Genomic DNA, 56,556 nt, shown 5'->3' on the forward strand with positions numbered 1-56,556 from the left:
TGATGCCGCCGAGATCGGCGCGCGGCAGGGCCTTGAAGGCATCCGTCATCTGGTGGGCGTTGACCCAGGATCCGCCGGCGATGACGAAGATCAGGCCGCGATAGATGGTCAGCGTGCCGAGCGTGACGACGATCGGCGGGATGTTGAGCTTCCAGACCAGCACGCCGTTGATGGAGCCGAGCAGCGTGCCGAACAGGGCCGCGACCAGCACCAGGACCGGGATCGGCAGGCCGGGAAGCGCCACGTTGAGCAGCGCCACCACCATGCCGCTCAAGGCCAGGTTGGCGGCCATGGACAGATCGATCGAGCGCGTCAGGATCACGACCATCTGGCCGAGCGCCAGCATGATCAGGATCGAGGTGTCGTTGAAGATGTTGGCGAGGCTGGGCAGCTGGATGAAACTCGGTGAGCGTAGCGAAACCAGCCACACCGCCCCCACGATGACCGCGAGGAGCCAAAACTCGCGCTGTTTCAGCAGCGCCTTCATGCGTCTTCTCCCCGGATGCCGGCGGCGGCGCTGACCAGCGCCTCGGCCGAGAGATCCTTGTTTTCAAGCGTCGTGACCATCCGGCCCTCGCGCATCACGACGATGCGGTCCGACATGCCCATCACCTCGGGCAGCTCGGAGGAAACCATGATCACGGCCAGGCCCTGCGCCACCAGCTCGCCCATGAACTGGTGCACGGCGGCCTTGGATCCGATGTCGATGCCCTTGGTCGGCTCGTCGAGGATGATCACCTTCGGGCCCGTCGCCAGCCATTTGGCGATGACCACCTTCTGCTGGTTGCCGCCCGACAGCGTGCCGACGTCCTGGCTCAGCGACGAGGCGCGCAGGTCGAGCCGCTCGGTATAGGCGCGGGCGAGGTCGAACTCCTCCTTGAGCCGCAGCACGCCATGCAGGCTGGTGCGCTTCAGCGAGGGCAGCGAGACGTTCTCGAAGATCGGCAGGCCGATGACGACGCCCTGCTTGCCGCGCTCCTCCGGCACATAGACGATGCCGGCATTGACGGCGTCGGCCGGCGATTGCGGCGTGATCGCCTGGCCGTCGAGCACGATGCTGCCGCGCGACGGCCGGGTGAGCCCGAACAGCGCCTGCATGACCTCGCTGCGGCCGGCGCCGACGAGGCCATAGAAGCCGAGGATCTCGCCCCGCCGCAATTCGAAATCGATGCCGTCGAATTCGGTCGGGTGGCTGAGGTCCTCGACCTTCAGCACCGTCTCGCCGGGCGCGGCGACATGCTTCGGGAAGATCTGGTCGACCGAGCGGCCGACCATCATCTTGACGATCTCCGCCTGCGGCGTTTCCGGCAGCATGCCGGCGCCGACCTTCTGGCCGTCGCGGAACACCGCATAGCGGTCGGAGATGCGGTAGATCTCGTCGAACTTGTGGCTGATGAACAGGATGCCCTTGCCGTCGGCCTTCAGCATCTCGATCAGCGTGAACAGCTCGCCGATCTCCTTGTAGGAGAGCGCGGCCGTCGGTTCGTCCATGATGACGATGCGCGCGTCGATCGACAACGCGCGGGCGACACCGACAAGGTGCTTGTTGGCGATCGAGAGTTCCTTGAGCCGCGTTTCCGGCGCGATGTGCCCGGCGCCCATCGAAGCGAGGACCTTGCGGGCCCCGCCGCGGATGGCGCCCCAGTCGATCAGGCCCAGGCGGGTGCGCGGGGCATGGCCGAGGTGGATGTTTTCCGCCACCGAGATCTCGTCGAACAGGACGGTCTCCTGGTGGATAGCGGTGATGCCCTGCTGCGCCGCGCGGTGGGGCGATCCGAACTCGACCGGCCGGCCGTCGATGGCGATCTCGCCGGCATCCGGCTGGTAGATGCCGGTCAGGATCTTCACCAGAGTCGACTTGCCGGCGCCGTTTTCGCCGATCAGCGCCGTCACCTGGCCCGGATAGATCTCCAGGCTCACATCGTCGAGGGCGCGCACGCCCGGGAAACTCTTCGAAATCCCGCGCAGCGTCAGCAGCGGCGCGACCGCTGTGGGCGACGCGGGCGCATCGTGGCTCGTGGCGACGTCTGTCATGGGCTGTCTTCTGATCGAAACCGCAACAAAGAAGGGCCGCCGGCAAGCTGCCGGCGGCCCCACGATGGCTGTCGCCTTAGAATATCGACGAGAACTGGTCGATGTTCGAGGCGTCGTAGGTGAACGGGTCGCTCATCGCGGCCGAACGGTTGTCGTCCAGCGTGATCTTGCCGACGCGGCCGATCGAGATCTCGGCGCCCGGCTCCGCCTTGGCGGTGCCCTTGATCAGGCTGTTGGCGATCATGGTCGCCGAATAGCCGAGGTCGATCGGGTTCCAGATGGCGAAGGACTTGGACGCGCCCGACTTGATGTGGGCGGCCATTTCCGACGGCAGGGCGAGGCCGGTGACGTTGATCTTGCCGATCTTGCCGGCGTCGGTCACGGCCTGCGCCGCGGCGACGATGCCGACGGTGGTCGGCGCCGAGATCGCGACGAGGTCGGGATGGGTCGAGATCAGGCCCTGGGCCTCGCGATACGACTTGTCGAACAGGTCGTCGCCATAGACGGTCGCCACGACTTCAACGCCGGGGAAATCGGCGTAGTGCTCCTTGGCGGCGGCCAGCCAGGCGTTCTGGTTGGTGGCGGTGGCGGTACCCGACAGGAAGGCCATCTTGCCCTTGCCGTCCGGCATGTTGTCGGCCGCCAGCTTGATGATCGTCTTGCCGATCAGGTCGATCGACGACGGGTCGAGCTGCACGTCGCGGCCTTCCGGCGCCACGCCGGAATCGAACGAGACGACGGTGATGCCGCGCTGCTTGGCCTTCTGAAGGGCCGGAACCAGGGCGTCGGGGTCATTGGCCGAGATGACGATCGCGTTGACCTGCTGGGCGATCAGGGCGTTGATCACCTCGATCTGGCCTTCGGCGGTCGGCTCGGTCGGGCCGGTGAAGATGATCTTCGTGTCGCCGATTTCCTTGGCCGCCTCTTCGGCGCCCTTGCCGGCTGCCACGAAGAAGCCGTTGCCGATATCCTTGGCCACCACGGCGATGCGGGTCTCGGCGACGGCGGCCGAAACGGTCGAAAGCATCAGCCCGGCAACCAGGGCCGAACCGAGGCCCAAAATCTTAGCTCTTGTCACGTGTCCCTCCTAAACAATGCGACAGATTGTCAGGCTACCATGCCAATCGCATAAGTCGAGGGTTTCGGCCTGACACTTTATGGGTGTCGCGGACCTTCCCCAAGGTTCTGCGGAACCACCGACCCTCGATCGCTCACGCGTCGTCCGGCAGATCGAAGGCCGGACGGCGGCCTAGCCGCACTTGACATGGAAAGGGCCCCGGCCGACGGTCGGAGCCCCTTCGGATCAGCGTCGGTCCGCCCTACTTGGCGCCCCACTGCTCCGGGTAGCCGGGCAGGTCCTGGCAGCCACAGAGGCTGTAGTGCAGCGCCGGCATGCGCTCGTCGATGTAGCTCGCCAGCGTCTCCTGGGTGATCGCCGGCTGCGGCAGGTTCCATTCCGGGCCGGGGACCGACTTGCCGTCAAGGATGTCCAGCGCCGCGATGATCGGCGTGCGCCACTGGTAGGTCGGATAGGACGGCGCGATAGCGACCAGGTTTTCCTTCTGCCACTTGCGCAGGAAGTCCTGCTGGTCCTCGCCGCTGATCACCGGATAGGGCAGACCAGCGTCCTCGAAGGCCTCGAGAGCGGCCGTTGCCGTATCGCCGGCGTCCATCCAGATCGCGTCGATCTTCTGGCCACGGTTGATGTAGTCCTCGACCACCGACTTCGTCTTGGCGCGGTCGCTGCCGGTGAATTCCGAACCGATCACGTTGATGCCGGCCTCGTCGAAGATCGACTTGGCGGCCGAATAGCGGGTCTCGAGCACGTCGACGCCGGGGACGATGCGGATCGCCAGGACGTTGGAGCCCTTCGGCAGCTTGCTGGCGATGAACTCGGCCGACGTAATGCCGAAGCCGTAGCCGCCGACCGGATGGATGTAGGTCACCGGGCACTTCGTGTTGACGCCGCGGTCGAACACGATGACCGGCAGCTTCTCGCAGGCAGCCTCGACGGCCGGCGTCAGCGCGGCGGTCGTGGTCGGCGAGACGATCAGCACGTCGCACTTGCCGCCGTCGAGCAGCGACTGGATGTCGGAGATCTGCTTGTCGTCCTTGCCCTCGGCGTCGAGGATGACCAGCTCCTGGATCCGGTCCTTCTGCAGGGCGGCCTCGCCCTTCATGTTGTTGAGGCCGACGACGCGCCAGGGATTGAAGACACCGGCGTTCGAGAAGCAGATCGTGTGCTTGCCGTCCTTCTTGAACTTGGCCGTATCGACCATTGCGCCGCCGAGATGCTGCTCCCAGGGCTTGCCCTCTGGGCCCTCGGCCTTGGTCGACAGCAGCTCGCGCTGCTTCTTGAATTCGGCCGGGTCGTTGAATTCCTGGGCGTAGGCCGTGGTCGAGAACGCAACCGCCAGCGTCGCCGCCAAGATCGATTTCACGTGCATCTGTCGTCTCCTCTCCATTGACGAATTGTTCGTTGAATTGCCGCCACAGCGGACAATCAGGTTGAGCGGCGATGGCGCAGGACGCTTGCCCCCACGGCCGCAATCAGGATCACGCCCTGCAGGCTGTCGCGCAGCGCCTGCGGCAGGCCGAGCAGGTTGAGCAGGGTGAACAGCGCGAACAGGCTGAGCGAACCGAACAGCGCACCGGCGACAGAGCCGCGGCCGCCGAGCAGCTGGGCGCCGCCGATGACGCAGGCGGCGATCGCCTGCAGCTCGAGCCCGCGCCCGGCATTGACGGAGACGCCGGAGAAGCCGCCAATCAGGATGCCGGCCGTGACCGCCGCGAGCGCCGAGACGACGAAAGCGGAAATGCGCGTCGGCTTCACCGGCACGCCGGCGAGTTCGGCGGCGCGCGGATTGTCGCCAACAGCGAGCAGCCGCTTTCCATAGGCCGTCCTGTGCAGGCCCCATCCCGCCAACAGCGTCGCGCCCACCAGGATGATGACGGCAACCGGCAGCGTCCCCACCAGCGGCACATCGCGCAGCACGAGCCGGCCGAGATTGCGGAAATTGTCCGGCAGATCGCCACGCGGCGCCCCGCCCGACCACGCCAGCGCCAGCCCGTTGACGAGCAGCATCGTGCCGAGCGTGGCGATGATCGACGGCACCTTGAGGAAGGCGACGATCGCTCCGTTGGCGAGGCCCACCGCCAGTCCCATCGCATAGAGGGCGACGATGACGGGCCAGGTCATCGCCGGGTCGCCACCGATCAGCATCGAGGCGGCCAGCACCACCAGCGTGACGACGGCCCCCATCGACAGGTCGAAGCCGCCAGACAGGATGACGTAGAGCTGCCCGCAGGCCAGGATCACCAGCGGCGCGGCCCGGCGCAGGAAGTTCATGAACAGCCCTGCTTCGAGATAGTTCGGCTGCAGGACCGCGATCATCGCGTAGAGCACGACGAAGATCAGCAGCGCAAAGTTGAGGCCGCGGATCGAAACGCGCCGCGACGGGCGTACCGTGTCGGGAATGGCCGTCATGCGACATGCCCCTTGTTGCGAACCGCGTAGACGGCCACGGCGGCGATGACGATCGCGCCACGCAGGACCTGCTTGAGGAAGGCGTCGACGCCGAACATGTTGAAGCTGGCGTCGAGGCTGGCGAACAGCAGCACGCCAGCGAGGGTTCCGAGCACGCCGCCCTTGCCACCCGAAAGCGCGGTGCCGCCGATGACGACGATCGCGATCGATTCCAGATCGTAGACGCCGTCGCGACCGATCCAGGGCGTGCCGGATTGCAGGCGTGCCGCGAGATAAAGGCCGGCGACGCAGGCGCCCAGACTGGCGATGACATGCGCCGCGAGGACGAAACGCTCGACGCGCAGCCCGGCGAGCTTCGCGCCGTCCGGGTTGCCGCCGACGGCATAGAGATGCGCGCCGAAGCGGGTCTTCGCCAGCACGAACCAGGCAACGATCGCCAGCACCGCCAGGAGCAGGACCGGCAGCGGCACCCCGAAAGGCGCCTGATAGGCCAGCGCCTGGAACTCGGGCGCGACGCGCCCGCCGAGATAGGTGAAGCCGGCCGCCAGCGCACCCTGCAGGATCAGCCCCGTCGACAGGGTCGCGATGAGCGGGTTGATGCCCCAACAGGCGACCAGCCCGCCATTGATCACGCCGACGACCAGCGCCAGCACGAGGCAGGCGAGGATGGCCGGAACGATCATGCCGGCGTCGCCCTGCATCAGATAGGAGGCCAACACGGCGACAGTGCTGATCAGCGCCGCGACCGACAGGTCGATCGAGCCGACCAGGATCGCGAAGGTCTGGCCGAGGCCGACGAGCCCCAGTGCGACGGTCCGCTGCAACAGGCCGCTGAGGCCGGTGAGCGATATCTGGTTGGCCTGCCCGGTCGCGAGCGCCGCGGTCACGTAGATGAAGGCCGCAAGCGCAATGACGACGAGCGGCACCGGCAGATCGCGAAAGCCCCGCCTCGTCCGGCCGGAGGAAAGCGTATCGACACTCATGACGCCATCTCCCCGGCAACTGTGGCGGCGGCGACGCCGAGCGCCAGTCGCATGACTGCGCCCTCCTCCGCGCCGGCCGGCAGTTCACCTGCGATACGGCCCTGGTGCATGACGAGGATGCGGTCGCTCACGCCGATGATCTCCGGAAGGTCGGACGAAACCATCACGATGGCCCGGCCTGAATTGGCGAGCGCCCGCATCGTCTCGTAGATCGCGGCCTTGGCGGCGACGTCGATGCCTCGCGTGGGCTCGACGAAGACGAACACGCGCGGCTCCTGCATCAGCCAGCGCGCGATGATTGCCTTCTGCTGGTTGCCGCCCGAGAGCGTCGCGATCTCCTGGCCGAAATCGCCGGCGCGCACATCCATGTCGTTGAGGCTCTGGTCGACCTCCGGCCGTGACCGCGCGCCGCCCTGCGGCGACGAGAGCACGGGAGCCATCGCCTGCAGCGTCAGCAGCGCGTTGTCACGCACCGATTGCCGCGGCGCGATGCCTTCACGCTTGCGGTCGCCGGGCAGGTAGCCGATCCCCACCGCGGCCGCTTCGCGCGGGGAGCGGAGCCGGGCGGGCTGGCCGTCGATCCGGACCTGCCCGGCCGTGAACGGCGCGTCGCCGAACAGCGCCTGCGCCAGGACGCTCTTTCGCGAGTCCTCGAGCCCGGCGACCCCGACGATCTCGCCGGCGCGGGCCACGAAGTCGATGTCGCGCAGCTGTGCGTTGCCGCCACCGCGAACTTCGAGCACCGGCGAGCCTGGTGCCGTGGGGCTGCGAGCCGGATAGAAGTCCTGCAGCTCGCGGCCAACCATGGCGGTGACGATCGCATTGACGGTCACGTCGGCGCGGTCGCGGGTCCAGACTCGGCGCCCGTCCTTCAGCACGGTGACCCGATCGGCGATCGCCATCACCTCGGGCATGCGATGCGAAATATAGATGATCGCCACGCCCTCGGCCTTCATCCGCAGGACGAGATCGAGCAGCGAACGGGCATCGCGATCGTCCAGCGCCGCCGTCGGTTCGTCCATCACCAGAACCTTGGCGTCGACCAGCATCGCCTTCGCGATCTCGACGAGCTGTTGCTCGGCGATCGACAGATCGGCGACCAGCGCGTCGGGCCGGATCGCGGAGCCGAGCCGTTGCAGCAGCGCGCGGGCGCGATCCTGCATCCGCGGGCGATCGAGCAGACCCCAGCGCGTCGGCTCCATGCCGGTGAAGATGTTTTCGGCGACCGTGCGGAACGGCAGCAAGCTGAGTTCCTGATGCACGATCGAGATGCCCGCCGCGCGGGCCTCGCGCGGATGCAGGAAGCGGACGGATTTTCCGTCCAACAGCACCTCGCCGGCATCCGGGCGGTAGCTGCCGCCCAGAACCTTCATCAGCGTCGACTTGCCCGCACCGTTCTCGCCGCAGATGACATGCACCTCGCCGGCGCGGCAGTCGAAATCGACCGCATCCAGCGCCGCGACGGCGTTGAACGCCTTGCCGATCCCGCGCATCTCCAGCACGGCGGTCATGCCGGCACTCCGCCGACCGCGACCCGCTCGCCGGCCGCCTGCCACTCCCGCCGGACGAGCGCGATGCTGTCCGCGAACAGGCGGTCCTGGTCCTCGAACAGATCGCGCCAGACCCGCGTGGCGCCGGCGAGTTCGGGAACCGCCCTTCCGAAGGCCTCGACCGTCAGCCAGCCGTCGTAGCGGCACCGCCGGAGCGCATCGAAATAGGCCGCGAACGGCACATGGCCAGTTCCCGGCACACCGCGATCATTCTCGGAAATGTGGAAGTGATTGATCTCGCGGTGGTAAACTTCGTAAGTCGCGACCGGGTGCTTCTCTTCCAGATTGGCGTGGAAGGTGTCGAACATATAGCCGTAGTTGGGATGAGCGACCTGTCGGCAGATGGCCGAGGCCTGGGCCATGGTCGACATGACGTAGCACTCGAACCGATTGACCGCCTCGGCCGAGATCAGGATGCCGGCCGGCGCGGCGTATTCCGCCAGCGACCGCATCGCCTCGACGCACCAGGCGAGCTCGTCCGAGGTCGGCCCCAGGCCGGTAAAATGGCCGACCGGCGAATGAACCGGCCCCGCGATGATCGTTCCCCCCATCGCATGGGTGCAGTCGACGAGCCATTTGTGATGGTCGCGCGCGCGCGCCCGCACCGCCGGATCGGCGCTGATCGGGTTGGCTTCCACCGGGACGGTGCCAGCCGTGGCGGCCGACAGACCGATGTCGCGCAACAGCGCGCCGAGCGCCGCATAGCGCTTCGTATCGCCGGAAAACACCGGAACTTCGACGCCGCCATAGCCGAGCGCCTTGAGCCGCTCCAGCGCCGGCCCGTGCTCGGCCGAGATTTCTGCCCCGAGCACGAGCAGATTGAATGCAACCTTCAAGACCGGTCCCCTCCGGAATCACACATTACGACCGACCTCCCAGTCATTTGCCGAAGGTTGCCACATCGGCACGATCCCGGCTTGCGACAAACGAGATTGGTAAATAGCTTAAAACGACACCGGGCTTTGGGAGGGGACCATGAACAAGCATGTCGGCGCCGATATCGACCCGAGGAACCGGCCGACGGTTTTCCGGCAGCCCGGTTCGCTGATGTATGCCGACAATTGTCGCGACCTTCAGATCGCCGCCGGCCGTGGCGAAGTGGAGCTTCGAGCCTGGACGCGTGGCAGCTATCCTGGCACGTCGCTGGGGGAGCGGCTGCCCGGCATCTGCACCACCGGTTTCTGGGATGCGAAGTTCCAGCAGAACTGGGGCCTGAAGCGCCACTGCAACGAGGGCTTCAAGATCGCGTTCCTGTCCCGGGGCAGCCTGAGGCTCATTGTCGACGACACCGAATACGAACTTCAGCAGGGCCAGTTCATCGTCATCCGGCCCTGGCAGCTGCACTCGATCGGCGAGCCCGTGGTCGGCCCCAGTCGCCTGCTCTGGCTGATCCTCGACGCCGGCCTCCGTCGCCCAAACGAAAGCTGGAGCTGGCCGGAATGGATGGTGTTCTCCGATGAGGAAGCAACGACGCTCGGCAAGATCCTGACCCAGAACAACCAGCCCGTCTGGGACGGCAACAGCGAGCTCGGCAACGCCTTCGAGGCCATCGCGTCGATCCTTTCCAGCCGCACGCCGGAGACCGGCGAGACCCGGCTCAAGGTGGCCCTCAACACCGTCATGCTCGCCCTGATCGATCGCATGCTGGAGCAGGTGCCGGCGCTCGATCCCAATCTGTCGACGGCCCAGAACACCGTTTCGATCTTCCTCCGTCGCCTGCCGGCCCGCTCCGAAGAAGACTGGACGCTCGAACTGATGGCCGAGGAATGCGGCCTGTCGCGGACGCGCTTCGCCGACTATTGCAAGCTCCTGACCAACATGAGCCCGTTGCAGTTCCTCCAGCATCTCCGGCTCGAGCGGGCGTCGGTCATGCTGCGCGATGCCAAGCGCCCCAGCATCACCGACATCGCGATGGCCTGCGGGTTCAATTCCAGCCAGTACTTCTCCTATGCGTTCCGCAAGCGCTATGGCTGCACGCCCAGGGCGCTGGCGGCGCAACAATCCGACAGCGGATCGCCGCGTGTCTCGGCCACGGCCTAGTTCTGATGGCGGCTGGTCGAAACGCGGCATGATCCAGCAACTCGGACGGATCCTGGAAAGCCCGCTCAAGCGGATCGGCATCCTGTGCCTGCTGCTGGTCGCCGCGGCCGGCGCCCTCGCGGTATTCCAGCGACACGCCCTCGTGACCGAACTCGAGCAAGAGAGCGCTGTCCTGCAGCGGCTCGTTTCACAGCGCGCGGACCAGCATGACGCGCATCTGACGGCGCTGTCGGCCATCGCGGTCGCCGCGCAGGGAGCGAGGAACGACCTCTTCCTCGATGTCGCGGCCACCATTTCGCGCTTCTATCCGCGCATCGACGAGGTGCAGCTCGTTCCATTCGATGCGCAGGACCGGACGATCGGCACCGAACCGCTCTCGCCGGAGACGACGGATCTCATCCGCTCGGCCGCGCAGGCATCCAAGGGACAGATCACCCTCCTGCCCCACCCTGACAAGCCGCACCACTATGGAATGGTGAAGCGCAGCCCGAATTCGGACGCCGCGCGCTACGGGCTGATGCTCGGCATCGATGCGCGGAAACTACTGGGCGAGGCAACGCCATACTGGTCCCGACCCGGCGTTTCGCTCGGCCTGTCGCTGCCGGACGGGCATTCCCTCCTGAGCGAGGGCGGAACTCCGACGGAGGCGATCCGGCTGTCCAAGACGCTCGGCAGCGCCTCCCAGCCGCTGGTCCTGAATACCGGAATTCGGATCGGCCTCGCCGACCTCCTTCCATGGCTCCCGACGATCCTGGTGCTCGCCGCCGTTGCTCTCGGCTATCTCGCCCTGATGGCCGCGCTTCGTCAGCGCATGCGGACGAGCGCCGCGATCGAGCAGGCCCGCCTCAGTGCGCTGGAGACGCGCCTCGCCCACGCCTCGCGCGTCAATGCGCTGGGCGAAATGGCCAGCGGCCTGGCGCATGAGCTGACGCAGCCGCTCACGGCGATCCTGGCCCAGGCCCAGGCGGGACGACGCATCCTCGGCCAGGGAGAAACGGCCGCGCTCGCGCCGGTGCTCGACGACACCGTCGCCCAGGCGCGCCGCGCCTCCGACATCCTGAAGCGCTTCCGAAACTGGTCTCGCCCGCAGCGCGCGCCGACGGTGCCGATCGACCTGCGCGACACCCTGCGCAACGTGCACGCCCTACTCGCTGCGGATGCCGCCGCCCATGGCGTTCAGCTCGCCTTCGAAACGCCTGACGCGCCGGCTCTCGTCAGCGCCGACCCCGTCGAGATGGAACAGGTCGCGTTCAACCTCCTGCGCAACGCAATCGAGGCGACGAGCGGTTCGGACGGCTCAGGGCGCGTCTCCATTTCCCTGAATCCGAATGGAAGCCAGATCGTGCTGGAAATCGCCGACAACGGACCCGGCGTGCCGGAAGACCTGCGTCCGCGCCTGTTCACCCCCTTCACGACGACCCGCGCCGACGGCACCGGCCTCGGCCTGGCGCTGAGCCAACGTCTGGTCGAACGCGCCGGAGGAGAAATCACATTGGTCGAGCAAGGCCCCGGTGCGACGTTCCGCGTCGTGCTGCCACGCCACGACGGCCGACCGGAGTCGATGCCATGAACCGCCCCGTCTACCTGGTCGATGACGACGAGGCCGTGCGCCGCGCGCTTGGGCTGCTTCTGTCCACGGTCGGCATCGAGGTCGTGAGCTTCGCCGATCCGCAGGCATTCCTGGCCCAGGTTCCGAAACTGGATCCCGGCTGCCTGGTCCTCGACATCCGCATGCCGGTCATTTCCGGACTGAAGCTGCAGGAACAGCTCGCAGCTCGCGGAATCGATTGGCCGACCATCGTCATTTCGGGCCATGGCGACATCGAGGCCTGCCGCCGGGCCTTCCGCAACGGGGCGATCGACTTCCTGTCGAAGCCAGTCGACGAGCAGGACCTGATCGACGCCATCCAGAAGGGTCAGGACGCGCTGGAGCGCGCCTTGCGCCTGCGGGCCGAGAAAGCCGAAACGCAGGCCCTGCTCGCCGGCCTGACACCGCGCGAACGCGAAGTGCTCGGCCGCATCACGGAAGGCTTCACCACGCGGGAGATCGCCGAGGGCCTCGGCCTGTCGCCGCGCACCGTCGAGAGCCACCGTGCCGCCATCGGCGCCAAGCTCGGCACCACCTCGCAGGCCGAGATGACGCGGCTATGGCTCGAAGGGCGCGAGGATCCGTAGAACTACCGAGGCAACCGCAAGCCCTACGAATGCCGCGCTGCGCGGGATCGATCTAGTTTCCTTCCATCCGCTGGAAAGGAGATCATCTTGATCCGCAAGCTCGTTTTCGCAACCGCCCTGCTCGCTCCGCTTGCCGCAACGGCGCAGGAACTGCCGACCGCCCCCTACCTGCCGCTCGACATGGCAGCCAAGGCGGCCGACGCCGCGCTCAAGGCCTGCGCCGCCGAAGGCCACAATGTCAGCGTCGCCATCGTGGCCCGCGACGGCGCGACCAAGGTGCTGCTGAAGGCCGATAATTCCGGCCCGCATACCGGGGCGAGCGCCACCGGCAAGGCCTTCACGGCCGCCGCGATGGGCCGCGACACGGCCGGGCTCGCCGAGTTCATCGCCGGCAAGCCCGCCAATGACGGCCTGCGCGACATGGATACTCGCATGGTGATCCAGGGCGGCGGCCTGCCGGTCAAGTTTGGCAAGGCGGTGGTCGGCGGCATCGGCGTCGGCGGCGCCCCCTCGGGCGACATCGACGCCAGCTGCGCGGCAGCCGGCCTCAAGGCAATCGGCGCGGCCGAGTAGGCCCGCCAAGACTGTGATGCGGCCCGCCCGCGGGCCGCATTTCCATCGACGCGATGCCGCGCCGGGACGACTTCCGACAATCGGCGCGGCCGATCGAGACAAGTTCGCCCGCATCGAACCGGGCGCATCGCGCCCAAAATCCCTTTGTTCGAAAAACAAATCTCCAATCAATCAACGGTATCGCCAAATCAAAATATCGTCGATATGAATATTTCATTTCGACCACACCTAGTTCAAATATCTAACTATTGACAATTTTATTCAATTTCCCACCCATGACACACCTCCTGAGCACAGATCAGAGGTGAAATTATGAATCATTTTCCATATTTCGGCTCCAGCCCCTATTGCTACTCTAATTCATTCGCCATGATGCTTGGCGACGCCGCGCCTGCCACGGCGGTGATCGAGTTTGCAACCGGCAGTCCCTTCGGGATGCAGCTCGTCGGCGGCACCCTACCCTTCTTCGATCCCTATGGCTGGACACCCGAAACCGGGTTCGACACCGCTCTCGAAACCATGGGCTGGGCCTCGACCGTAACGAAGGGCGGGAACGCGCCCGAAGCGCTGGGGCGGCTCCGGACCGCTCTCGCAAGTGGCCCGGTCTGGATCGGTCCCGTCGAGATGGGCTGGCTCCGGCATCAACCGGGCAAGGACGGCCCGATCGCCGCGGATCACTACGTCGTCGTGCTCGCCGTCGAGGGCGGCTGGGTCTGGATGCACGACCCGGAAGGCCATCCTTTCGCCTGCCTGCCGCTCGAAGACTTCATGGAAGCCTGGCGAGCGGAGACGCTCGACTATGGCGAGCCCTACACCATGCGGACCGGCTTCCGACGCCTGCGCTCGGTTGCCGAGGAGGACATGATCCGAGCCTCGCTCGATGCGTCCATGCGCCTGTTGTCGATGGAATGCGAACACCATCTGCCGGAAGGCACCCTCGGCAACGAGGCGGCCGCCAACACCCTCGCGGACAGGATCGAGAAGGGCTGTGACGATGGCCTTCGCGGCCACCTGATCCAGTTCGCCGTCCGCGTCGGCGCCAGGCGGCTCGCCGACGCGGCGACATGCCTCGCGCGGATCGGCGCCGTCCGCGCCGCGCGGATCGCTTCCGATCAGGCTCAGCTGGTGGGCGCGCTGCAGTATCTTCTGACGACGGGCCGGGATGCCGAAGCCGCCGCCCGACTGAGAAGACTGGCACCGAGCTACGGCCAGCTCCACGCCGCGTTGCGGGAAGAGCAACCGGCTTTGCGAACCGTGTCGACATGACCATTGACGGCCCGCCGGCCGAAGGCGCGATGAGCCCATGGTGATCAGGCAGGGCGATCCTGCGCCGTCCTGCCATTCGTTCGGCCGCGAACCGGGAGCCGGTTCGCGGTTGAGCTACCAGGTCAGGGCCGAGGTGCGCACCGGCGCATCCCAGAGCGCCGCCAGCTCGTCGTCCAGGACCGTCACGGTCAGCGAGCAGCCTGCCATTTCGAGAGAGGTGACATAGCTGCCGACCAGGCTGCGCGCAGCCTCAAGCCCCTCGGCCTGCAGGCGACGGCGCGCCGCGTTGTACACGAGATACAACTCGACCGACGGCGTGCCGCCGAAGCCGTTGACGAACAGCAGGCAGCGCGCACCCGCGGCAGGTCGGAGATCCGCCAGGATCGCATCCATCAGCTCGTTGACGATGGCATCGGCCGGCGCCATCGGCCCCCGCCGACGGCCGGGCTCGCCATGAATGCCCACGCCGATCTCGATCTCGTTTTCGGCCAGCTGGAACGTGGGCGTACCCGCGGCCGGCACCGTGCAGGAGCTCAGCGCCACACCCATCGAGCGCGTGGCCGCATTGACCCGCTCGCCCAACGCGACGAGCGTGTCCAGATCTGCACCGCGCTCGGCGGCGGCGCCGAGGATCTTCTCGACCACCAGCGTTCCCGCCACGCCGCGCCGGCCGATGGTATAGGCAGAATTGTCGACCGCGACGTCGTCGTCGACGAGAACCCGCGCGACGGGCCCGGAGGCCATCTCCGCCGCCATCTCGAAGTTCATCACGTCGCCTTCGTAGTTCTTGACGATCAGCAGGGTGCCGACATCGCTGCCGACCGCCTCGATCGCGGCCAGGATGCGATCCGGCGTCGGCGAGGTGAAGATTGCGCCCGGCACCGCGGCATCGAGCATGCCCTGCCCCACGAAGCCCGCATGCAGCGGCTCGTGACCGGAACCGCCGCCGGAGACCAGCGCGACCTTTCCGGGCGTGACGTTCCGACGTCGCACATAGCGGCGTTCGGCATCCATCTCGATCAGGTCGGCATGCGCCGCGGCGAAGCCGTCCAGGCTCTCATCCAGCACGTTCGCGACGTCGTTGATCAGCTTCTTCATGGACTTCCCCCTCGGTACGGTCACTTTTCCTGCAGGATGCGGACGATGCTGCGGACCATGTCGTGAACGGCCTCGTCCAGCAACCGGTTGGCCCGCGCGCTGCCCAGATCCGGCAGCGTGAGCTGGATCGTGCGCTGCCCGGCCCTGGCGTCCGCCGGCTGCCGTTGATCGGGATGCGCGGCATCATAGGCGGCCAGGAACTCGGCCTTCTCGGCTGGCGAGAAATGGCAGACCTGCATGATGGTTTCGATGTGATGGGTGGGGATCGCCACCCGGTAGCTGGGGCTGCTGATCTGCGACACGAAGGAACGGTTCGTGCCCAGCGCCGTCGCCAGCCTTTGCCGCGTGCCCGAGGGTCGGCTGTCCAGGACCTGACGCAGCAGTTCCTTGTAGTGCCGGATCGGCTTGGGCACGCGGGACGCCGTCATGACGATGGCGCCCCCGGTTCGCCTGACGCGGCCAGGTCGAGCCCGGCGATCACCGCCTTGACCGCCCCCGCCAGGCCCGGCTGCACCGACAAAGAGCGGAGCCCGGCGGCCAGCAGCGCCGGCACCATGACCGGATCGCCGCCGGCGTCGCCGCACAGGCTGACCTCGCGCCCGACCTGCCGGCCATGCGCCGTCACGCGGGCGATCAACGCCAGCACGGACGGATCCGCCGCCGAACCGAGTTGCGCCGAGGCGGCCTCCTCGCGGCTGATGGCGCAGGTGTACTGCACCAGATCATTCGATCCGATCGAATAGAAATCGGCGTCGAACCGCTCTGGCGTGATGGCGACGGCGGGAACCTCGACCATGATGCCCAGCGCGGGACGCCCGTGCGCGACGCCGGACGCGGCCAGCGCCGCGATCTCCGCCTCGAGCAGCGCCCGCGCCGCGGCGACCTCGCCGGGCAGCGTCACCATCGGCAGCATCACCTTGAGAGGCCCGGTCGCCGCGGCGCGCGCCAGGGCGCGAAGCTGCACGCGGAACACGTCGGGGTGGCGCAGGGACAAACGGATGCCGCGCATGCCAAGGAACGGATTGGCCTCGTGCGCCGGCGTGTAGCCCGCGATCGGCTTGTCGCCGCCGGCATCCAGCGTGCGGACCGTGACCGGCCGCCCGCCTGCCCAGGCGAGGATGCGCGAATAGGCGGCGAGCTGCCCTTCCTCATCCATCAGCCGCTCGGGGCGATCAAGGAAGAGCTCGGTCCGTACGAGGCCGATGCCGTCGAAGTGCGCCGGGTCCAGCCCGTCGAGCTCGGCCGGGTCGGCGATCGTCGCCTGCACGGCCACCCGCACGCCGTCGCGGCTGAGCGCCGGTCGCGCGGCAAAGGCGGCGGCCTCGGCTCGCCCAGCCGTCTCGGAAGCAAGGCGCGCCTTGGCCGTCGCCAGCCGGTGTTCATCCGGCTCGACCACCAGCGTTCCGGCCGCACCGTCCAGAAGCGCGTCGCCCCGAAGCGCCAGAGCCTCGTCTCCGAGACCGACCACCATCGGAAGCCCACGCCCGCGCGCCAGCATGGCGACATGGCTGGTCGGGCTGCCCTGGGCCAGGGCGATGCCCGCCCCCGCGCCCCAGCGGGCCGACAGGAACTCGGATGGCCGCAGCTCGGCGGCCAGGAGAATGGCCTGATCCGGCACCTCGAGCACCCCGCCCGCGTCGCCCAAGAGAATGGCTAGCACCCGATCGCGGATGTCCTGAAAATCGACGGCCCTCGCGCGGAAATACTCGTCATCCGACGCCTGATAAGCGGCGATCTCGGCGTCCATTGCGGCGGTCCAGGCCTCATCGGCCGGCTGGCCTGCTGCGATCGCCTCGAAGGCCGGGCGGGCCAACTCATCATCCTCGAGGAAGGCGATCTGCATGCCGACGACCTCGGCCTCGTCGCCGTCGAGACGATCCAGCAACGCGGCAAGCGCCTGGCCCGCAGAGGCGATCGCGCGGCGAAGCCTCGCCTCGTCATCGCCGGCGGACGCGGGGCCTGCCGTCTGTGACGCAGCCTCGGGTTCGGGTCGCCAGAGACGGCCCGAGACCAATCCCGGCGACGAGGCGACGCCGACGAGCAGATGCTCAGCCATGGCTGCCGCCAACCGTCGTCGCGGCGGGCTCATCGAAATTGCGGGCGACCAGCGACATCACCTGCTCGAGCGCCTGCTCGGCCCCCTCGCCGGAAGCCCGCATCCACAGCCGCGTGCCCTGCGGCGCTCGAAATCGCATGAGCTTCACCGGGCTCTTGGCGTCCACCCAAGGGCCCGCCTCATCCGTCGCGACCTCGATCGTCGCGGCGAAGGACTTGGCCAGTTGGGTCAGCTTGACCGAAGGACGGGCGTGCATTCCTGCCTCGTTGGTGAGGATTGCCGAAGCGACGACATGTTCCTGTGACATCGCTACCCCCTATGCCGACAGTTCGTCGGCGACCGCGCGGACCGTCTCCAGCGGCGATCCGCCGGAGGCCTCGGCCGCGGCGATGACGGCGCCCTCGACGATGGGCGCATTGCAGATGACGACGCGATCCCGGCGTTCCGGGGGCAGCATCTCGACCGCCATCTCGCTGTTGGTCTCGGCGCCGCCGAGATCGACCAGGATGGCGACGCCCGCATCGCTCCAGGCGGCGTCGATCGCCTCGAGGATGCGCGGCACGCTGGTGCCCAAACCGCCCGCCTCGTCACCACCGGTATAGGCCAGAGGCACGCTGTCACCCACCATCTGCCGCACCATGTCGGCGGCGCCTTCGGCCACCTTGGATGAATGCGAGACGATCACGATTCCGACGTTCATCCCGATTTCCCCTCCAGAACGGCACAAACGGCGCCGATGATCAATGATGCCGAGCGCGCCCCGGGATCCATGTGTCCGACCGAGCGCGGGCCCAGGAAGGCCGCCCTGCCGCGCAGGGCCAGCATCGGCACGGTGGCTTCGGCCGCCTCGGCGGCGACGCGCGCGATGCCGGCCGATGTTTCGTTCTCCGCCAGCGCCTTGGAAACCGGCGCCAGCACGTCCAGCAGCGTCTTCTGCCCCGGCTCCGACTTGCCGCGCGCGCCGACCGCCGCCATGGCACGGGCGAATCCGGCAGCAAAGGCCGTCCGGTCGGGGTTCTCGTCGAGCGCCTTGCCCAGTTCCATGAAGAAGGTGCCATAGAGCGGACCGGAGGCGCCCCCCATGGTCATCACCAACTTCTGGCCGAGGCCACGCAGGCCCGCCGGCAGCGGCTGCTCCGCCAGCTTGTCCGCGTCCGCCAGCACCGCGTCGAAGCCGCGCTTCATGCCGGTGCCGTGATCACCGTCGCCGATGGCCTGGTCGAGCTCGGTCAGCTCCTGCCAATGCGCTTCAACCGTGGCGGCCATCGCCTCGATCAGCTGCCGGCGCAAGGCCTGGTCGATCTGCATGCCCTTATCCTCCTAGATAGGCGCGACGCACGTCGTCATTATCCCGGAGCTCGGCCGCCGAGCCGGTCACGGAGACGTGGCCCTGCTTGAGCACATAGCCCCGGTCGGCGATCGACAGCGCCATGTTGGCGTTCTGCTCGACCATCAGGATGGTCATGCCGCGCGCCTTCCACTGCGCCAGGATCTCGTAGACCTGATCGACGAACAGCGGCGACAGGCCCATGGACGGCTCGTCGATGCACAGCAGCTTCGGCCTGCGCATCCAGGCCCGCGCCATGGCCAGCATCTGCTGCTCGCCACCGGACATCGTGCCGGAAACCTGGTTCCGTCGCTCTGCAAGACGCGGAAACATCGCCAGCGCCTCTTCGATCTGGGCGTCGAGCTCGCCCTTGGACTCGCCACGACGCACGTAGGCACCGAGCTTCAGATTGTCGAGCACCGACATCTCGGAGAACATCCGCCGCCCCTCGGGGATCGAACCGAGCCCCCGCTGGATCATCTGGTAGGCCGGCGTTCCGTTCACGCGCTGGCCGTCGAACAGGACGTCGCCGCGCGCCGCCTTGACCAGCCCCAGCACGGTCTTCACCGTGGTCGACTTGCCGGAGGCGTTGCCGCCGAGAACGACGACCGTCTCTCCCGGCATGACGGTCACATTGACGCCGAACAGCGCCTGCACCGGCCCGTAGAACACGTCGATGTCGGTCAGCGAGACCAGCGGCTTGGTATTGAGTGCCTCAGCCATCTGCGTTCACCTTTCCAAAGGCCGCAGCCGAGCGCCTCGTGCCCAGATAGGCCTCGATCACACGTGGATCCTCCAGTGCCCCGGCCGGCGTGTCATCGACGATCACCGTGCCCTGGGCCATGACGATGCAGCGTTCCGCCAGCTGGCGCACGACCTGCAGCTTGTGCTCGACCATGACGATCGTCATGCCGGGCCGGATCCGCCGCAGTTCCGCGATGATATCGGTCAGCTCGTCGGTCTCGCTGGGGTTCATGCCCGCGGCGGGCTCGTCCAGGAGCAAGATATCGGGATCCTGGACCAGCGCCCGCGCGATCTCGAGCCGGCGCCGGTTGGCATAGGACAGCGAAAAGGCCTGGTCGTTCTGGCGCGGCCACAGCCGGTCGCCGAACATCTTCATCACCTCTTCGGCCCGCGCCTCGGCGGCCGCCACCCGGGCGCGATAGCCGGGCAGCCGCAACAGCGCCGAGATCAGTTCGGTCACCGGGCCGTAGCGGCGCGGCGTGCGCCCGCCACCGATCAGCCCGACCTGGGTTCCGACCATGATGCTCTCGCGGATGGTCAGCATCGGGAACACGCGGCTGGTCTGGAAGGTGCGCGAGATGCCGAGCGCGTTGATCGCCTCGGTATGCAGCCGGTCGATGCGCCGGCCGCCCAGGCGGATCTCGCCTTCCTGGGGGCGGATGACGCCGCTGATCATCTGCAGCAAGGTCGACTTGCCGGCCCCGTTCGGCCCCACCACCGCCAGGAACTCGCCCTGGGGAACGGTGAAATCGAGCGCATTGGCCGCCACGACACCGCCGAACCGGCGCGTGACCTTGTCGATGATCAGAGCCTCCGGTCGGGCTCTGGTGATGCTCGTGCTCATCGGGTCCCTGCCAATCCCTGCGGACGGAAGCGCAGCAGAAGAAGGAGAATGGCGCCATAGGCGACCATGCGGTATTCGGCAAACTCGCGCAGGACCTCCGGCAGCATGGCCAGCAGGACGCCGCCGATCAGCGCGCCGGTGATGTTGCCGAGCCCGCCCAGCACGATCATCGAGATCAGCACGATCGACGTGTCGATCATGAAGCTCTCCGGGCTGACGAAGTTCTGCAGGAACGCGAACTGCGCGCCCGCCAGTCCGGCCAGGAAGCCCGACACCAGGAACACCAGCACCAGATATCGCGACACCGGGACACCCGAGGCATGCGCGGCGAGCCGGTCCTCGCGGATGGCGCGCCAGGTGCGGCCGATCGGCGAATTGAGCATCGCGAAGGCGATGATCACGGCGATGGCGAGGACCACCAGGGCCTGCCAGTACTGCGCCGTCAGGCTCTTCATGTCGATCCCCAGCAGCAGCGAGGGCCGCTGCACCCCAGGAATGCCCATCGGCCCGCGCGTGACGTCCACCCAGTTCAGGCAGACCAGGTAGACGATCTGGCCGATGGCCAGCGTCGCCAGGCCCACCGTGTGGCCGGACAGGCGGATCGTCGGCCAATACAGAACCGCGGCGAAGACCGCAGCCGCGATGCCGGCCAGTAGGAACGCCGCCTCGGCCGGGATGCCCCAATTGCGGCCCGCCAGCGCGGCGGCATAGGCGCCGACGCCGAAGAAGGCGGCATGGCCGATCGAGATCACGCCAGCCGAACCGGTCAGCAGGGTGAGCGACACCGCGAGCACGGCGTAAATCGCCGCCTGGGTGCCGACCTGCAGCAGGTAGTTGGAGCCACTCAGCACCGGCAGCAGGGCGAACAACGCGATGACCGCGAGCAAGACCAGCAGGGGCGCCTCGAGGACACGCTGCTTGGTGCGTCCGGTCGCGCCGGCCATCGAGGCCACGACGGACGTCGTCGGGATTCCGCCCGTGGCACCCGAAGCACCGCCCAGCGCGTCCAGCGACTTGTTGCCGAAGAGGCCGTGCGGCCGCACGATCAGCACCGCCAGCAGCACGCTGAAGGCGATGACGTCGCGCCAGCCCTCGCCGACATAGCCGGAGGCAAGGCTCTCGAAGATGCCGAGCAGGATGCCGCCGACGATGGCGCCGGGGATCGACGACAGGCCGCCCAGCAGCGCCGCGGCGAAGCCCTTGAGCCCGTAGGGGATGCCCATCTGCGGGAAGACGGACATGTAGTACATGCCGATCAGGACACCCGCCAGCGCGCCGAGCGCACCGGCGAGGCCGAACGAGAACTGGCGCATCAGCGGCACGTTGATGCCCATCTGCGTCGCCGCCTCGGGATCCTGGGCGGTGGCGCGGAGGGCCTTGCCCATCCAGCTGCGCGACAGGAACAGCATCAGTCCGGCCATGACGCCGAGGGATACGGCGATGATCAGGAAATCGACGCCGGTCAGATAGGCCGAGCCGACGAACACCACGTATTTCGAGAGCGGCGAAGGGAAGGCCTGGATCTCCGCCGACCAGATCATCTCGGCCGCCGCGTCGAAGATGATGGCGATCGCCAGCGTCGACAGCAGCGGCGCGATATAGGGCGCATTCTGCAACGGCCGCAGCGCCAACCGCTCGATCAGCATGCCGGTGGCCGTGGTAATGACGATCGCGATCGGGATCGCCACCGCGATGGGCGCGCCGAGCCTGACCATGGTGAAGGTCAGGAATGCGCCGAGCATCAACAGCGCACCTTGCGCGAAGTTGATGATGTTCGCCACCCCGAACACCAGGCTAAAGCCAAGCGCGATGAGGGCATACACGAAGCCGATCACGACCCCGTTGAGGATCTGACTCAGGAAGAGTTCCAGCATTTTCGGGAAAGCCTTGAAAGATCGCCGCCCGGCTTCCGAGGGCCCCGCGTGGGGCCCTCGGCGCAATCAGGGCCGGGAAAGGATCACTTCAGCAGCGTGTAGGCGCCGTCGGTGATCTTGAGGATCGTCAGATCCTTGGCGGGCGTGCCGTCGACGAACTTGGTCACGCCGGTCACACCGTCATAGGGCGGCAGGTCGGCAATCGCGTCGCGCAGCGCTTCGCGCGTGATCGGCTTGCCGGCATCGGCCAGAGCCTTGGCACCGGCGGTCGCGATAGCGATCGCGTCATAGGCATAGGCCGCCCAGAGGTCGGGCTCGCGGCCATACTTGGCCTTGTAGGCATCGACGAAAGCAACCTTCGTCGGATCACCCGGGAAGAAGTAGGTGGTGGTGATGACGCCGTTCGCGGCATCGCCGGCCAGCGTGATCAGCTCGGGATTGTAGAGCGTCTCCGGGCCGACAACGGTCTGCTCGAGACCCGCCTGCCGCAGCTGCTGCAGGAAGATCGCCGACGGGCCGTAGTGGCTGGCGAGCAGGATGCTGTCGACATTGGCCTGGCGGAGCTTCGTCACCAGCGGGCGGAAATCGCGGGCGTCGGGAAGCATGGCCTCGAACACCGGAACTTCCGCGCCGTCCTTCTCCAGCGCCGCCTTGGTGGCGTTGCCGACGAAGATGCCCCAGTCGTCCTGGAAATAGATCACGGCGACCCGCTTGTGCGGGGCGTTCTCTTCCAGCGCCGAGACATACTTCAGGGACATCGTGTCCTGGGTATTCGGGATGCGGAACTGGAACTTCGAGATCTTGGTGTAGTCGGGATGCGAGGACGAGGGGCTGACCTGCGGCACGCCTGCGGCGGCGAAGATCTCGCCCGCGGCGATCGAGTTGCCGCTCGTGAACGAGCCGATGGCCGCGACGACGTCCTTGTTCTCCGAGAGTTTCTGCGCGATCGCGGTCGCCTGCATCGGCTCGCCACGATCATCCTCGGTCAGCACCACCAGCGGCTTGCCGCCGATGCCGCCACCCGCATTGGTCTGCTCGACGAACAGGTTGACGGCTTCCTTGAAGCGCTCGCCATTGGCGCCGAAGCGGCCGGTCAACGGCGCGAAGAAGCCGAAGGTCACGGAATCCTGCGACTGGGCAACCGCCGGGGAAGCAAGGCCCTGCAGCATTCCGGCGGCGACGAGGGCAAGGCCGGCACGACCGAGCCAGTTCAAACGACGATTCATGATGGTTCCCGATTTTCTGGTTGGTTTTATACGAAAACCCGCGCGTCCTTTTCGGACGCGCGGGGATCAGGTCAAGCCAGTCGCAGGGTCAGCGGAACGCCTGGGCTGGTCCAGGTCTTGACGGCGGCCAGCTCCATCTCGGTGTTGCCCTCGATGATCTCGCCGCAATAGGAGAGTTCGAACGGCTCGGGCGAAACGTCGTCGCCGTAGTAGATGCAGATCTGCTGGCGCGGACCGTAGAAGCAGACGGAACCGCCGGCGGTCCCCTTCTCGGCGCGGCGCTGGCGGCAGATTTCCGTCAGCGTCAGCGGCTTCTCGTTCGGCATCACCACCGGCAGGCAGAAGTACAGCAGATCGCCGACGATCTTGCCGTGCTGGGCGATGCTGGTCACCGGCAGCACCTTGCGCAGCGCCTCGGCCACGGCCGGGAAACGATCTTCCCAGATCTCGATGGTGCAGGTGTCGCGGCCATCCATGTTGAGGATCAGTTTCATTGGCGGCCTCCCTGCTCCAGACCTTCGGCGTTGCGCGTGCCGTAACCCGGACGCATGAACCCGGTGCAGACACCCCACGGGAAGGCCGCATCCAGCCAGACATGCACGCGGTTGGCATAAGCCAGCGCCGCATCCGTCAGACGACGAAGGTCGTCCAGGCTCTCGACCGCCTGCGCCTCGGCGATATAGGTGCGGATCAGACCCGAGGCATGCTCGAGACCGAACAGCTCGAAGAAGCCCGCCTTGCGGCCGACCATCTCCGAGATGACGACCTTCAGCGTCGCCAGGTCGGTTTCGGGGCGATCACACATCAGGCGGACGACCCACATGGTCTCGTCGGCCAGCGAGCGAGCCGTGCCCTCGGCGAAGATCAGCGGGGTCAGATACTGACCGCGCGAGCCCACGCCGCGCACGCCTTCGCCGCGCGATAGAATACGAATCTCTTCAGGCTGCTTCAGCCAGATAGCCTCGCACTCGCGCCCAAACAGCGCGATGGCTTCTTCCAATGCCATGGGTCCTCCGTAGCGGCTCAAAACCCCGGGTTTATCCGAGTTGTTTAGCACTCAACAAATTGCTATCGGAACTCGAAAGCGCTGGCAAGAGCTTGCCCAGTTCATTCAGCCACCAAATAATTGATCGCCCAAACCTTGGCCGCGAGCTGTACAAGCGGTGATGATGTGCGCCTTTGCATCCCGCGTCGCGGCGGCACGCCCGACCGGGTGAAACGCCTGCACCAGCTATGGAATCGGCAGCAACCGCCGGCCACCAATCCGCGCTCAACACACTGCGGAGATTGCGCGAGCGGCGCCCCTGCCCTTTCCTGGGACGCGGCGCGATCAGGCGTCGACGGAGAGCCGAGCCGACAGCAGGCGCTTCGTATAGGGCTGCTGCGGGTCGGCGAGCACGCTCGCGGTCGGGCCTCGCTCGACGATGCTGCCCCGGTACATCACCAGCACCTCGTCGGCAAAATACTCGACGCTCGCCAGGTCATGGGTGATCATCAGGTAGGTGAGCCCGCGCGCCTTCTGCAGCTTCGCCAGCAGCACGAGCACCTGAGCCCGCACCGAAAGATCGAGCGACGAGGTCGGTTCGTCGAGGACGACGAGGCTGGGCTCGCCGATCAGCGCCCGGGCGATGCCGATGCGCTGCTGCTGCCCGCCGGAAAGCGCGCCGGGGTAGCGATCGGCGACGACGGGATCGAGGTCGACCTCGCGTAGCATGGCGGCGACGCGGGCGCGGCGCTCGTCGCGCGACAGGCCCGGCTGATGCACGACCAGCGGTTCCTCGATGATCCGCCCGATCGGCATCCGCGGATTGAGCGATTCATAGGGTTCCTGGAAGACGACGCCGATGCGGGCGCGCAGCTTGCGCATCGCATCCTTGCTCAAGCCGGCTATGTCGACCCCGTCGAAACGAACACTGCCGCCGGCCGTCTTGTAGACGCCGAGGATCAGCCGCGCGAGCGTCGACTTGCCGGAGCCGCTCTCGCCAATGACCGCGACGGTGCGCCCGCGCGGCACGTCGAGGCTGACATCGTCGATCGCCTTGAGCGTCGAGCCATCCGGCCGGACGAACAGGCAGGAGACGTTGCGGACTTCAACCAGCGACAAGGGGCGGAACCTCCGTCTCGACATCCAGATGGCAGGCCACCTTGCGGCCGGGCGATACTTCGCGCAGCGGCGGCGTCACGCTGGCGCAGATGTCCTTGCTCTGCGGGCAGCGATCCCGGAACAGGCAGCCGACTGGCTCGGCATTGAGCTTCGGCAGCCTGCCGCCCAGCGTCTCCAGCGACTGCCCGGCGCGCGGCACCGAGCGCAGCAGCGCCAGCGCATAGGGATGGTAGGGCCGGCGGAATACCTCCCGGACCGGTCCGTCCTCCATGACGCGGCCGCAATACATCACCACCACTCGGTCGCAATAATTGGCGACGACGCCGAGATCGTGCGTGATGATCAGCATCGAGCGCTGACGCTCGCGCACCAGCGCGGCTATCAAATCGAGGATCTGCTTCTGGACCGTGACGTCGAGCGCCGTGGTCGGCTCGTCGGCGACCACCAGCGTCGGATCCAGCATTAGCGCGAGCGCGATGACGACGCGCTGCGCCATGCCGCCGGAAAGCTCGTGCGCATAGCCGTCGAGCACGCGCTCCGGCTGGTGGATGCCGACATGGCCGAGCATGTCGAGCGCCTGGCGCCGGATCGTCTTTCGGTCGATCCGGCGATGCGCGCGGACGACATTCTCGAACTGGCGCGACAGGCGCAGCACCGGGTTGAGCGCTCCGAACGGGTTCTGCGCGATGAAGCCGATCTCCGCGCCGCGGATTTTTCGCAACGCGCCGGACCGCATGGCGATGAGATCGCGTCCGCCAAAAGTCGCGACGCCGCGCGAGATCGTGTTCGGCGCGCGGATCAGCCCGAGAATGGTGTTGATGGTGACCGACTTGCCCGAGCCGCTCTCGCCGACGATCCCGACCAACTCGCCGTCGCCGACGTCGAAGGAGACGCCGTTGACGGCGTGGATCTCGCCGGACGCCGTCCGGAAGCGGGTTTCGACATCGCGAACATGCAGGCTCACCGCACCGACCTTTCCAATATGACGTCGAGGGCGTCGGCGACCATGTTGAGGCTGACGACGACGACAAAGATCGCCAGTCCCGGGAACAGCGACACCCACCACTGCCCGCCCGTCATCTGGCGGGCCCCGGCCTGGATCATCGCGCCCCAGCTCGGATCCGGCGGCGAAACGCCGATGCCGAGGAAGCTCAGCGCCGCGACCACCATCAGCGCGTTGGCGGTGGCGATCGAAAGCTGCACGGCGATCACGCCGGATACGTTGGGCAGCAGATGGACGAGCAGAACGCGCAGCGGCTTGGCACCGATCACCTCCGCCGCCTCGATGAAGCGCGCCTCGCGGATCGCCAGCCCCTCGGCCCGCACCAGGCGCAGGAAGCGGGGCGCCTCGATGATGATGATGGCGAAGATCACCATCTCCAGCCGGTTGCCGGTCAGCGTGACGATCGCGATCGCCAGGACCAGCAGCGGGAAGGCCTGGAAGGCGTCGAGCGAGCGCATCAGGAACGCGCTGCCGCGTCCCTTGGTCGTCGACAGCAAGCCGAGGAAAACGCCGATCAGTGCCGCCGCCAGCGCGCCACCGAAGGCGATCGGCAGGTCGCGGCCGGCCGCCGCGATGGTGCGCGAGAACACGTCGAAGCCGACGCTGTCGGTGCCGAACCAGTGCCGCGCTGATGGCGGTTGCAGCGTCGCCGCCGCGTCCGGCCGGATCGGGTCATAGGGCAGCGGCAGGAACCAGCTCGCGAGCAAAAGGGCGACGAGGACCAGCGCCCCCGCCACGAGGCCGAAATGGCGGCCGATCGGCCGGGCCGTCGCGATCAGACTAGCCATGCCGGATCCTCGGATCGAGCGCCGCAACGACCAGGTCGAGCACCAGATAGACCAGCATGGTGAAGAGGCCGGTGACGATCACGAAGCCCTGGATCGCCGGGATGTCGAGCGCCACGATCGCCTTCAGCCCCCACTGGCCGAGGCCCTGCCAGGAGAAGATGGTCTCGATGATCGCCGAGCCGCCGACCATCGCGCCGAACAGCATGGCGGTGTAGGTCAGGATCGGCGTCCGCGCCTGCAGCAGCGCGTACTGGACGACCCGCCACTCCGACAGGCCGCAGGCGCGCGCATACTGGATCTGCTTGGAGCCCATGGCATTGCCGACCGTCGTGCGCGTGATCTTGGCGAAGAGCGGGATGGCGCCGAGCGCGAGCGTCAGCACGGGCAGCATTGACCTGTGCAGCGCCGAACGAAGTCCGTTCCAGTCTCCCGCGAGGATGAGGTCGACCAGCAGGAAGCGGGTCACCGGCGGCGGATAGACGTCGATGATGCCCAGCCGCCCGGTCGGCGGCGGCGCCAGCCGCCACAGGAAGAACAGGAAGAAGATCAGGAGCAGCCCCGCGAGGAAGCCCGGAATGGCCTCCAGACCGGCGATGGCGACGCGGACGGTCCTGTCGGGCGCCCGGCCGCGAAAATAACCGGCGGCTGTACCGATCGTGATGCCCACCAGCGACGCCACAGCGAGCGCCATCACCACCAACTCGATGCTGGCGGGGAGATATTTGACGATCTCGTCGCGGATCGGCTGGCCAGTGAAGAAGGAGCGGCCGAAATCGCCCTGCAGGACATCGCCCACATAGGTGATGTAGCGCTCGGAAAGCGACCGATCGAGGCCGAGTTCGCCGCGCACCTTCGCGACCTCCCGTTCGCTCGCCGTCGAGCCGAGGATGGCCAGAGCCGGGTCGCCCGGCATGATGCTGACCAACAGGAACGAGATGGTGATGACGGCAAAGAGCGCCAGCGGGATGAAGGCGAGCCGCTTGGCGACCATGCCCCGGAAGGCACGGCCGCGATGCGGGGCGGGCGGCGCGAGGGCTTCTCGCGCCGCGTCGGCCGGGCCGGTATCCCGCCCGGTTGCGGGAGATGTCATGGGCTTGTCCAAGGCCCGCGACTACTGGGTCTTCTTCAGCTTGTAGGCGGTGATGTTGCCGCCGTTGTGGAGCTGGAACTCCCAGCCGGAGACCTTCTTGCTGCGCGCCAGCGGAATGCCCGTGTCGATCAGATAAACCTGCGGCGGGTTCTCGGCCATGATCTCGGACAGCTCGACGAGGATCGCCTGGCGGCGCTCCTTGTCCTCGGCCTTCAGGTGCAGCCCCTCGGTGACCAGCTCGTCATAACGGGCATTGGCGTATTTGAACGAGTTCTGGAACGAGCTGCCATGGTTCATCAAGTTGAGGCTGTAGAACGGATCGGCGAAGGCCGGCAGCTCGAGATAGAGCATGGCGTCATACTCGCCCTTGAAGAAGCGCTCCGAAAAGGTGCTACCGCTGGCGACCAGTTCGATCTCCGCCGTGATGCCGATCTGGCGCAGCATGTCGGCGAGGAACACCGCTTCCTGCTCGGCATGCGAGCCGGGGCGCGTCGGGCTGATCGTCAGCTTGATCGAGAAGCCCTCGGGATAGCCGGCCTCGGCCATCAGCTTCCGGGCCTTCTCGACATCGTGGGCGATGTAGGGCTTCAGGCCCTCGATGCCGTAGTCGGCATGAATGCCGGTGACGGCGGGCTTGCCGAAGCCCTTGAACACACCCTGGGCGATGGCGTCACGGTCGATGGCAAGCGAGATCGCCTGCCGCACCAGCGGGTTGGCGAGCCGTTCGTCCTTGTAGTTCAGCAAGAGCGTGTCGCGCGCGGCGCTGACGCAGTTGACCACGTCGATCGTGTCGCTGCCCTTCAGGTCGGCATATTCCTCGAACGGCAGCAGCGCGGCGAAATCGATCTCGCCGCTGCGCAGCAGCTGCGAACGGGTGGCGCTCTCCGGCACGCCGAGCACGACGAGGCTGTTGCCGTTGCCGCGATTGGCGGCGTCCCAGTAGTTCGGGTTCGGCGTCAGCATCACGCGGGTGCCGGGGACGAAGCTCTCCTCGGTGATCACCCAGGGACCGAAATCGGCGGAATTCTTGGCCAGCCAGGCAAGCGCCAGCGGGTCCTCCTCCGTCGCGTGCTTCCGCACTTCGGTGCTGTCGAAGATCTGGAACTGGCTCCAATGGAAGATCACCAGGTCGAAGATCGTCTTCTGGTCGAGGTGCACGCGGATCGTATGCGGATCGACGATCTCGATCGGGTCATCCTTGCGGTAGGAATTCATGTCGAAGGCGAGGAAGCGCAGCACGCTCGACTGCTTCAGCCCGCGATCCAGGCTCCACTTGACGTCCTCGGCGGTCATCTCGTTGCCGAACGAGCTCTTGACGCCCTTGCGCAGCTTGAACTCGATGAACTTGCCGTCCGGATCGACGCTCCAGCTTTCGGCGAGGTTCGGGCGCAGGTTGGTCTGGACGTTGGGCATCTGCCCGCAGCCGCCATTCTCCAGCTCGGCGACGTCGAACTGCAACAGCGAGGAGGCCTGCTCGTTGGCGATGAAGCTGGAGGTTTCGCCCTCGTATTTCGTCTGGTGGTCGAGCTGCTGGGGAACCGAGGGTACCGCCTTGATGATCGGGACCGGCGACAGGTCCTGCGCCGCGACGAGCGCGCTGGCCGAAAGCAGGATCCCCACCGAGAGCAACGCCGAAACGGAGGCGCGCGCACAGAATCCGGACGTGCGGTTCATCGTATTTCCCTCTGGTTCTTATTGAGATTTCAAGCCTTGAACCCAGACGGAAAAGCGATCCGACGGACACAGCCTTGCCTCATTGGAAGCAAGTATTTGTCCGGACAAATGTCTTTGTCAACCCGCGTAGCGACATCGATCGCCATCGCCGCCGCCGCTCGGGGAACCGATCGCGCTCACGATTGGCGAGCGCGAAACGCGGCAGGAAGGGAAGCGGAAGCGAGCCGCAAACGGGCGCGTGGCGGCGGCGCGCGCACGTGCATCGGCATCCGCCATGCGGGGCGTTTCCGGCCGCGCCGATGGCGGTCAGATCATTGCCGGCCGCGGCCAGAAAGAGGGTTTGAACGCGGCCGGACGGGCCGCGCTCGGTTCAACGGAAGCGGGGCTTCCGCTTCTCCATGAAGGACTGGAAGCCCTCCTGAAAGTCGGGGCCGGTGAAGCTCGCATCGGCGATATCAGCCGCCTCGGCGGGCGTACCGGCACCCTGGTCGACCAGCATGTTGACGATGGCCTTGGCAGCGCGGATCGAGGTCTGCGACAGCGCCGCCAGATCCTCGGCATAGTTCCGCACGACGCCCTCCAGTTCCTCCGGCGCGACGACCCGGTCGATCAGCCCGATGGCGAGCGCCTCGCCGGCCGGCAGCATGCGGCCGGAGAACAGGATGTCCTTGGCGCGCGCCGGACCGACCTTCTCGACCAGCTGCGCCGTATCGGCGTAGCTGTAGGCAAGACCGAGCCGGGCAGGCGTGATGGCGAAACGCGCCGCCGACGAGGCAAAGCGGAGATCGCAGGCGAGCGCGATGCCGCAACCGCCGCCGACACAGATCCCGTCGACGACCGCGATCACCGGCCGCTGCAGATGGCGTAGCGCCGCCTGCCCTGCCCGCACCGCCGCGTTGTAGGCCTCGGTCCGGCCGGCGTCGGAATAGACATCGGCGAACTCGCTGATGTCGGCGCCGGCGCTGAAGGCGCGCCCGCCGGCGCCGCGCACGAGCACGACGCGGATCGCCTCGTCCGCCGCGATCGCCGCCACCGCCTCCGGCAGCGCCGACCACATCGCCGAGGAGACGGCGTTGTGCTTCTCGGGCTGGTTCAGCTCCAGCGTCGCGACCGGGCCGGGGCCGACCAGTCGCAACTGGCCGCCGGCAAAGGCGCGCTCGCTCGTCATGCCAAAGCGTCCATCATCGCGGGCACCGCCGTGAACAGGTCCTCTTCGAGACCATAATCGGCGATCTGGAAGATCGGCGCATCCGGATCCTTGTTGATCGCGACGATGACCTTCGAATCCTTCATGCCAGCCAAATGCTGGATGGCGCCGGAGATGCCGAGCGCGACATAGAGCTCGGGCGCGACGATCTTGCCGGTCTGGCCGACCTGTAGATCATTCGGGGCGTAGCCGGAATCGACGGCTGCGCGCGAGGCGCCGATTGCCGCGCCAAGACGATCTGCGAGCGGCGCCACCACGGCGTCGAACTTTTCCGCCGAGCCGAGCGCGCGTCCGCCCGAAACGATGATGCGGGCCGAGCCAAGCTCCGGCCGCGTCGAGGTCGAGAGATCGGCGCCTACGAAGCGCGACGTGGAGCTTGCGGCGGGCGCGGGGAGCGCCTCGATCGGAGCGTTTGCGTCACCCGCCTCGGACGCGGGGAACGCGGCGGCGCGGATCGTCAGCACGCGCTTCGCCTCGTCGGAGCGCACCGTTTCCAGCGCGTTTCCGGCATAGATCGGGCGCTCGAAGGTGTCGGCGGCAAGGACCTTCGTCACATCGGAAATCTGCATGACGTCGAGGCGAGCGGCGACGCGCGGCAGGGCATTCTTCATGGCGGAGGTCGCGGGCGCCGCGATCACCGTGTAGGCGTCGGTGATGCGGATGACGAGTTCCGCCAGCGGCTCGGCCAGCAGGTTGGCGAGCACCGCCCCCTCCGCGACAAGAACCCGGGCAACGCCCGCGAGCGACGCCGCCTGGGCTGCGATCGCCGCGACGCCATCACCGGCAACGAGGACGTCGACCGGCGCGCCGATCTGCCGGGCGGCCGTCAGAGCCTTCGCCGTAGCGTCGCCGAGCCGGACGCCGTCATGGTCTGCGATCAGAAGCGTGGCCATGGTCAGATTACTCCCGCCGTCTTGAGTTTTTGCACGAGTTCGGCCGCCGAAGCGACCTTGATGCCCGCCTGGCGGCCGGACGGTTCCCGCGTCGAGACGATCTCCAGCCGCGGCGTCGCGTCGACGCCGAGCGCCTCCGGCGTCGTCTCGTCGAGCGGCTTCTTCTTCGCCTTCATGATGTTGGGCAGCGAGGCATAGCGCGGCTCGTTCAGGCGCAGATCCGTCGTCACGACGGCCGGCAGCGCCAGGCTCACCGTCTGAAGGCCGCCATCGACCTCGCGCGTCACCTCGACCTGGCCGCCGTCGACGGCGACCTTGGAAGCGAAGGTGCCCTGCGGCCAGTCGAGCAGCGCCGCCAGCATCTGGCCCGTCTGGTTGGAATCATCGTCGATCGCCTGCTTGCCGAGGATGACCAGGCCGGGCTCCTCGCGGGCGACGATCGCCTTCAGGAGCTTGGCGACGGCAAGCGGCTCGACCCGGCCCTCGGCCTTCACCAGGATGCCGCGATCGGCGCCCATGGCGAGCGCGGTGCGGATCGTCTCCGCCGCGCTGGCAGCACCGACTGAGACGACGATGATCTCGCTCGCCTTGCCGGCCTCCTTGAGGCGCAGCGCCTCCTCGACGGCGATCTCGTCGAACGGGTTCATCGCCATCTTCACATTGGCGAGCTCGACGCCGGAGGCGTCGGCCTTGACCCGGATCTTGATATTGGCGTCGACCACCCGCTTCACGGGCACGATGATTTTCATGGGCATGGTCCTTTGGGAGGATCAGAGACAATCGTAGAGAGCGGCAACGAGGCGGCGGCTGCGGTCGGAAGACCCCATGCCGGGCGCCATCCGGGCCGTGACGAAACCGACGGCGAGATCCGCTTCCGGATCGGCGAAGGCGAAGGCGCCGCCGGCGCCCCAATGGCCGACGGCATCCGCCGAGGGACCGAAATCGAACGAGGGCGGCAGCGACAGTTCCAGCCCCTCGGCGAGCCGGATCGGCACGCCCAACACCGGGTCGTCGCCCAGACTGCGGGTGCGCTCGGTCCGGGCCGCGCGCTTGCGCTCCGGCGACAGAAAGACGGCCTTTCGACCGAAGACGCCGAAGATGCGGGCGAGCCCCGTCGCGGTCGCGTGGCCGCTGCCGGAGCCGATCGTCGCCCGGCGCCAGCGATCACTGTTGAAGTCCTCGCCGGAGGCAAACCCGGCCATCGAGCGCGAAAACAGGCTGTCCGGCTCGGCCTCGAGGGTTCGGAACAACGATCCGGGGTCGTCCTGCCGCATGCGCGCCGCGCGGCGGATGTCAGGATCGGAAAGGGCAAAGCCGAAATCGGCCCCGAGCGGCGCGGCCACCTCCGCCGCCACGAGATCGGCGAGCGGCCGGCCGGTCGCGCGCCGCAGGATCTCGCCGAGCAGATAGCCATAGGTCATGTTGTGATAGGCGGGCCGACCATCGAGTGGCACGACCGGAGCCGAGCGCGCCAGCGCGTCCGTCATGGTGAACCAGTCGTAGAGATCCCCCGCCGCCAGCGGCACCGAGACCGCAGGCAAGCCAGCGCGATGCGTCAGGACATCGGCGACCGTGATGTCGGCCTTGCCGTTCGCTGCGAATTCCGGCCAGAGATGTCGGACGGGCGCATCGAGGTCGACGCGACCTTGGTCGACAAGCCGGTGTGCCAGGATCGACAGCACGCCCTTCGAGACGGAGAAGCAGCAGGCAAGCGTATCGTGGCGCCAGTCGCGGCCATTGGCGGCATCCGCCACGCCTCCATGGATCTCGACCACCGGCCGGCCGGAAGCGAGCACGGTGAGCGCCGCGCCGGTTTCCTCGCCCGAGGCCAGCATCGCGGCCAGCGTGTCGGCGACGCGCGCGAAGGCAGGATCGAACCGGCCAGAGAGACGGGGCGACAGGGTCGCCTCGACCATCGTCATGGCGCCAGCACCGCCGGCGCCAGCGCGGGCCGGCCGAGGATCATGTCGGCGGCCTTCTCCGCGATCATCATGGTCGGCGCCGAGGTGTTGCCGCCGACGATGGTGGGCATCACAGAGGCGTCGACGACGCGGAGACCGCGCACGCCGCGCACCTTGAGCTCGCCGTCGACGACCGAGCCTTCGTCACTGCCCATGCGGCAGGTGCCGACGGGATGGAAGATCGTGTTGGCGCCGGCGCGCACCCAGGCGTCGATGGCGTCATCGTCGCGCAGATCCGTTGTGACGGGCGAGATCTCGCCGGCGTCATGGCGGGCGAGCGCCGGGCTGGCGCCGATCCGGCGGGCGAGGCGGACACCGTCGCGCATGCAGCGGCGGTCCGCCTCGGCTTCGAGATAGTTGGGCTCGATCGTCGGCGCGACGGTCGGATCGACGCCCGCGATCTGCACCGTGCCCCGGCTTTCCGGCCGCAGCTGGTAGAAGTTGATCAGATAGCCGTGCTGCCCCTGCCCCGCCCGCGTCGTCTCCAGGTTGAGACCGGGCACGAAGGTGATGTGGATGTCGGGAATGTCGAGTTCGGGCCGCGTCTTCAGGAACCCGCCGGCCTCGAGCGGGATCGAGGTCGCCGGGCCCGTTCCGAACAGCAGCGCTCGGAGGCCTGCCGAGATCGCGCGATCCGGCCGGAACAGCGAATAGAGCGTGATCGGCTCCTTGCAGCGATATTTGAGGTAGACGCCAAGATGGTCCTGCAGATTGCGGCCGACCTCCCGGTTCTCGACGCGCGGCGTCACGCCGGCCCGCTTCAGCGCCTCGGGATCGCCGATGCCGGAGAGCTGCAGCAATTGCGGCGAGTTGATCGTGCCGCCGGACAGGATGACCTCGCGCTTGGCCGTGACGCGGACCGGCGTGCCGTTGCGGGTCAGCTCCAGCCCGGTGGCGCGGCCATTCTCGAGGATGACCTTGGTCGCCAGCGCCCGCGTCCAGACCGTCAGGTTGTCGCGCCCCATCGCCGGGCGCAGGAACGCCGTCGCCGTGCTTTCGCGCCGGCCGTTGCGGATGTTGAAATCATAGAGGCCGAGGCCTTCCTGGTCCGGCCCGTTGAAATCGTCATTGGCGACGAAGCCCTCGGCGAGACCCGCCTTCAGGAATTCGCCATAGAGCGGGTTCTCGCCCTTCGCCTTGACGACGGCGAGCGGTCCGGTCGTGCCGTGATAGGCATCGGCCGGGCGCTCGAGATGGCCTTCCGAGCGCCGGAAATAAGGAAGAATGTCGGCATAGCCCCAGCCGGGCAGCCCCTGGCCCGCCCAGGTGTCGTAGTCGGCGCGATGGCCGCGCATATACATCATGCCGTTGATCGAGGACGATCCGCCGAGCACTTTTCCACGCGGCCAGTTGACGGCGCGGCCGTCGAGATGCGCCTGCGGCGTCGTCGCGTAGTTCCAGTTGATCGACTTCCAGAAGTAAATCAGGCCGGAAACCATCGGCACCTTGATCAGCGGATTGCTGTCGGCGCCGCCGGCCTCCAGCAGCAACACAGAATGCTTGCCGTCTTCGGACAGGCTATTGGCCAGCACGCAGCCGGCGGAGCCGGCTCCGACGACGATATAGTCAAAACTCTGCGTCATTCTGCTCTTGCTCAATCAGTACGGGAATTCGGCGCCGTTCATGGCGATGGCCTGGCCACTGACATACTCGGCCTCGTCGCTGGCAAGCCAGGAAACCGTCGCCGCGACATCGTCCGGCGTGCCGAACCGGCCCCAGGGCACGGTGGCGCGGAAGCCTTCGATGACCTCGTCCGGCGTCTTGCCGGTGACGCGGGCAAAGCCGGAGGCGATGCCACCCCAGAACGGCGTCTCGATATGGCCCGGCACATAGGTGTTGGCGCGGATCCGATGCGGCGCCAACTCGACCGCCAGCGACTGCGTCAGCATGATGATCGCGGCCTTGGAGGCGCAGTAGTGCGAGAGGTTCGGCACGCCGCGCCGCCCGGCGCCCGAAGCGGCGTTAATGATCGCGCCGCCCCTGCCCTGCGCGATCATCTGGCGCGCCGCGGCACGCGATCCGAGGAAGACGCTGTCGACATTGATGCCGACGACGCGCTGCCATTCGGAAAGCGGCATGTCGATGACGGGACCGACGGCGATCACACCGGCATTGCAGACCATGACGTCCAGGCCGCCGAAACGCGCCGCCGTCTCGGCCACCGCCACATCGACGGTCGCCTCGTCGGTGGCGTCGCCCACGAGGCTCAGGAATCGCCCCGCCGCTTCGGGCTTGTCGATGGAGGCGAGATCGAGCACGGCGACCGAGGCGCCCTCGCCGAGAAAGCGCTCGACGATGCCGAGGCCGATGCCACTGGCGCCGCCGGTGACCAGCACGCCCTTGCCGGCGTGACGCTCGCAATCGCGGATCATGAGGAACTTCCCGTGCCGGCATCGCGATATTGCGGCCCGCGCGAGGCAGGGACCGCGACGATCGCGGGATCGAAACGTTTCAGCGCATAGCCTTCTGGCTGCGGTGCGCGGGCGGCATAGCCGGACGCCCGCTCGACGGCGGCGAGCACCGTCGGATGGACGTAATAGAGACTATAGAGCGCCACCACGAACGGGTCGAAGACGGCAGCCTTCTCCCGCTCGACGCTCTCGACGACGGCGATCTGCGCCTCCTTCGGTCGGGTGGAGAAATCCGCGGGCAAGGCCGCGATCATCGCCTCGGCCATGGCGCCGAAGCGCTCATGCGTCACCATTGCATCGGCCAGTTCGATCCGGCTCGGCGGCGGGAAGTCCGCGTCGCCCGGGATCATCCGGTCGAGCAGAACCGCGAGAGAAGTGCGATCGATGCTTGTCATGCCGCTACCTCCACGCCGCGCCGCGCCGCGAGCAGCCGGTCGGCGGCGCGCAGCGCCACCGCCTGGATCGTCGGCGTCGGATTGAGCGCCGCCGATGTGGTGAAGACGGAGCCGTCGACGACCAGCAGGTTGGGCACGCTGTGCGCCCGGCAATCGCCGTCGACGACGCTGGCGTCGGCGTCGCTGCCCATGCAGGCGGTGCCGAGCAGGTGGAAGCCGGCGTTGACGACCAGACGCTCCGCCGTGACGGCAACGGCGCCGGCCTCATTGAAGGCGCGCGTCGCGCTCTTGATGCCGTGCTCGATCATCTCCTTGGTGTTCTGGTCGAGGCTGTAGGTCATCTTCGGCGCCGGGATACCCCAGGCATCCCGGAGGCTGTCCGAGAGCGTGACACGGTTGTCGAGGCGCGGCAGATCTTCGGTCGTGACCGTCAGGCTCGCGGTGCGGGCGAAGGTGTTGCGGAAGGTCTCGTGGTGCCCCTCGCCCCAGGGGACGCGCGGCAGGTAACCGCCGACCGCCGTACCGACCGGGCCGTTCGAGCGCACCAGCTGCATCTGGTAGCCGCGCACGAAGCCGCGCGCCGCATCGGTCTCGTAGAAGTGCTGGCAGAGGATCGAGACGGCGAAGGGACCGGCATAGCCGTCGACCGCCTCGTCGAAGGTGCCGGTCACCATGCCGGTCGGATGGTGCATCAGGCGGCGCCCGACCAGATCGGTGTCGTTGGCGATGCCGTTTGGAAAGCGCTTCGACTGCGACAGCAGCATGAGCCGCGCCGTGCCGAGGCCGTTGGCGGCCAGGATCACCACATGCGCCCGATGCCGCTGGGCGGCGCCGTCGCGGTCATAATAGGCGACGCCAGTGGCGCGGCCCTCGCTGTCGGTCTCGACCTCGAACGCGCGTGCGCCGGTGATCAGCTTGGCGCCTGCGCCGATCGCCTGCGGCCAGTAGGTGACATCGGACGAACTGCGCGCCCCGCTCGGGCAGCCGAGATCGCAGGGGCCGCAATTGTTGCAGCCGCCACGCCCCTCGCCATAGGGCTGCGAATTGATGGCGACGTCGCAGGGCCACCAGTGCCAGCCGAGCCGGTCGAAGGCGCCGGCCATCTTCTCGGCGCCCCGGCCAAGCGGCACCGGCGGCATCTGGCGCGCCAGGCGCGGCGGATTGCCGGGATCCCCGGCAAGGCCGGAGACGCCCATCATCCGGTCGTTCTCTTCGTAGTAGGGCGCGAGATCCTCGTACGAGATCGGCCAATCGTCGCCGACGCCGTCGAGCGTCTTGACCCGGAAGTCGGAGGGGCGGAAGCGCGGGAAATGCGCGCCCCAGAGAATGGTCGAGCCGCCGACCGCATTATAGAGGAACGGCTTGATCGCCGCCTCGCTGTCATCAACGGGATAGTCGACCGGGTTGCGCCGCACATTCGGATTGGGGTGATGGCTGGTCTGGCGCGCCACCTCCCAGTCGGTGCGGAAGCTCGGCACCTCGTCATAGCGCACCCAGTCGCCCTGCTCGAGACAGGTGACCTTCAGGCCTGCGCGCGCCAGACGCCACGCGACCGCAGCTCCGCTGGCACCGGCGCCGACAATGACGACATCGTCGATCGCGTCCGTCATGCGTGCGCCCCTCCGAAGGCCTGGATCTCGCCCGCCACGGCCCGCCAGCAGCGGACGCTCTGGCCGCCTTCGAGCGGTTCCAGCGCTTGCGGCGTCGCCCGGCAGGCTTCGACCACATGCGGGCAGCGGCTTGCCAGGTAGCAGCCATGCGGCAGGTCGATCGGGCTCGGGATCTCGCCCTCGAGAGCCGCCGGAATGACGCTGTCGACGCGCCGGTTGGTCGGATCGGGGAAGAGATGCGCCGAGAGCAACGCCTGCGAATAGGGATGGCGCGGCTTGCTGAACACCTGTTCGACGGTGCCCGTCTCGACGATCTGGCCGAGATACATGACCGAGACCTTGTGGCAGAGATAGCGAACCGTCGTCAGGTCGTGGCTGATGAACAGGTAGCTGATGCCGAGCTCCTTCTGGAGCCGGACGAGAAGCTCGATCAGCCCGACGCGGGCCCGCGGCGACAGCACCGAGGTCGGCTCGTCGAGCACAATGAACTCGGGATTGCAGGCGAGCGCGCGGGCGATGTTGATGCGCTGCAGGGCGCCGGCGCCGAGGCCGCGCGGCCTGCGGTCGAGCAGCGCGCGATCGAGATCGACGAGGTCCATCAGTTCCTCGGCCCGCCTGCGCTTGTCGGCCGTCGACAGCTTCGTGTGCAGGTCGAGCGGCTCGGTCAGGATCCGGCGGATCGACCAGCGCGGATTGAGGCTGTCGAACGGATCCTGGAAGACGATCTGCAGTTTCGAGCGGTAGCGCCGCATGTCGTTAGGCGGCAGCTTGACGAGATCCTCGCCGTCGAAGACGACCGAGCCGGACGACGGTTCCAGGAGCCGCAGCATACAGCGCCCGACCGTCGTCTTGCCGGAGCCGCTTTCGCCGACCAGTCCGAGCGTCTCGCCGCGGCCGATCGTCAGTGAGACCTTGTCGACCGCCTGGATCAGCTTCTTGGTATGGCGAACGGCGAAGGTCTTGCGCAAATCGGTGGTGGCGAGCAGCGGCCTAGTGCCGGCCTCGACCGGCGGCAGGCCGAGCGAATGGCCGCGCTCGCGCTGCAGCTTCAGGATTTGCTGACTGTAGGGATGCTGCGGATTGGCGAAGAACTGCCGGACCGGAGCGTCCTCGACGATCCGCCCCTCATGAAGCACCAGTACGCGGTCACAATAATTGGCGAGCGTGCCCAGCTCCTGCGTGATCAGCAGGATGGCGGAGCCGGTTTTCTGGACGGTGTTCCACATCTCGTCAAGGAACTGCGCCTGGATCGTCACGTCGAGGCCGCTGGTCGGCTCGTCGGCGATCAAGAGCTTCGGCTTCGAAGAGAGCGCCATGGCGATCAGCGCCCGCTGCGCCATGCCTCCTGAAAGCTCGTGCGCATAGGCCTCGGCCCGGCTTTCGGGATCGTTGATGCCGACCATGCGCAGCATCTCGATGACCTTGCGTCGAACCTCGGTGCCGCTCGCCTGGTTGTGCGCCTCGTAGGCGTAGCCGATCTGCTTGCCGATCCGGAGCATCGGATTGAGCGAGGAGCGCGGGTTCTGCACGATGATGCCGATGTCGCGGCCGCGAATGGCGCGGATCTCGGCTTCCGGCAGCTTGAGCAGATCGCGGCCGTCGAACTCGACACGGCCGCCGAGGATCTTGCCCGGCGGTCGCGCCAGGCCGAGCAGCGCCAGCGCCGCGGTCGACTTGCCGCTGCCGGCGTCGCCGATCAGCCCGACCACCTCGCGCTCATGGACCTTGAAGGAAAGCCCGTCGACCGGCTTCACCATGCGCCCGTCGACCGGATAGCCGACGACGAGGTTCTCCACCGAGAGCACCGTACGCGCCGCCATGGTCTCCGGGCGCTCGGCCACCGCCGCTGCCTCACGATGCATCATAGCGGCGCTCCAGAGCGTTGCCGAGCACGGCGAAGCCGAACACGGTCAGGGAGATGGCGATGCCCGGGAACACCGACGGCCACCATTCGCCAAGAATGATCTGGTTGGCGCCGGTGGAAATCATCAGGCCCCATTCCGGCGTCGGCGGGCGCACGCCGGCGCCGACGAAGGACAGGCCCGCGGTGAGCAGGATGGCGAAGCCGATGGTGACGGAGGCCTGGATCAGTGCCGGCGTCAGCGAGTTCGGCAGGACGTGGCGGATGGCGATGTTGAGCTCGGTGTTGCCGAGCGCGCGCGCCGCCTCGACGAAGCCGCGCACCTTCTGGCTCATCACCTCGGCGCGGGTTAGGCGGACATAGATCGGCGTGTAAACGAAGGCGAGCGCGATGACGATGTTGGTCGTCGAACGGCCGGCCAGCGCCACCAGGACCATGGCCGAGATAAAGACCGGGAACGACTGCATGACGTCGGAGACGCGCATCATGAACTCGGTCGCGGCATTGCGGTAATAGCCGGCGATCAGGCCTAGGAAGACGCCGATGACGAGAGACAGTCCGTTGGCGACCAGCGCGATGACGAGATCGGTGCGCGGCGCGGCGATGACGCGGGAGAACACGTCGAAGCCGCTGGCGTCCGTGCCCATCCAGTGCGGCGGCGCCTCAAGCGTGCCCGAGATCCAGGCGCTGAAGAGGCCAGGCACCTCGGCGAGCGACGGCGGCGGGACCGAGACGTTCGGAGTCGTCAGCGTCGGATCGTAGGGGCCGATATAGGGGCCGACCACTGCGAGCGCGACGACGATGACGACGATCGTCAGGCCAAGGCCGAACAGCCAGTCGCGGCGGCGGCGCGGCAGCATGTCTGCCGTTTCGAGGGTGTGCTGGCTCGACATCAGAAGGCAATCCGTGGGTCGATCGCGGCGTGGATCAGGTCCAGCGCGAGATAGACGACAAGCGAGATGGCGGTGATCACGAGCACGACGGCCTGGATGGCGGGGTAATCGTAGTTGAGCACCGCGTTGATCGCGTATTGGCCGATGCCGCCGAGCGAGAAGACGCTCTCGGTCAGGACCGCGCCGCTGAGCATGAAGCCATAGAGGATGCCGATCAGCGTCATCGACGGCGCCATCGCCGCCCTGAGCGCATAGCCGGCGACCCGCCGCTTCGGCAGGCCGGCGCAGTTGGCGTAGAGCACGAAGTCGGACTGCAGGGCGCGGGCCATGTTCTGGCGCACCATCTTGATGATCGGCCCCGACAGGATGAACGCCATGGTGAAGACCGGCAGCATCAGGTGATGCAGCGCCTCGACGAAGAGGTCGAACTGGCCGGCGATCAGGGAATCGATGGTCATGAAGCCGGTGACGACATCAGGCGGACTGGACATCGGCGACAGCCGGCCAAGCGGCGCCGGCGCGATGCCGAGGGTGAAGAAGAACAGGTAGACGAACAGAAGCCCCCACCAGAACTCCGGCTGCGAACCGGCGAAGAGCGAGTAGACGAAGACGCCCTTGTCAGCCTTGCCGCCGGGATTGAGCGCACCGAACATGCCGATCGGCACGGCGACGGCGAGCGCCAGGATGAAGCTCAGCGTGACGAGCTCGAGGGTCACGGGCAGATAGGCGGCGATCTCCGCGGTGACGGGCGTGCCGGTAACCCAGGAGACGCCCAGCGATCCCTGCAGCAATCCCGGCGCAATTTCGGGCTGGAAGCCGAGATAGGTCGCCAGCTGCGCCAGAAGCGGCCGGTCGACGCCGAGCTGCTTGGCGGCCTGCGCATAGGCCTCTGGGCTGGCATTCATGCCGACCAGGCGAGACACCGGGTCCGCCGGCAGCAGTCGGATCAGGAAGAAAACAGCGATCGTCAGTCCGATGAGCTGAAGCAGCCCAACGGCGAAGCGCTTGGAGATGTATCGAAACAGCACGGGCCGACCCTCGGCGGGAAAGAGGCAGACCGAAACCGGCCTGCCTCCTTCGGATTACTGAACGCTGAGATCGAAGTAGCGGACGGAGTTGTCCGGATACCAGCGCATGCCCTTGAGCTTGTCCGAATAGGCCCACTGCGTCTTGTACTCGACCACCGGCAGCCAAGCGACGTCGGCCGCCAGCTGGTCCTGAATCTGGCCGAGCATCTCGGTGCGCTTGGCCGCGTCGGGCTCGATGCGGGCCTTTGCCCAGAGATCGTCGACGACCTGGCTGGAATAATTGACCATGTTATTGAGGCCGCCCTTGTCCTTCGACACGAAGAACAGCTGGACCGCGTAGCCGGCGTCGACGCCGATCGGCTTCTCCTGGTCGTTGACCGCGAAGGGCAGATCGCCCTTCACCAGCTGGCGGTCGCCATACTGGGTCTGCGGGATCGGATTAAGCGTCGCGGGAATGCCGATGGCGCGCAGCGAGGACTGGATGATGTTGACGATCGGGCCGAGCGTCGATTCCTTCTCCGCGACGTAGGAGAGCTGGAATGCGTCGCCGAAGGCTTCGAGGCCCTTGCCGTCGGCATAGCCGGCCTCGGCCAGCAGCGCCTTGGCCTTCTCCGGGTCGTAGCTGTACTGACCGGCTTCCTTGAAGCCCGGATAGCCGCTCGGCACCGAGCCCTTCCACTGATGCGCCTGGCCGAAATAGCCGGTCTTGATGATCTGCTCGAACGGGATCGCATGGGCGATCGCCTCGCGAACCTTCGGATTGTCGAAGGGCTTCGCGGCGAAGTTCATATGAACGAACAGGTTCTCGTTGCCCGTGACGCCGCCGACGGCGACGCCCTTGGCCGTGCGCAGGCTGTCGAATTCCTTCGGCGTCAGGCCGCTGGCGAGCTGGGCCTGGCCGGTACGCAGCACCACGGCGCGGTTCGACGATTGCGGCACGCGGCGGACGGTGACCTTGTCGATCGCCGGTTTGCCCCGGTAATAGTCCGGGTTCGCCTTGTAGCTGATCTCCTGGTTCTTCGACCATTTGTCGAGGCAATAGGCGCCGAAGCCGGGCGCGTTCTGCGTGTTCGCGTAGTCGTGCGACCAGGGATCCTTCTCGGTCGCGTGCTTCTCCATCGTCTCCTTGTCGTAAACGAGAAGGCCGAAGATCGAGAGCACCGGCAGGAACAGCGCGTTCGGCTCCGACTGACGGATCTGGACCGTGTAGTCGTCGATGATCTTGACCTCGTCGCCCAGCTCCTTGGCCTTCGGGTCATCGCCGAACACGGCCGGCGTGAAGCCGTCGATCGAGGCGACGTTGGACAGGAACCAGCCGATCGGCGCGGCGCCGCTCACCGACTTGGCGCGGGCAAAGGTGTAGGCCACGTCCTTGGCATCGAAGGTCGCGCCGTCGCAGCCCTTGACGCCCTTGCGCAGATGCAGGGTCCACGTCAACGTGGCGGGATCATAGTCCCAGCTCTCGACGAGCCGGCCCTCGATCTTGGAGAAGTCCGGCATGCCGATGCCGTCCTCGTTGGCGGGGCCCGCGGCATAGCCGACGAGCGGCTCCATCAGCGTGACCATGCCCTGCTGGCTGGCGGGAATCGCCGCCGACGGGCCGTCATAATCGAGGCCGGCCGGAACGTCTTCGGCCAGGACGAGGATCTGCTGGGCGGCGGCGGGCGCCGCCGTCACGGCAAGGGTTGCCACGGCGACAGCCGAAAGCAACGCGTTTCTCTTCAGCATCGTAGGACCCCTCGGATTGTCTTGGTGGATTTGTCCGGACAAATCACGCCTCAGCTCCCCGGTCTTGTCAAGCAGTTCTTGGAGAAACTTCGCAAAAATGGGTTGACAGGCATCGGCTTGGTCGAGACATTTGTCCGGACAAATAATCGGCTAGCCTGGGATGTTTCGGGCAGAAATCGCAGTGGAGGTCGGTGTGACGCGTATCGTGGTGCTGTTCAATCTGAAGGCCGGTGTCGACCCCGAGGTCTATGAGGCCTGGGCAAAGTCGACGGACATTCCGGTCGTGAACGGCCTCGATTCGATCGGCGCCTTCTCCGTCCACCAGACGACCGGCGTGCTCGGCTCGGACGCCAAGCCGCCCTATGCCTATGTCGAGATCATCGATGTCGTCGACATGGAGAAGTTCGGCGCCGATGTGGCGACCGACACGATGCAGAAGATCGCGGCCGAGTTCCAGGCCTTTGCCGACAATCCCACCTTCATCATGACCCGCACGCTCGGAGCCGCGTGATGAGCGAGCGCGGACTGGCCGGCAAGGTCGCCCTGATCACCGGCGCGGGACGCGCCGGCGGGCTCGGTCAGGGGATCGCCCGCAAGCTGGCCTCGCAAGGCGCGAGGATCGTCCTGCACGACCGGGGCGCGATCTCTGGCGCCGCCGCGCCGGCGCATGGCGTCGGCACGCTGACCGATCTCGAAGCGGTCGCGGCCGAACTCGCCGCCGACGGCGCCGAGGCCGTGACCGTCACCGGCGACCTGCTCGACGAGGCCGAGATCGCCCGCATCGTCCAGGCCGCCGTCGACAATTTCGATCGGCTCGACATCCTGATCAACAACGCCGGCGTCGGCTATCTGTTCGGACCGCTTGTCGAGCTCGAGGCCGAGAGCTGGGACGTCGTGCTCGGCGTTAACCTGCGCGCCCCGGCGCTGGCGACCAAGCATGCCGCCAGGCAGATGATCGCCCAGGGCCAGGGCGGCCGGATCATCAACATCGCCTCGCAGGCGGCCAAATCCGGCTTCGCCTTCGCCAGCGCCTACACGGCGTCGAAGCACGGCCTGATCGGGCTGACCCGCTCGGCGGCGCTGGAGCTCGGCGAGCACGGCATCACCGTCAACGCCATCTGCCCGAACCACGTCACGACGGGGCTCGGCGCCTGGCAGAACCGCTTCATGTCCGAGGCGCGCGGCCAGACAATCGAGGCCTATCTGGACGAGATGCGCGCCCGCATTCCGCTGAAGCGCACCGGCACGCCCAATGACACCGCCGAAACCGCCGCGTTCCTCTGCTCGGACGCCGCCGCCTACATTACCGCCGAGGCGATCAACGTCTCCGGCGGGGAGGAATACCACTGATGACCGCGTCCTTCTCCTGGCCGAACCAGGCCCGGCTCGCCATGTCCTTCGTCATCAACATCGAGGAAGGCTCGGAGATGACCGTCGCCCGCGGCGACAAGGGCCCTGAGCCGGTCGACGAGCTCGGCGTTTCGCTGAAGATCCCGATCCGCAACTACGCTAACGAAAGCAACTACCAGTACGGCATCCGCGCCGGCGCGCCGCGCGTCTTCGGCCTGTTCCGGAAGCACGGCATCCCGACGACGGTGACGGCGGCGGCGATGGCGATCGAAAACGCGCCGGAACTCGCCGACATGATCCGCGACGGCGGCCACGAGACCTGCAGCCATGGCTGGCGCTGGATCCACCAGTTCTCCTATGACGAAGCGCGCGAGCGCGACTTCATCGACAAGGCGGTGAAGAGCATCGAGGCAACAACCGGCACGCGCCCCTATGGCTGGCTCTCGCGCTATCTACACACCGACCGCACGCGGCGCCTGCTCGCCGAGGCCGGCTTCGCCTATCACATGGACGATTTCTCCGACGACGTGCCGCGCTGGGACGTGGTCGAGACGGACGCCGGCCCGAAGCCGATCGTCATCGTCCCCTATGCGCTCGACACCAACGACATGAAGTTCTGGACGGCGCCGTCCTACACGCCGCAGGACTGGCTCGACTATGCCATCGCCACCTTCGACCAGCTTTACGAGGAAGGCGCCGACGGCCCGAAGATGATGTCGCTCGGCCTGCATCTCAGGATCATCGGCCGTCCCGGCCGCATCGGCGTGCTGGAGAAGTTCATCCAGTATGTGAAGAGCCAGCCCGACGTCTGGTGCGCGACCCGCCTCGACATCGCCCGGCACTTCGCCGCCAGCATCCCTGCCCCGGTCTGAGGAATTCGCATCATGGCCTCGACCAATCCGCTCGACCGCGTGGTCAACCATGTCATCGACACACGCTTCGAGGATCTCCCCGCGGCGGTCGTCGCCAAGACCAAGACGTTCTTGCTGGACACGCTCGGCGTCGGCATTGCCGGCTCCGCCGGCACCGGCATTCCGGAACTGAAGCAGGTCGCGGCCGGCTGGGGTCAGGGCGACGAGGCGACCGTCTGGCTGACGGGCGAGAAGCTTCCGGCCCAGCAGGCGGCGATCGTCAACGCCTACCAGATCCACTGCCTCGAATTCGACTGCGTGCACGAAGGCGCCGTGCTGCATCCGATGGCGACGATCCTCTCGGCCGTGATCGCCTGGGCGGAGAGAGAGCGGGCGAAGGGTCGAACCATAGCCGGCCGCGACCTGATCACGGCGCTGGCGCTCGGCGTCGACGTCTCGACCATGCTCGGCGTCGTCACCAATTCGGCCTTGCGCTTCTTCCGGCCGGCAACGGCCGGCGGCTTCGGCGCGGTCGCGGCGATCGGCAAGCTCGCCGGCTTCGACGCGCTAGCTCTCAAGAACGCGCTCGGCGCGCAATATTCCCAGACCAGCGGCACGCTGCAGCCGCATGTCGAGGGCTCGCCGATGCTGGGCCTGCAGGTCGGGTTCAACGCCCGCGCCGCCATCGTCGCCACGGATCTTGCCGCGGCCGGCTTTCGCGGCCCGCACGACATCCTCGTCGGTCAGTACGGCTATTTCGCCCTGTTCGAGCAGAACGATTACGATCTCGAGCCTTTCCTCGCCCGGCTCGGCAAGGACTGGCAGATGCTGGAGATGTCGCACAAGCCGTATCCGAGCGGTCGCCTCACGCATGGCGCCGTCGACGGCATCGGCAAACTCATGCAGACGCATGGCTTCACGGCCGACGACATCGCCGGCGTGGTCTGCGAGGTGCCGCCGCTGGTCAATCGCCTCGTCGGCCGGCCGGATGTCGCCAATCCGGAATCGAACTATGCCAAGCTCTGCCTGCGCTTCGTCGCCGGCACAATGCTGGCGCGTGGCCGGGTCGACGTGCCCGACTTCCGCGATCGGGCGTCGCTCGACGACGAGACGGCCCATCGCTACGCCGCGCTGGTCGACGTCGTGCAGGACGAGAACCCCGATCTGAACGCGCTCGATCCGCAGACGATCCGGGTGCGCCTCAAGAACGGCACCGATCACGCGATCACGCTTCCCCATGTCTATGGCCACCCGGCCGCCCCGCTGACCGACGCCGAGAATGTCGAGAAGTTCCGTCGCTGCGCCGGCTATGGCGCGGCGCCGCTCGCGCCGGAGAAGGTCGATGCGCTGATCGCGGCGATCCAAGACCTGGAATCCAACCCCGATGCGGCGGCGCTGGTCGCGCTGACGCTGGTCGGCTAAAGCAAACCTGATTTGTCCGGACAAATCATTTGACAAGCCTCTTTGCGTCCTCTTATTTGTCCGGACAAATTTGACGCATACGGCACTCTGCAGGAGATGCGGTCCCATCATGCGCGCGCGCAGAACCCTACTTTTCGCTCCCGGAAACCGCATCGAGGTGCACGCCAAGGCGCTGGCCACGGGCGCCGACGTCGTTTGTCTCGACCTCGAGGACGCGGTGCCGCCGGCCCTGAAGGCAGAGGCGCGCGCCGCCGCGATCCCCTTCCTCGCCGATGTCGCAGGCCCGGAGCGGGTGCTCCGCATCAACAGCCCGCGCAGCGCCGAAGGCCTGCGCGATCTGCTCGCCGTCATCGAGGCGCGACCGGCCGCCGGCGTGATCTTCCTGCCCAAGGTCGACACGGCCGACGAGGTGCGCTGGGTCGCCGGGCTGCTCGCCGAAGCAGGGCTGGACCTCGGTCTCGCCGTGCTGATCGAAAGCGTCGAAGGCCTCGAGAACGTCGCCTCGATCCTCACCGCCAGCGACCGGATCGAGTTCGCCATGTTCGGCGGCGCGGACCTGTCGGCCGAGCTCGGCGTCGCGATTGCGCCCGAGCCACTGCTCTATGCCCGCTCGCGGGTCGTGCACGCGGCCAAGCTCGCCGGCGTCGACGTGTTCGATGTGCCGAGCCTGGCCTTCCGCGACGCGGAGATCGTCCGCGCCGAATCCGTCGCCGCCAAGGCGCTCGGCTTCACCGGCAAGGGCGTGCTGCACCCCGCCAATGTCGCCGTGGTGAACGAGGTGTTCGCCCCGACGACCGACGAGATCGCACAGGCCGAGCGGGTCATCGCCGCCTATCGCGCCAGCCCGACCGGCCTCGCCGTGCTCGACGGCAAGCTCGTCGAGCGGCCGGTGGTGCGTGCCATGGAGCGCATCCTGGCGCTCCGCGATTCCTTCCAGAACAAGAACCAGTGAGAAGAGCCAAGACGATGGTCGTGACAATCAAGGAAGTCGGTCCCAATCGCTACCGCGAGAGCTTCGGTCGCTATTTCGAGGACTTCAACGAAGGCGACATCTACGAGCATCGCCCCGGCCGGACGATCACCGAGACGGAGAACACTTGGTTCACGCTGCTGACGATGAACACCCATCCGATGCATTTCGACGCCGAATACGCCAAGCACAGCGAGTTCGGCCGCTGCATCATCTGCTCGCCCTTCACCGTCGCGCTGATGGTGGGCATGAGCGTCACCGACGTCAGCCAGAAGGCGATCGCCAATCTCGGCTGGAGCGAGATCAAGCTCACCTTCCCGCTCTTCGCCGGCGACACTCTGGTGGCGGAATCGGAGGTGCTCGGCAAGCGCGAGAGCAAGTCGCGCCCGAATGCCGGCATCGTCACGGTGAAGACGCGCGGCTTCAACCAGGACGAGAAGCTGATCTGCGAGTTCGAGCGCACCATGCTGATCGCCAAGCGCGGTTTCGATGTCGAGGAGAAGGCGCGCTACTGACGCGCCGGAAGAGGAACGCCCCATGTCCAACGCCTCCCCTTCGGACCTCTCGTCCGACGACCAGATGATCCTCGAAGCGATCGAGAAGTGGCTCGAGCGCGACGTGCGCCCGCATGTGCTGCGGCTCGACCATGCGGATGAGTATCCGCAGGAGATGGTCGAGCAAATGAAGGAGCTCGGCCTGTTCGGCGCGACGATTCCCGCTGAATATGGCGGCCTCGGCCTGTCGGCGACGACCTACGCCAAGATCGTCGAGAAAATCGCCGCCACCTGGATGTCGCTCGGCGGCGTCATCAACTCGCACCTGATCATGTCGGCCTGCGTGACCCGCGTCGGCACCGAGGCGCAGAAGCAGAAATACCTGCCGCGCTTCGCCACGGGCGAGTTGCGTGGCGGCCTGGCCCTGACCGAGCCCGACGCCGGCACCGACCTGCAGGCGATCCGGACCCGCGCCGTGCGCGACGGCGACCACTATGTCGTCAACGGCGCCAAGACCTGGATCACCAACGGCATCCACGGTTCCTGCTTCGCGCTGCTGGTGAAGACGAACCCCGACGCCGACCCGCGCCACAAGGGCATGTCGATGCTGATCGCCGAGAAGGGCGAAGGCTTCAACGTGTCGCGCAAGCTGGAGAAGCTCGGCTACAAGGGCATCGACAGCGCCGAGCTGAGCTTCGAGAACTATCGCGTGCCCGTCGAGAACCTGATCGGCGGCGAAGAGGGCCGTGGCATGCAGACGGCGCTCGGCGGCCTCGAGCTCGGCCGCATCAACATCGCGGCGCGCGGCTGCGGTCTCGCCGGGGCGGCGCTGATGGACAGCGTCCACTACGCCCAGCAGCGCAAGACCTTCGGCAAGCCGATCGGTCAGCACCAGGCGATCCAGCTGAAGCTCGGCGAGATGGCGACCCGCCTGCAGGCTGCCCGCCTGCTGACCTACGACGCCGCCCGCGCCTATGACCGCGGTGAGCGCTGCGACATGGAAGCCGGCATGGCGAAGTATTTCGCCTCGGAGGCGGCGGTGGAGAACTCGCTGGAGGCCATGCGCATCCACGGCGCCTATGGCTATTCCAAGGAGTACCATATCGAGCGCTATTTCCGGGACGCGCCGCTGATGTGCATCGGCGAAGGCACCAACGAGATCCAGCGCATGATCATCGCCAAGCAGATGATGGAAAGGAACCCGGCGTGACCCTGACGGCGACGAGAAACGATGCGGCTCCGAGCGGCTTCGGCATCGCCGAACCGCCGCTCAAGGGCATCCGGATCATCGCCGCCGAGCAATATGGCGCCGGTCCCTTCGCGACCATGTACCTCTCGGACATGGGCGCGGAGGTGATCAAGATCGAGCCGCCGGCGACGGGAAAGGGACCGGCCGGCGACAGCTCGCGCCAGTCGGGCCCCTATTTCCTCGGCGAGAACGACAGCCAGTTCTTCCAGACCTTTAACCTCGGCAAGAAGAGCCTGACGCTCGACCTGCGCAAGCCGGAGGGCCAGGCGGTGCTGCACCGCCTCGTCGCCGGCGCCGACGCCGTGCTGAACAATCTGCGCGGCGACCAGCCAGCCAAGCTCGGCCTGACGCATACGGCGCTGGCGAAGGTGAAGCCGTCGATCGTCTGCGCCCATCTCTCCGGCTATGGCCGCGAGGGCGAGCGCGCCAACTGGCCCGCCTATGATTATCTGATGCAGGCGGAAGCCGGCTTCCTGTCGCTGACCGGCGAACCGGACGGCGCCCCCACCCGCATGGGCCTGTCGATCGTCGACTACCTGACCGGCATCACCACCGCCTTCGCCCTGACGGCGGCGCTGCTCGGGGCGGCCCGGACCGGCCGTGGCCGCGATGTCGACGTGACGCTCTATGACGTCGCCATGCACCAGCTGACCTATCCGGCCACCTGGTATCTGAACGAGAGCGTCGAGACGACTCGCCGGCCGCGCTCCGGCCATCCGTCCGTCGTGCCCTGCGAGACCTTCCCGACCAGCGACGGCCGCATCTTCATCATGTGCATCCTGCCGAAGTTCTGGGAGAAGCTCTGCGAACTGACAGGCCTGGGCGAGCTCGTCGAGGATCCGCGCTTCCGCTCCAACAAGAACCGCTACGACAACCGCGAGGCGCTGATCGCCCTCCTCGACGCGGCGCTTTCGACGCGCTCGACGGGCGAATGGATGGCGCGCTTCTCCGGCCAGCTCCCGGCAGCGCCCGTCCTCGGCATGGGGGCGGCGCTCGACAATCCCTATTTCCGCGCGACCGGCGGCGTGCAGTCGGTCGACCATACGGCGCGCGACGGCCTGCAGGTGCTCTCCAATCCGATCCGGCTCGACGGCCGCCGCGCCGAGGCCCGGTCCGGTCCCGGCCTCGGCCAGCATACGGACGAGATCCTCGCCGGGATCGGCTACGGCCCCGACGAGATCGCCAGGCTGCGCGCCGAACAGACCATCTGACCAACGAGGTCCATGCCATGAAGCTCGAAGGTCTCCGCGTCCTCGACCTGTCGCTGTTCCTGCCCGGCCCGATGCTGACCCAGACCATGGCCGACCATGGCGCCGAGGTCATCAAGATCGAGCCGCCCGGCGAGGGAGAGCCTGTCAGAAATGTCGGCTACCGTACCTCCGACGGCGTCAGCGTCTGGTTCCGCAACACGCATCGCGGCAAGAAGAGCATCGTGCTCGACTTCAAGAGCCCGGCTGGCGTCGCCGCCTTCCTCAGGCTCTGCGAGACCGCCGACGTCGTCGTGGAAGCGTTCCGTCCCGGCGTCGTCGACCGGCTCGGCGTCGGTTATGACGCGGTGTCGAAGGTCAATCCCCGCATCGTCTACGCCTCGATCTCGGCCTTCGGCCAGACCGGCCCGGAGGTGAAGCGGCCGGCGCACGACATCGCCATCGAGGCGCTTGCCGGCGTCGTCAGCCTCAATCTCGGCGGCGACGGCCAACCGACCAACCCCCACATGCCGGTCGCCGACATGGCCGGCTCGATGACCGCCTTCGCCGGCATCCTGATGGCGCTGCTCCGGCGCGAGAAGACCGGCCGCGGCGACTATCTCGACATCTCGATGCAGGATTCCACCATGGCGTGGCTTCCGAACGTCACCGGACCGGTATTCGCCGAGGACCGCGCCCCGCGCGTCAAGGAAGAGCGCTCCTTCGGCGGCTATGCCTTCTTCTCGGTCTACGAGACGGCGGACCATCGCCATGTCGTGCTCGGCGGCGTCGAGCACAAATTCGTCCGCAACCTGCTGAATGCGCTAGAACGGCCCGACCTGATCCCGCTCGCCGAGGGGCCGCCGGGGCCGACGCAGGAGCCGGTCCAGCAGTTCCTGCGCGCGACCTTCGCGATGAAGACCCGCGCCGAATGGGAAGCCTGGTTCGCCGACAAGGATGTCTGCTTCGCGCCTGTCCTCGACCTGCACGAGGCCTTCCACCAGCCGCACATCGCGGCACGCGAGATGTTGCACCGCGATGTGGACGGCAATCTGCACATCGGCACGCCGATCCGCTATCGCGACGAGCCCGGCCGGCTCGACACCACCCTGCCCGCCCTCGGCGAGCATACGGCCGAGGTGCTGCGACAAGCCGGGCTCGACGATGCGGCCATAGCCGAGATCCTGGCCGGACGGCGGGGCTAGAGCGTTTTCGAGCGAGGTGGATACCCGGTTCGCGTGAAGAAAACGCGACCCAACAAAGAGTCAGAGCCTCTCATCGATTCCATGAAATGCTGAAAGGCTCTGAGCTGAAGGCTGGGCCTCAGACCCAGCCTTTCGCGCCCTCGCGACGCAGATGCATCGAATAGGAGAAGCGGTCGGCCGGGTGATAGTTGACCGAGATCTGCAGAATCTTGCCGTCCTCGCCGAAATAGCGACGGATGACGCGGACGGCCCAGATCCGCGTCGACGAGCCCAGCAGCTTGGCGGCGTATTTGCCCATCGGCTCGGCCCGGATCTCCTGCTCGACATCCTCCACCGTGACGCCGTAGCGCTGCTCGATCAGCCGGAAGATCGTGCCGCCGACGCTCGGCAGATCGCCGGCGATGCCTTCGAACTCGCGATTGATGAAGACGCGCGAAAAGGCGATCGGCGTGCGGCCGTCCGCCTCGAGGCGCACGCCCTCGACATAAAGCCAGGGCTCATCGGCCGTCTCGCCAAGATAGGGCTGCACCTCCGGCTCCGGCACCTGCATCTCGACCGCGGTGATCTTGAACACCGTGTCGGACGCATACTGGAACAACTCGCTGAGCGAGCGCATCGAATGGACGAAATTGGCCGGCACCTTGTTGGCGACGACCTGGCTCCCCGAGCCCTGCCGGCGGCGCACCAGTCCCGCCTCGGTGAGCCGGCGCAGCGCTTCGCGGATGGTGTAGCGGCTGACGTCGAACTCGGCGCAGAGGTCCTGCTCGGTCGGCAGCAGGTCGCCGATCGCATATTTTCCGAGCTCGATGCGCTCGGTCAGGATGTTGCTGATCTGGTGATAGCGCGGCAGATCGCCTGCGGCGGTCGCGGGCTTGCTCATGACGCCATGCCCCCTGTCCGCTGCATCGCATGCCAGTCATCGGCTAGCTGGTCCCGGAACTGCGGCGCGGCGATCGCGATCAGCCGTTCGGCGCGCTCGGCGACGCTCGCCCGGCGCAGATCGGCAACGCCATGCTCGGTGACGACGCAGTCGACATCGGTTCGCGAAACGCCGGCCGCCACGCCCGTCGGCAGCGCTGGCACGATGCGGCTGCGCCGGCCACCTTCGGCGCTCGCCGGCAGCGCGAGCCAAGAGCGCCCGCCCGAGGAGGCGCGCGCGCCACGAACGAAATCGACCATGCCACCCAGCCCGCTTACCTGGCGCCCGCCCAAGAATTCGGCGTTCGCCTGTCCCAATAAATCCACCTCGATCACCGAGTTGATGCTGATGAAGCGCTCGATTCGCGACAAGTGTCCAATCGCATGTGTCTCGCCAACTGGCCGGAAGCGCAATTGCGGCAGTGCACGCGCCCGTTCGTAGAGCACGGAACTACCCAGGGCGACGCCAGTCGTGATGCCTTTCGAGAACACCCCGCGATCGATCAGCGGCAGGATCGGATCGGAGATCATGCCGCTGTGGAAGCCGAGGTCGCGATGGTCGATGAGCGCGTCCAGAACCGCCTGCTGCATCTTGCCGAGACCGAGCTGGATCGTGTCGCCCTCGCGGATCAGCCCCGCGATGCGGACGCCGATGGCGTCGATCACCGGGTCGCGGCGACCGGAATCATAGGTGATCAGCGGCGCCGCCGCATCGACGAAGGCGGAAAAGCGCTCCACCGGGACGCGCGGGCCGTCGACGACATCCGGCATATCCGGGTTGATCTGACCGACGAGGCGGGCGCCCGCCTGAACCGGTGCCGGCGAGAAATCGGCAGCAACGCCGAAGCCGACCGTGCCGTCAGCGCGTGGCGGCGGCACCTGGAAATAGGCGACATCGACACGCCCGGGCTCGGCCAGGTGACGGTAGAGTTCGGTATAGTGCGCCGGCCAGATCGCGACAGTTCCGGCCGATTGTCCAGGACGCAATCCCTCGGCAGCGAAAATGCTGCGCGCGACGGTCTCGTGACCGATCGCCGAGAGATCGCGGCGATTGACACCCGGGATATAGGCGCCCAGCAATTCGACGCCGCGCCAGAGATCCGGCTCGGCCGAAACCGCGTCGAGGATCGCGCCCGGCTCGCCGCAGCACCCGGCCAGGTAGACCCGCGCACCGGGCGGCGCGAGGGCCGCCGCCTCTCGCGCCGAGAGCTTGGGGATTGAACGCACCACCAGATTTTCACCTTCGATTCCAGGTGCCGAACCGCTGTATTCGCACTTGCACAACGACCGAGCCTGGGTAAATATGTCCGGACAAATTTTAGGTCACTGTGCGGCAAACGCCGTTGCGGAGCAAGGGCGATGACGGGTCTCGCAGACGAAAAAAGCGCGACGGAACGGTTGGTTGGCCTTTTGGCGCGACCGATTTCCGCCAGCGACAGGCAGCGGGCCGCGCGTCATCTCGTCGACTGGATCGGCTGCGCCGCGATCGGTCGCACCACCGAAACCGGACGGAGCATCGAGGCGGAGGCGACCGGGGCAACAACCGGCACGGCGCAGCTCTTCGGAGCGCGCCGAACCGATCCCGCGACGGCAGCTTTCGTGCTGGGCGGCTTTGGCAGCGTCCTCGAAATGGACGATGTCCACCGCGCCGCCCTGCTTCATCCCGGTCCCGTCGTCATTCCGGCGGCGCTGGCGGCGGCGACGGAGGACACCTGGGCCGAGGACCTCCTCGATGCGATCATCCAGGGCTACGAGGCGATCATCCGCGTCGGCGCCGCCGTCGGGCCCGGCCACTATGCCTACTTCCACAATACCGCGACCTCCGGCGGTTTCGGCGCGGCCGCGGCGGCCGGCAGCCTACTCGGCCTCGATCCAGCCGCCATGGTCGCCGCGCTCGGCAATGCCGGCAGCGTGGCGGGCGGGTTCTGGCAATGCCGCAACGAGCCGGTGATGACCAAGACGCTGCACGTCGCCGAGGCGGCGCGGCGGGGGCTGATGGCGGCGCGGCTGGCGGCGCGCGGCTTCACCGGTCCCCGCTTCATCCTCGAGGGACCGCAAGGCTTCTTCGCCGCGACCTGCCCCGGCGCCTCGCCGGATGACGTCGTCGCCGATGCGGCAAGCGCCTGGAAGATCGCCGAGACGAGCTTCAAGCCCTGGCCGGCCTGCCGCCACGCCCATGCGGCGATCGACGCGGCGCTGGCGCTTCGCGGCGAACTCGGCGGACGCCCGATCGCGGCGATCGCGATCGACACCTATGCCGACGCCAAGCTGTTCTGCGACAGGCCCCGGCCCGAGACGACCCTGCAGGCGAAGTTCAGCCTGCAGCATGCCGTCGCCGTCACGCTCCAGGACGGCGCGCCGCCGCTCGACGCCTTCGAACTGCCGGCGCTCGGCCGTCCCGAACTCGTGGCGCTGCGCGAACGGACCACGGTCGTCGCCAGCGATGTTTTCACCGCGCCCTATCCGCGCCATTTCGGCAGCGCCGTCACGGTCACGCTCGCAAGCGGCGAGACACTGACACACAGCGTCGCCGACGCCTGGGGCGACACGGAGAACCCCGTTTCCGACGAGGCGCTGTTCGGCAAGGCACGTGACCTGATGGCCGCGGCCGGCCTCTCGCGTCAAAGCACCGATGAACTCATCGCGGCCGCACTCGGCCTCGCCGAAGGCGGCACGCTCGCCCCGCTCCGCGCCGCCATGGCCAAGGCGCCCTAGAGCGCCAGCCGCCCCATTCCTTCCAAACACGACAGGGAACCGACACCCGATGCTGCCGCCCAACTACTTCGAAGCGATGGACTATCCCGGAATCATCCGCGATTACGGCCGCCCGGAGCGCTTCGTCGAGCGCTTCACGGCGCTCAGCCGCGACGAGCTGCGTGCGATCCAGAACGAGCGTTTCCTGAAGATCGTCGCCTTCGCTTGGAAGATCCCGTTCTACCAGCGGCTCTGGGGCGCCAAGGGTGTGGAGCCCGGCGACATCCGTTCGA

General features: G+C 67.2%; 55 protein-coding genes (2 of these 55 running past the window's edge). 16 read left to right on the forward strand and 39 right to left on the reverse strand.

Annotation, left to right across the window (positions count from 1 at the left end; all coding sequences use genetic code 11):
* The 8 genes from G539_RS0115120 to G539_RS25000 all read right to left on the reverse strand — a co-directional run.
* On the reverse strand, positions 1–487 hold the 5' portion of the coding sequence (locus G539_RS0115120) for an ABC transporter permease (protein ID WP_029075938.1). It extends 494 nt beyond the left edge of the window; 487 of the gene's 981 nt are visible here — the first part of the coding sequence; the start codon lies at positions 485–487; its stop codon lies off the left edge, out of view.
* Positions 484–2,034 (reverse strand): sugar ABC transporter ATP-binding protein, encoded by a 1,551-nt coding sequence (locus tag G539_RS0115125; RefSeq protein ID WP_029075939.1) that lies wholly within the window; start codon positions 2,032–2,034, stop codon positions 484–486. The genes G539_RS0115120 and G539_RS0115125 overlap by 4 nt, the downstream gene beginning before the upstream one ends.
* Positions 2,035–2,110: 76 nt before the next feature.
* Positions 2,111–3,061 (reverse strand): rhamnose ABC transporter substrate-binding protein, encoded by a 951-nt coding sequence (gene rhaS, locus G539_RS0115130; protein WP_051231772.1) that lies wholly within the window; start codon positions 3,059–3,061, stop codon positions 2,111–2,113.
* A gap of 292 nt (positions 3,062–3,353) precedes the next feature.
* A complete protein-coding gene (locus G539_RS0115135; RefSeq protein ID WP_051231450.1) occupies positions 3,354–4,481 on the reverse strand; it encodes a substrate-binding domain-containing protein in 1,128 nt (375 codons plus the stop codon).
* A gap of 56 nt (positions 4,482–4,537) precedes the next feature.
* On the reverse strand, positions 4,538–5,521 hold the full coding sequence (locus G539_RS0115140; RefSeq protein WP_029075942.1) for an ABC transporter permease: 984 nt from the start codon (positions 5,519–5,521) through the stop codon (positions 4,538–4,540).
* Positions 5,518–6,504 (reverse strand): ABC transporter permease, encoded by a 987-nt coding sequence (locus G539_RS0115145; RefSeq protein ID WP_029075943.1) that lies wholly within the window; start codon positions 6,502–6,504, stop codon positions 5,518–5,520. Before G539_RS0115145 ends, G539_RS0115140 begins: the two co-directional genes overlap by 4 nt.
* The gene (locus G539_RS0115150) at positions 6,501–8,015 is read right to left on the reverse strand and encodes a sugar ABC transporter ATP-binding protein (RefSeq protein ID WP_029075944.1); all 1,515 of its coding nucleotides are present in this window, start codon (positions 8,013–8,015) and stop codon (positions 6,501–6,503) included. The genes G539_RS0115145 and G539_RS0115150 overlap by 4 nt, the downstream gene beginning before the upstream one ends.
* Positions 8,012–8,890 carry a sugar phosphate isomerase/epimerase family protein gene (locus G539_RS25000; protein ID WP_051231452.1) on the reverse strand — a complete coding sequence of 293 codons (879 nt, stop codon included), beginning with the start codon at positions 8,888–8,890 and terminating at the stop codon, positions 8,012–8,014. Before G539_RS25000 ends, G539_RS0115150 begins: the two co-directional genes overlap by 4 nt.
* A gap of 139 nt (positions 8,891–9,029) precedes the next feature.
* On the opposite strand from G539_RS25000, the gene G539_RS25005 reads away from it, so the two are divergent.
* From G539_RS25005 to G539_RS25010, 5 genes are all read left to right on the forward strand, one after another.
* Positions 9,030–10,094, forward strand: a complete 1,065-nt coding sequence (locus G539_RS25005) for an AraC family transcriptional regulator (protein ID WP_051231454.1) — start codon at positions 9,030–9,032, stop codon at positions 10,092–10,094.
* 28 nt (positions 10,095–10,122) lie between these two features.
* Positions 10,123–11,664 carry a sensor histidine kinase gene (locus G539_RS0115165; RefSeq protein ID WP_051231456.1) on the forward strand — a complete coding sequence of 514 codons (1,542 nt, stop codon included), beginning with the start codon at positions 10,123–10,125 and terminating at the stop codon, positions 11,662–11,664.
* Positions 11,661–12,269, forward strand: a complete 609-nt coding sequence (locus G539_RS0115170) for a response regulator transcription factor (protein WP_029075946.1) — start codon at positions 11,661–11,663, stop codon at positions 12,267–12,269. Before G539_RS0115165 ends, G539_RS0115170 begins: the two co-directional genes overlap by 4 nt.
* Before the next feature lie 87 nt (positions 12,270–12,356).
* Positions 12,357–12,842 (forward strand): GlcG/HbpS family heme-binding protein, encoded by a 486-nt coding sequence (locus G539_RS0115175; RefSeq protein ID WP_029075947.1) that lies wholly within the window; start codon positions 12,357–12,359, stop codon positions 12,840–12,842.
* A 312-nt stretch (positions 12,843–13,154) separates the two neighbouring features.
* A complete protein-coding gene (locus tag G539_RS25010) occupies positions 13,155–14,108 on the forward strand; it encodes a hypothetical protein (protein WP_051231458.1) in 954 nt (317 codons plus the stop codon).
* A 114-nt stretch (positions 14,109–14,222) separates the two neighbouring features.
* Here the strand turns inward: G539_RS25010 and dhaK are convergent, their stop codons facing one another.
* The 29 genes from dhaK to G539_RS0115335 form a co-directional block, all read right to left on the reverse strand.
* Positions 14,223–15,206, reverse strand: a complete 984-nt coding sequence (dhaK, locus tag G539_RS0115185; RefSeq protein WP_029075948.1) for a dihydroxyacetone kinase subunit DhaK — start codon at positions 15,204–15,206, stop codon at positions 14,223–14,225.
* Positions 15,207–15,226: 20 nt separating this feature from the next.
* Positions 15,227–15,634 carry a hypothetical protein gene (locus tag G539_RS0115190; protein ID WP_051231460.1) on the reverse strand — a complete coding sequence of 136 codons (408 nt, stop codon included), beginning with the start codon at positions 15,632–15,634 and terminating at the stop codon, positions 15,227–15,229.
* The gene (locus G539_RS0115195) at positions 15,631–17,262 is read right to left on the reverse strand and encodes a phosphoenolpyruvate--protein phosphotransferase (protein ID WP_029075950.1); all 1,632 of its coding nucleotides are present in this window, start codon (positions 17,260–17,262) and stop codon (positions 15,631–15,633) included. The genes G539_RS0115190 and G539_RS0115195 overlap by 4 nt, the downstream gene beginning before the upstream one ends.
* Positions 17,255–17,569: an HPr family phosphocarrier protein gene (locus tag G539_RS0115200; protein ID WP_029075951.1), complete on the reverse strand. Its 315-nt coding sequence runs from the start codon at positions 17,567–17,569 to the stop codon at positions 17,255–17,257. Before G539_RS0115200 ends, G539_RS0115195 begins: the two co-directional genes overlap by 8 nt.
* Positions 17,570–17,578: 9 nt before the next feature.
* Positions 17,579–17,962: a dihydroxyacetone kinase phosphoryl donor subunit DhaM gene (dhaM, locus tag G539_RS0115205; protein WP_029075952.1), complete on the reverse strand. Its 384-nt coding sequence runs from the start codon at positions 17,960–17,962 to the stop codon at positions 17,579–17,581.
* Positions 17,959–18,570 (reverse strand): dihydroxyacetone kinase subunit DhaL, encoded by a 612-nt coding sequence (gene dhaL / locus G539_RS0115210; RefSeq protein WP_084640027.1) that lies wholly within the window; start codon positions 18,568–18,570, stop codon positions 17,959–17,961. Before dhaL ends, dhaM begins: the two co-directional genes overlap by 4 nt.
* Before the next feature lie 4 nt (positions 18,571–18,574).
* Positions 18,575–19,312, reverse strand: a complete 738-nt coding sequence (locus G539_RS0115215) for an ABC transporter ATP-binding protein (RefSeq protein WP_029075954.1) — start codon at positions 19,310–19,312, stop codon at positions 18,575–18,577.
* A complete protein-coding gene (locus tag G539_RS0115220) occupies positions 19,305–20,177 on the reverse strand; it encodes an ABC transporter ATP-binding protein (RefSeq protein WP_051231463.1) in 873 nt (290 codons plus the stop codon). The genes G539_RS0115215 and G539_RS0115220 overlap by 8 nt, the downstream gene beginning before the upstream one ends.
* Positions 20,174–22,051 carry an ABC transporter permease gene (locus G539_RS0115225; RefSeq protein WP_029075956.1) on the reverse strand — a complete coding sequence of 626 codons (1,878 nt, stop codon included), beginning with the start codon at positions 22,049–22,051 and terminating at the stop codon, positions 20,174–20,176. The genes G539_RS0115220 and G539_RS0115225 overlap by 4 nt, the downstream gene beginning before the upstream one ends.
* Before the next feature lie 83 nt (positions 22,052–22,134).
* On the reverse strand, positions 22,135–23,277 hold the full coding sequence (locus G539_RS0115230; RefSeq protein WP_084640028.1) for an ABC transporter substrate-binding protein: 1,143 nt from the start codon (positions 23,275–23,277) through the stop codon (positions 22,135–22,137).
* Between the two features lie 71 nt (positions 23,278–23,348).
* The gene (locus G539_RS0115235; RefSeq protein ID WP_029075958.1) at positions 23,349–23,771 is read right to left on the reverse strand and encodes a hypothetical protein; all 423 of its coding nucleotides are present in this window, start codon (positions 23,769–23,771) and stop codon (positions 23,349–23,351) included.
* Complete coding sequence (locus tag G539_RS25015) at positions 23,768–24,283, reverse strand: cucumopine synthase-related protein (RefSeq protein WP_051231465.1); 516 nt, start codon at positions 24,281–24,283, stop codon at positions 23,768–23,770. Before G539_RS25015 ends, G539_RS0115235 begins: the two co-directional genes overlap by 4 nt.
* Before the next feature lie 324 nt (positions 24,284–24,607).
* Positions 24,608–25,381, reverse strand: a complete 774-nt coding sequence (locus tag G539_RS0115245; RefSeq protein ID WP_029075959.1) for an ATP-binding cassette domain-containing protein — start codon at positions 25,379–25,381, stop codon at positions 24,608–24,610.
* Positions 25,368–26,345: an ABC transporter ATP-binding protein gene (locus G539_RS0115250; protein WP_029075960.1), complete on the reverse strand. Its 978-nt coding sequence runs from the start codon at positions 26,343–26,345 to the stop codon at positions 25,368–25,370. The genes G539_RS0115245 and G539_RS0115250 overlap by 14 nt, the downstream gene beginning before the upstream one ends.
* A complete protein-coding gene (locus G539_RS25020; RefSeq protein WP_084640029.1) occupies positions 26,342–27,172 on the reverse strand; it encodes an ABC transporter permease in 831 nt (276 codons plus the stop codon). Before G539_RS25020 ends, G539_RS0115250 begins: the two co-directional genes overlap by 4 nt.
* The gene (locus G539_RS0115260) at positions 27,165–28,262 is read right to left on the reverse strand and encodes an ABC transporter permease (RefSeq protein WP_084640030.1); all 1,098 of its coding nucleotides are present in this window, start codon (positions 28,260–28,262) and stop codon (positions 27,165–27,167) included. Before G539_RS0115260 ends, G539_RS25020 begins: the two co-directional genes overlap by 8 nt.
* 21 nt (positions 28,263–28,283) lie before the next feature.
* The gene (locus G539_RS0115265) at positions 28,284–29,936 is read right to left on the reverse strand and encodes an ABC transporter substrate-binding protein (RefSeq protein WP_029075962.1); all 1,653 of its coding nucleotides are present in this window, start codon (positions 29,934–29,936) and stop codon (positions 28,284–28,286) included.
* Between the two features lie 370 nt (positions 29,937–30,306).
* A complete protein-coding gene (locus tag G539_RS25025; RefSeq protein ID WP_035831447.1) occupies positions 30,307–31,104 on the reverse strand; it encodes an enoyl-CoA hydratase-related protein in 798 nt (265 codons plus the stop codon).
* Positions 31,101–32,036, reverse strand: a complete 936-nt coding sequence (locus tag G539_RS0115285) for an electron transfer flavoprotein subunit alpha/FixB family protein (protein ID WP_029075965.1) — start codon at positions 32,034–32,036, stop codon at positions 31,101–31,103. The genes G539_RS25025 and G539_RS0115285 overlap by 4 nt, the downstream gene beginning before the upstream one ends.
* A 2-nt stretch (positions 32,037–32,038) precedes the next feature.
* Complete coding sequence (locus G539_RS0115290) at positions 32,039–32,785, reverse strand: electron transfer flavoprotein subunit beta/FixA family protein (protein ID WP_029075966.1); 747 nt, start codon at positions 32,783–32,785, stop codon at positions 32,039–32,041.
* A gap of 21 nt (positions 32,786–32,806) precedes the next feature.
* Positions 32,807–33,958, reverse strand: coding sequence for a serine hydrolase domain-containing protein (locus G539_RS0115295; RefSeq protein WP_029075967.1), 1,152 nt, complete (start codon positions 33,956–33,958; stop codon positions 32,807–32,809).
* Positions 33,955–35,580 carry a GMC family oxidoreductase gene (locus G539_RS0115300; protein ID WP_035831451.1) on the reverse strand — a complete coding sequence of 542 codons (1,626 nt, stop codon included), beginning with the start codon at positions 35,578–35,580 and terminating at the stop codon, positions 33,955–33,957. The genes G539_RS0115295 and G539_RS0115300 overlap by 4 nt, the downstream gene beginning before the upstream one ends.
* A 15-nt stretch (positions 35,581–35,595) precedes the next feature.
* Positions 35,596–36,369, reverse strand: coding sequence for an SDR family NAD(P)-dependent oxidoreductase (locus tag G539_RS0115305; protein WP_035831453.1), 774 nt, complete (start codon positions 36,367–36,369; stop codon positions 35,596–35,598).
* Positions 36,366–36,803, reverse strand: coding sequence for a hypothetical protein (locus G539_RS0115310; protein ID WP_156911993.1), 438 nt, complete (start codon positions 36,801–36,803; stop codon positions 36,366–36,368). Before G539_RS0115310 ends, G539_RS0115305 begins: the two co-directional genes overlap by 4 nt.
* Positions 36,800–38,413 carry a GMC family oxidoreductase gene (locus G539_RS0115315; protein ID WP_029075971.1) on the reverse strand — a complete coding sequence of 538 codons (1,614 nt, stop codon included), beginning with the start codon at positions 38,411–38,413 and terminating at the stop codon, positions 36,800–36,802. The genes G539_RS0115310 and G539_RS0115315 overlap by 4 nt, the downstream gene beginning before the upstream one ends.
* Positions 38,410–40,278, reverse strand: coding sequence for a dipeptide ABC transporter ATP-binding protein (locus tag G539_RS25030; protein ID WP_051231467.1), 1,869 nt, complete (start codon positions 40,276–40,278; stop codon positions 38,410–38,412). The genes G539_RS0115315 and G539_RS25030 overlap by 4 nt, the downstream gene beginning before the upstream one ends.
* Positions 40,265–41,167, reverse strand: a complete 903-nt coding sequence (locus G539_RS0115325) for an ABC transporter permease (RefSeq protein WP_051231469.1) — start codon at positions 41,165–41,167, stop codon at positions 40,265–40,267. The genes G539_RS25030 and G539_RS0115325 overlap by 14 nt, the downstream gene beginning before the upstream one ends.
* A complete protein-coding gene (locus tag G539_RS0115330) occupies positions 41,167–42,195 on the reverse strand; it encodes an ABC transporter permease (RefSeq protein ID WP_051231470.1) in 1,029 nt (342 codons plus the stop codon). Before G539_RS0115330 ends, G539_RS0115325 begins: the two co-directional genes overlap by 1 nt.
* A gap of 54 nt (positions 42,196–42,249) precedes the next feature.
* Positions 42,250–43,923 (reverse strand): ABC transporter substrate-binding protein, encoded by a 1,674-nt coding sequence (locus G539_RS0115335; protein ID WP_029075974.1) that lies wholly within the window; start codon positions 43,921–43,923, stop codon positions 42,250–42,252.
* Positions 43,924–44,116: 193 nt separating this feature from the next.
* On the opposite strand from G539_RS0115335, the gene G539_RS0115340 reads away from it, so the two are divergent.
* The 9 genes from G539_RS0115340 (at position 44,117) to G539_RS0115380 (ending at position 52,651) form a co-directional block, all read left to right on the forward strand.
* Complete coding sequence (locus tag G539_RS0115340; protein ID WP_029075975.1) at positions 44,117–44,434, forward strand: REDY-like protein HapK; 318 nt, start codon at positions 44,117–44,119, stop codon at positions 44,432–44,434.
* On the forward strand, positions 44,434–45,273 hold the full coding sequence (locus tag G539_RS0115345) for an SDR family NAD(P)-dependent oxidoreductase (RefSeq protein ID WP_029075976.1): 840 nt from the start codon (positions 44,434–44,436) through the stop codon (positions 45,271–45,273). Before G539_RS0115340 ends, G539_RS0115345 begins: the two co-directional genes overlap by 1 nt.
* On the forward strand, positions 45,273–46,145 hold the full coding sequence (locus tag G539_RS0115350; protein ID WP_029075977.1) for a polysaccharide deacetylase family protein: 873 nt from the start codon (positions 45,273–45,275) through the stop codon (positions 46,143–46,145). The genes G539_RS0115345 and G539_RS0115350 overlap by 1 nt, the downstream gene beginning before the upstream one ends.
* Positions 46,146–46,157: 12 nt before the next feature.
* Complete coding sequence (locus G539_RS0115355) at positions 46,158–47,546, forward strand: MmgE/PrpD family protein (protein ID WP_051231472.1); 1,389 nt, start codon at positions 46,158–46,160, stop codon at positions 47,544–47,546.
* A gap of 109 nt (positions 47,547–47,655) precedes the next feature.
* A complete protein-coding gene (locus G539_RS0115360) occupies positions 47,656–48,498 on the forward strand; it encodes an HpcH/HpaI aldolase/citrate lyase family protein (protein ID WP_051231474.1) in 843 nt (280 codons plus the stop codon).
* Positions 48,499–48,512: 14 nt separating this feature from the next.
* Positions 48,513–49,031 carry a MaoC family dehydratase gene (locus G539_RS0115365; protein WP_029075980.1) on the forward strand — a complete coding sequence of 173 codons (519 nt, stop codon included), beginning with the start codon at positions 48,513–48,515 and terminating at the stop codon, positions 49,029–49,031.
* A 22-nt stretch (positions 49,032–49,053) separates the two neighbouring features.
* The gene (locus tag G539_RS0115370) at positions 49,054–50,220 is read left to right on the forward strand and encodes an acyl-CoA dehydrogenase family protein (protein WP_029075981.1); all 1,167 of its coding nucleotides are present in this window, start codon (positions 49,054–49,056) and stop codon (positions 50,218–50,220) included.
* Positions 50,217–51,470 carry a CaiB/BaiF CoA transferase family protein gene (locus G539_RS0115375; RefSeq protein ID WP_210162824.1) on the forward strand — a complete coding sequence of 418 codons (1,254 nt, stop codon included), beginning with the start codon at positions 50,217–50,219 and terminating at the stop codon, positions 51,468–51,470. Before G539_RS0115370 ends, G539_RS0115375 begins: the two co-directional genes overlap by 4 nt.
* A gap of 17 nt (positions 51,471–51,487) precedes the next feature.
* Positions 51,488–52,651 carry a CaiB/BaiF CoA transferase family protein gene (locus tag G539_RS0115380; RefSeq protein ID WP_029075983.1) on the forward strand — a complete coding sequence of 388 codons (1,164 nt, stop codon included), beginning with the start codon at positions 51,488–51,490 and terminating at the stop codon, positions 52,649–52,651.
* A 118-nt stretch (positions 52,652–52,769) separates the two neighbouring features.
* Here the strand turns inward: G539_RS0115380 and G539_RS0115385 are convergent, their stop codons facing one another.
* Positions 52,770–53,531, reverse strand: a complete 762-nt coding sequence (locus G539_RS0115385; RefSeq protein ID WP_051231475.1) for a GntR family transcriptional regulator — start codon at positions 53,529–53,531, stop codon at positions 52,770–52,772.
* Positions 53,528–54,853: an acetyl-CoA hydrolase/transferase family protein gene (locus G539_RS25035; RefSeq protein WP_156911994.1), complete on the reverse strand. Its 1,326-nt coding sequence runs from the start codon at positions 54,851–54,853 to the stop codon at positions 53,528–53,530. The genes G539_RS0115385 and G539_RS25035 overlap by 4 nt, the downstream gene beginning before the upstream one ends.
* A 75-nt stretch (positions 54,854–54,928) precedes the next feature.
* On the opposite strand from G539_RS25035, the gene G539_RS25040 reads away from it, so the two are divergent.
* A complete protein-coding gene (locus G539_RS25040; RefSeq protein ID WP_035831455.1) occupies positions 54,929–56,284 on the forward strand; it encodes an MmgE/PrpD family protein in 1,356 nt (451 codons plus the stop codon).
* 49 nt (positions 56,285–56,333) lie between these two features.
* Positions 56,334–56,556, forward strand: partial view of a phenylacetate--CoA ligase family protein gene (locus G539_RS0115400; RefSeq protein WP_029075985.1) — the start only. It continues 1,175 nt past the right edge of the window; the window shows 223 of its 1,398 coding nt (coding positions 1–223); its start codon is at positions 56,334–56,336; the stop codon falls past the right edge of the window.

The organism is Kaistia adipata DSM 17808, assembly GCF_000423225.1.
Classification (GTDB): Bacteria; Pseudomonadota; Alphaproteobacteria; order Rhizobiales; family Kaistiaceae; genus Kaistia; species Kaistia adipata.

Excerpts from the sequence above, each read along its gene's own strand:
- G539_RS0115125 (WP_029075939.1), bottom strand. The coding sequence starts at position 2,034 with ATGACAGACGTCGCCACGAGCCACGATGCGCCCGCGTCGCCCACAGCG.
- rhaS (WP_051231772.1), bottom strand. The coding sequence starts at position 3,061 with ATGCTTTCGACCGTTTCGGCCGCCGTCGCCGAGACCCGCATCGCCGTG.
- G539_RS0115135 (WP_051231450.1), bottom strand. The coding sequence starts at position 4,481 with ATGCACGTGAAATCGATCTTGGCGGCGACGCTGGCGGTTGCGTTCTCG.
- G539_RS0115140 (WP_029075942.1), bottom strand. The coding sequence starts at position 5,521 with ATGACGGCCATTCCCGACACGGTACGCCCGTCGCGGCGCGTTTCGATC.
- G539_RS0115145 (WP_029075943.1), bottom strand. The coding sequence starts at position 6,504 with ATGAGTGTCGATACGCTTTCCTCCGGCCGGACGAGGCGGGGCTTTCGC.
- G539_RS0115150 (WP_029075944.1), bottom strand. The coding sequence starts at position 8,015 with ATGACCGCCGTGCTGGAGATGCGCGGGATCGGCAAGGCGTTCAACGCC.
- G539_RS25005 (WP_051231454.1), top strand. The coding sequence starts at position 9,030 with ATGAACAAGCATGTCGGCGCCGATATCGACCCGAGGAACCGGCCGACG.
- G539_RS0115165 (WP_051231456.1), top strand. The coding sequence starts at position 10,123 with ATGATCCAGCAACTCGGACGGATCCTGGAAAGCCCGCTCAAGCGGATC.
- G539_RS0115170 (WP_029075946.1), top strand. The coding sequence starts at position 11,661 with ATGAACCGCCCCGTCTACCTGGTCGATGACGACGAGGCCGTGCGCCGC.
- G539_RS25010 (WP_051231458.1), top strand. The coding sequence starts at position 13,155 with ATGAATCATTTTCCATATTTCGGCTCCAGCCCCTATTGCTACTCTAAT.
- dhaK (WP_029075948.1), bottom strand. The coding sequence starts at position 15,206 with ATGAAGAAGCTGATCAACGACGTCGCGAACGTGCTGGATGAGAGCCTG.
- G539_RS0115190 (WP_051231460.1), bottom strand. The coding sequence starts at position 15,634 with ATGACGGCGTCCCGCGTGCCCAAGCCGATCCGGCACTACAAGGAACTG.
- G539_RS0115195 (WP_029075950.1), bottom strand. The coding sequence starts at position 17,262 with ATGGCTGAGCATCTGCTCGTCGGCGTCGCCTCGTCGCCGGGATTGGTC.
- G539_RS0115200 (WP_029075951.1), bottom strand. The coding sequence starts at position 17,569 with ATGTCACAGGAACATGTCGTCGCTTCGGCAATCCTCACCAACGAGGCA.
- dhaM (WP_029075952.1), bottom strand. The coding sequence starts at position 17,962 with ATGAACGTCGGAATCGTGATCGTCTCGCATTCATCCAAGGTGGCCGAA.
- dhaL (WP_084640027.1), bottom strand. The coding sequence starts at position 18,570 with ATGCAGATCGACCAGGCCTTGCGCCGGCAGCTGATCGAGGCGATGGCC.
- G539_RS0115215 (WP_029075954.1), bottom strand. The coding sequence starts at position 19,312 with ATGGCTGAGGCACTCAATACCAAGCCGCTGGTCTCGCTGACCGACATC.
- G539_RS0115220 (WP_051231463.1), bottom strand. The coding sequence starts at position 20,177 with ATGAGCACGAGCATCACCAGAGCCCGACCGGAGGCTCTGATCATCGAC.
- G539_RS0115225 (WP_029075956.1), bottom strand. The coding sequence starts at position 22,051 with ATGCTGGAACTCTTCCTGAGTCAGATCCTCAACGGGGTCGTGATCGGC.
- G539_RS0115230 (WP_084640028.1), bottom strand. The coding sequence starts at position 23,277 with ATGAATCGTCGTTTGAACTGGCTCGGTCGTGCCGGCCTTGCCCTCGTC.
- G539_RS0115235 (WP_029075958.1), bottom strand. The coding sequence starts at position 23,771 with ATGAAACTGATCCTCAACATGGATGGCCGCGACACCTGCACCATCGAG.
- G539_RS25015 (WP_051231465.1), bottom strand. The coding sequence starts at position 24,283 with ATGGCATTGGAAGAAGCCATCGCGCTGTTTGGGCGCGAGTGCGAGGCT.
- G539_RS25020 (WP_084640029.1), bottom strand. The coding sequence starts at position 27,172 with ATGGCTAGTCTGATCGCGACGGCCCGGCCGATCGGCCGCCATTTCGGC.
- G539_RS0115260 (WP_084640030.1), bottom strand. The coding sequence starts at position 28,262 with ATGACATCTCCCGCAACCGGGCGGGATACCGGCCCGGCCGACGCGGCG.
- G539_RS0115265 (WP_029075962.1), bottom strand. The coding sequence starts at position 29,936 with ATGAACCGCACGTCCGGATTCTGTGCGCGCGCCTCCGTTTCGGCGTTG.
- G539_RS25025 (WP_035831447.1), bottom strand. The coding sequence starts at position 31,104 with ATGACGAGCGAGCGCGCCTTTGCCGGCGGCCAGTTGCGACTGGTCGGC.
- G539_RS0115285 (WP_029075965.1), bottom strand. The coding sequence starts at position 32,036 with ATGGCCACGCTTCTGATCGCAGACCATGACGGCGTCCGGCTCGGCGAC.
- G539_RS0115290 (WP_029075966.1), bottom strand. The coding sequence starts at position 32,785 with ATGAAAATCATCGTGCCCGTGAAGCGGGTGGTCGACGCCAATATCAAG.
- G539_RS0115295 (WP_029075967.1), bottom strand. The coding sequence starts at position 33,958 with ATGACGATGGTCGAGGCGACCCTGTCGCCCCGTCTCTCTGGCCGGTTC.
- G539_RS0115300 (WP_035831451.1), bottom strand. The coding sequence starts at position 35,580 with ATGACGCAGAGTTTTGACTATATCGTCGTCGGAGCCGGCTCCGCCGGC.
- G539_RS0115305 (WP_035831453.1), bottom strand. The coding sequence starts at position 36,369 with ATGATCCGCGATTGCGAGCGTCACGCCGGCAAGGGCGTGCTGGTCACC.
- G539_RS0115310 (WP_156911993.1), bottom strand. The coding sequence starts at position 36,803 with ATGACAAGCATCGATCGCACTTCTCTCGCGGTTCTGCTCGACCGGATG.
- G539_RS0115315 (WP_029075971.1), bottom strand. The coding sequence starts at position 38,413 with ATGACGGACGCGATCGACGATGTCGTCATTGTCGGCGCCGGTGCCAGC.
- G539_RS25030 (WP_051231467.1), bottom strand. The coding sequence starts at position 40,278 with ATGATGCATCGTGAGGCAGCGGCGGTGGCCGAGCGCCCGGAGACCATG.
- G539_RS0115325 (WP_051231469.1), bottom strand. The coding sequence starts at position 41,167 with ATGTCGAGCCAGCACACCCTCGAAACGGCAGACATGCTGCCGCGCCGC.
- G539_RS0115335 (WP_029075974.1), bottom strand. The coding sequence starts at position 43,923 with ATGCTGAAGAGAAACGCGTTGCTTTCGGCTGTCGCCGTGGCAACCCTT.
- G539_RS0115345 (WP_029075976.1), top strand. The coding sequence starts at position 44,434 with ATGAGCGAGCGCGGACTGGCCGGCAAGGTCGCCCTGATCACCGGCGCG.
- G539_RS0115350 (WP_029075977.1), top strand. The coding sequence starts at position 45,273 with ATGACCGCGTCCTTCTCCTGGCCGAACCAGGCCCGGCTCGCCATGTCC.
- G539_RS0115355 (WP_051231472.1), top strand. The coding sequence starts at position 46,158 with ATGGCCTCGACCAATCCGCTCGACCGCGTGGTCAACCATGTCATCGAC.
- G539_RS0115360 (WP_051231474.1), top strand. The coding sequence starts at position 47,656 with ATGCGCGCGCGCAGAACCCTACTTTTCGCTCCCGGAAACCGCATCGAG.
- G539_RS0115365 (WP_029075980.1), top strand. The coding sequence starts at position 48,513 with ATGGTCGTGACAATCAAGGAAGTCGGTCCCAATCGCTACCGCGAGAGC.
- G539_RS0115370 (WP_029075981.1), top strand. The coding sequence starts at position 49,054 with ATGTCCAACGCCTCCCCTTCGGACCTCTCGTCCGACGACCAGATGATC.
- G539_RS0115380 (WP_029075983.1), top strand. The coding sequence starts at position 51,488 with ATGAAGCTCGAAGGTCTCCGCGTCCTCGACCTGTCGCTGTTCCTGCCC.
- G539_RS0115385 (WP_051231475.1), bottom strand. The coding sequence starts at position 53,531 with ATGAGCAAGCCCGCGACCGCCGCAGGCGATCTGCCGCGCTATCACCAG.
- G539_RS25040 (WP_035831455.1), top strand. The coding sequence starts at position 54,929 with ATGACGGGTCTCGCAGACGAAAAAAGCGCGACGGAACGGTTGGTTGGC.